The sequence below is a fragment of the Pseudothioclava alba genome (assembly GCF_033100795.1).
GTDB lineage: Bacteria > Pseudomonadota > Alphaproteobacteria > Rhodobacterales > Rhodobacteraceae > Pseudothioclava.
In genome coordinates this window covers 1-55008 of record NZ_JAWLVI010000002.1, presented here as the reverse complement: position 1 = coordinate 55008, position 55008 = coordinate 1, and the positions used below count along the sequence as shown (strand labels likewise).

55 protein-coding genes, 1 tRNA gene and 1 pseudogene (1 of these 57 only partly in view) are annotated in these 55008 nt (G+C 62.1%); 35 read left to right on the top strand and 22 right to left on the bottom strand.

The features are described 5' to 3' along the window. Window positions 1-83, bottom strand: partial view of an L-malyl-CoA/beta-methylmalyl-CoA lyase gene (locus tag RYZ20_RS06160; protein ID WP_317671486.1) — the 5' end (the start) only. Its footprint begins 874 nt before the window's first position; 83 of the gene's 957 nt are visible here — the first part of the coding sequence; it begins with the start codon at window positions 81-83; its stop codon lies off the left edge, out of view. 277 nt (window positions 84-360) lie between these two features. Between RYZ20_RS06160 and dgcN the strand changes: the two genes are divergently transcribed. The 3 genes from dgcN to RYZ20_RS06145 are packed head-to-tail and all read left to right on the top strand — an operon-like array spanning window position 361 to window position 3267. Further along, window positions 361-1383 (top strand): N-acetyltransferase DgcN, encoded by a 1023-nt coding sequence (gene dgcN, locus RYZ20_RS06155; protein ID WP_317671484.1) that lies wholly within the window; start codon window positions 361-363, stop codon window positions 1381-1383. 45 nt (window positions 1384-1428) lie between these two features. Beyond that, a complete protein-coding gene (dgcA, locus tag RYZ20_RS06150; RefSeq protein WP_317671482.1) occupies window positions 1429-2391 on the top strand; it encodes an N-acetyl-D-Glu racemase DgcA in 963 nt (320 codons plus the stop codon). A 15-nt stretch (window positions 2392-2406) separates the two neighbouring features. Beyond that, complete coding sequence (locus tag RYZ20_RS06145; protein WP_317671480.1) at window positions 2407-3267, top strand: D-amino-acid transaminase; 861 nt, start codon at window positions 2407-2409, stop codon at window positions 3265-3267. A 51-nt stretch (window positions 3268-3318) separates the two neighbouring features. On the opposite strand, the gene RYZ20_RS06140 is transcribed toward RYZ20_RS06145, so the two are convergent. After that, window positions 3319-4062 (bottom strand): N-formylglutamate amidohydrolase, encoded by a 744-nt coding sequence (locus RYZ20_RS06140; RefSeq protein ID WP_317671478.1) that lies wholly within the window; start codon window positions 4060-4062, stop codon window positions 3319-3321. 134 nt (window positions 4063-4196) lie between these two features. On the opposite strand from RYZ20_RS06140, the gene pyk reads away from it, so the two are divergent. The 4 genes from pyk to rplT all read left to right on the top strand — a co-directional run bounded on the left by pyk (window position 4197) and on the right by rplT (window position 6617). Beyond that, window positions 4197-5642 (top strand): pyruvate kinase, encoded by a 1446-nt coding sequence (pyk, locus tag RYZ20_RS06135; protein ID WP_317671476.1) that lies wholly within the window; start codon window positions 4197-4199, stop codon window positions 5640-5642. Window positions 5643-5754: 112 nt separating this feature from the next. Beyond that, entirely contained in the window at window positions 5755-5907 is a 153-nt protein-coding gene (locus RYZ20_RS06130; protein ID WP_317671474.1) for a hypothetical protein, read from the top strand. A gap of 132 nt (window positions 5908-6039) precedes the next feature. After that, on the top strand, window positions 6040-6240 hold the full coding sequence (gene rpmI / locus RYZ20_RS06125) for a 50S ribosomal protein L35 (RefSeq protein ID WP_317671472.1): 201 nt from the start codon (window positions 6040-6042) through the stop codon (window positions 6238-6240). A 17-nt stretch (window positions 6241-6257) separates the two neighbouring features. After that, the gene (gene rplT / locus RYZ20_RS06120; RefSeq protein ID WP_317671470.1) at window positions 6258-6617 is read left to right on the top strand and encodes a 50S ribosomal protein L20; all 360 of its coding nucleotides are present in this window, start codon (window positions 6258-6260) and stop codon (window positions 6615-6617) included. Between the two features lie 67 nt (window positions 6618-6684). On the opposite strand, the gene RYZ20_RS06115 is transcribed toward rplT, so the two are convergent. Then, window positions 6685-7593, bottom strand: a complete 909-nt coding sequence (locus tag RYZ20_RS06115) for a hypothetical protein (RefSeq protein WP_317671468.1) — start codon at window positions 7591-7593, stop codon at window positions 6685-6687. Window positions 7594-7760: 167 nt separating this feature from the next. Between RYZ20_RS06115 and pheS the strand changes: the two genes are divergently transcribed. The 3 genes from pheS to pheT are packed head-to-tail and all read left to right on the top strand — an operon-like array spanning window position 7761 to window position 11703. Beyond that, window positions 7761-8834 (top strand): phenylalanine--tRNA ligase subunit alpha, encoded by a 1074-nt coding sequence (gene pheS / locus RYZ20_RS06110; RefSeq protein ID WP_317671466.1) that lies wholly within the window; start codon window positions 7761-7763, stop codon window positions 8832-8834. Then, complete coding sequence (locus RYZ20_RS06105; protein ID WP_317671464.1) at window positions 8834-9298, top strand: hypothetical protein; 465 nt, start codon at window positions 8834-8836, stop codon at window positions 9296-9298. The genes pheS and RYZ20_RS06105 overlap by 1 nt, the downstream gene beginning before the upstream one ends. Next, a complete protein-coding gene (gene pheT / locus RYZ20_RS06100; protein ID WP_317671462.1) occupies window positions 9295-11703 on the top strand; it encodes a phenylalanine--tRNA ligase subunit beta in 2409 nt (802 codons plus the stop codon). Before RYZ20_RS06105 ends, pheT begins: the two co-directional genes overlap by 4 nt. Before the next feature lie 60 nt (window positions 11704-11763). On the opposite strand, the gene RYZ20_RS06095 is transcribed toward pheT, so the two are convergent. The 6 genes from RYZ20_RS06095 to RYZ20_RS06070 all read right to left on the bottom strand — a co-directional run bounded on the left by RYZ20_RS06095 (window position 11764) and on the right by RYZ20_RS06070 (window position 18258). Continuing rightward, window positions 11764-12498, bottom strand: coding sequence for a rhomboid family intramembrane serine protease (locus tag RYZ20_RS06095; RefSeq protein ID WP_317671460.1), 735 nt, complete (start codon window positions 12496-12498; stop codon window positions 11764-11766). Window positions 12499-12543: 45 nt separating this feature from the next. Continuing rightward, the gene (locus RYZ20_RS06090; protein WP_317671458.1) at window positions 12544-12945 is read right to left on the bottom strand and encodes an META domain-containing protein; all 402 of its coding nucleotides are present in this window, start codon (window positions 12943-12945) and stop codon (window positions 12544-12546) included. Between the two features lie 82 nt (window positions 12946-13027). Continuing rightward, entirely contained in the window at window positions 13028-14920 is a 1893-nt protein-coding gene (locus RYZ20_RS06085; RefSeq protein WP_317671456.1) for an acyl-CoA synthetase, read from the bottom strand. Between the two features lie 192 nt (window positions 14921-15112). After that, window positions 15113-15550 (bottom strand): peptidoglycan-binding protein LysM, encoded by a 438-nt coding sequence (lysM, locus tag RYZ20_RS06080; RefSeq protein WP_317671454.1) that lies wholly within the window; start codon window positions 15548-15550, stop codon window positions 15113-15115. A gap of 106 nt (window positions 15551-15656) precedes the next feature. Beyond that, window positions 15657-17444: an ABC transporter transmembrane domain-containing protein gene (locus RYZ20_RS06075; protein WP_317671452.1), complete on the bottom strand. Its 1788-nt coding sequence runs from the start codon at window positions 17442-17444 to the stop codon at window positions 15657-15659. A gap of 79 nt (window positions 17445-17523) precedes the next feature. Continuing rightward, window positions 17524-18258: a GntR family transcriptional regulator gene (locus RYZ20_RS06070; protein ID WP_317671450.1), complete on the bottom strand. Its 735-nt coding sequence runs from the start codon at window positions 18256-18258 to the stop codon at window positions 17524-17526. Between the two features lie 56 nt (window positions 18259-18314). On the opposite strand from RYZ20_RS06070, the gene RYZ20_RS06065 reads away from it, so the two are divergent. From RYZ20_RS06065 to RYZ20_RS06050, 4 genes are all read left to right on the top strand, one after another. Next, window positions 18315-19664, top strand: a complete 1350-nt coding sequence (locus RYZ20_RS06065; RefSeq protein ID WP_317671448.1) for a glutamine synthetase family protein — start codon at window positions 18315-18317, stop codon at window positions 19662-19664. Next, window positions 19664-20974, top strand: a complete 1311-nt coding sequence (locus tag RYZ20_RS06060; protein WP_317671446.1) for an NAD(P)/FAD-dependent oxidoreductase — start codon at window positions 19664-19666, stop codon at window positions 20972-20974. The genes RYZ20_RS06065 and RYZ20_RS06060 overlap by 1 nt, the downstream gene beginning before the upstream one ends. Before the next feature lie 169 nt (window positions 20975-21143). Beyond that, the gene (locus RYZ20_RS06055) at window positions 21144-22454 is read left to right on the top strand and encodes an efflux RND transporter periplasmic adaptor subunit (RefSeq protein ID WP_317671444.1); all 1311 of its coding nucleotides are present in this window, start codon (window positions 21144-21146) and stop codon (window positions 22452-22454) included. Beyond that, window positions 22451-25576 carry an efflux RND transporter permease subunit gene (locus tag RYZ20_RS06050; protein WP_317671442.1) on the top strand — a complete coding sequence of 1042 codons (3126 nt, stop codon included), beginning with the start codon at window positions 22451-22453 and terminating at the stop codon, window positions 25574-25576. The genes RYZ20_RS06055 and RYZ20_RS06050 overlap by 4 nt, the downstream gene beginning before the upstream one ends. A gap of 16 nt (window positions 25577-25592) precedes the next feature. On the opposite strand, the gene RYZ20_RS06045 is transcribed toward RYZ20_RS06050, so the two are convergent. From RYZ20_RS06045 to RYZ20_RS06020, 6 genes are all read right to left on the bottom strand, one after another. Further along, window positions 25593-25678, bottom strand: a tRNA-Leu gene (locus RYZ20_RS06045). Between the two features lie 45 nt (window positions 25679-25723). Beyond that, entirely contained in the window at window positions 25724-26500 is a 777-nt protein-coding gene (locus RYZ20_RS06040) for an enoyl-CoA hydratase-related protein (protein ID WP_317671440.1), read from the bottom strand. 82 nt (window positions 26501-26582) lie between these two features. Further along, the gene (locus tag RYZ20_RS06035) at window positions 26583-27038 is read right to left on the bottom strand and encodes a cytochrome c-type biogenesis protein (protein WP_317671438.1); all 456 of its coding nucleotides are present in this window, start codon (window positions 27036-27038) and stop codon (window positions 26583-26585) included. Window positions 27039-27044: 6 nt separating this feature from the next. Continuing rightward, the gene (locus RYZ20_RS06030) at window positions 27045-29009 is read right to left on the bottom strand and encodes a heme lyase CcmF/NrfE family subunit (protein ID WP_317671436.1); all 1965 of its coding nucleotides are present in this window, start codon (window positions 29007-29009) and stop codon (window positions 27045-27047) included. A 104-nt stretch (window positions 29010-29113) separates the two neighbouring features. Beyond that, entirely contained in the window at window positions 29114-29542 is a 429-nt protein-coding gene (locus tag RYZ20_RS06025) for a DUF1178 family protein (protein ID WP_317671434.1), read from the bottom strand. A gap of 59 nt (window positions 29543-29601) precedes the next feature. Then, a complete protein-coding gene (locus RYZ20_RS06020) occupies window positions 29602-30825 on the bottom strand; it encodes a 3-deoxy-D-manno-octulosonic acid transferase (RefSeq protein ID WP_317671432.1) in 1224 nt (407 codons plus the stop codon). Window positions 30826-31063: 238 nt separating this feature from the next. On the opposite strand from RYZ20_RS06020, the gene RYZ20_RS06015 reads away from it, so the two are divergent. Beyond that, window positions 31064-31360 carry an antibiotic ABC transporter gene (locus tag RYZ20_RS06015; protein ID WP_317671430.1) on the top strand — a complete coding sequence of 99 codons (297 nt, stop codon included), beginning with the start codon at window positions 31064-31066 and terminating at the stop codon, window positions 31358-31360. 42 nt (window positions 31361-31402) lie between these two features. On the opposite strand, the gene RYZ20_RS06010 is transcribed toward RYZ20_RS06015, so the two are convergent. From RYZ20_RS06010 to RYZ20_RS06000, 3 genes are all read right to left on the bottom strand, one after another. Next, entirely contained in the window at window positions 31403-32443 is a 1041-nt protein-coding gene (locus RYZ20_RS06010; RefSeq protein WP_317671428.1) for a quaternary amine ABC transporter ATP-binding protein, read from the bottom strand. Further along, the gene (locus RYZ20_RS06005; RefSeq protein ID WP_317671426.1) at window positions 32436-33344 is read right to left on the bottom strand and encodes an ABC transporter permease; all 909 of its coding nucleotides are present in this window, start codon (window positions 33342-33344) and stop codon (window positions 32436-32438) included. Before RYZ20_RS06005 ends, RYZ20_RS06010 begins: the two co-directional genes overlap by 8 nt. Window positions 33345-33412: 68 nt before the next feature. Then, entirely contained in the window at window positions 33413-34414 is a 1002-nt protein-coding gene (locus tag RYZ20_RS06000) for a glycine betaine ABC transporter substrate-binding protein (protein WP_317671424.1), read from the bottom strand. A gap of 386 nt (window positions 34415-34800) precedes the next feature. On the opposite strand from RYZ20_RS06000, the gene RYZ20_RS05995 reads away from it, so the two are divergent. The 13 genes and pseudogenes from RYZ20_RS05995 to RYZ20_RS05935 all read left to right on the top strand — a co-directional run. Next, window positions 34801-36291, top strand: coding sequence for a SulP family inorganic anion transporter (locus tag RYZ20_RS05995; RefSeq protein WP_317672187.1), 1491 nt, complete (start codon window positions 34801-34803; stop codon window positions 36289-36291). 10 nt (window positions 36292-36301) lie between these two features. Then, the gene (locus tag RYZ20_RS05990; protein WP_317671422.1) at window positions 36302-37159 is read left to right on the top strand and encodes a universal stress protein; all 858 of its coding nucleotides are present in this window, start codon (window positions 36302-36304) and stop codon (window positions 37157-37159) included. Between the two features lie 226 nt (window positions 37160-37385). Beyond that, the gene (locus RYZ20_RS05985) at window positions 37386-38417 is read left to right on the top strand and encodes a substrate-binding domain-containing protein (protein ID WP_317671420.1); all 1032 of its coding nucleotides are present in this window, start codon (window positions 37386-37388) and stop codon (window positions 38415-38417) included. 75 nt (window positions 38418-38492) lie between these two features. Then, the gene (pstC, locus tag RYZ20_RS05980) at window positions 38493-39953 is read left to right on the top strand and encodes a phosphate ABC transporter permease subunit PstC (protein WP_317671418.1); all 1461 of its coding nucleotides are present in this window, start codon (window positions 38493-38495) and stop codon (window positions 39951-39953) included. Next, window positions 39950-41299 carry a phosphate ABC transporter permease PstA gene (gene pstA, locus RYZ20_RS05975; protein WP_317671416.1) on the top strand — a complete coding sequence of 450 codons (1350 nt, stop codon included), beginning with the start codon at window positions 39950-39952 and terminating at the stop codon, window positions 41297-41299. Before pstC ends, pstA begins: the two co-directional genes overlap by 4 nt. 15 nt (window positions 41300-41314) lie before the next feature. Then, window positions 41315-42109 carry a phosphate ABC transporter ATP-binding protein PstB gene (gene pstB / locus RYZ20_RS05970; RefSeq protein WP_317671414.1) on the top strand — a complete coding sequence of 265 codons (795 nt, stop codon included), beginning with the start codon at window positions 41315-41317 and terminating at the stop codon, window positions 42107-42109. Window positions 42110-42120: 11 nt separating this feature from the next. After that, complete coding sequence (phoU, locus tag RYZ20_RS05965; protein ID WP_317671412.1) at window positions 42121-42834, top strand: phosphate signaling complex protein PhoU; 714 nt, start codon at window positions 42121-42123, stop codon at window positions 42832-42834. Between the two features lie 24 nt (window positions 42835-42858). Continuing rightward, window positions 42859-43545, top strand: a complete 687-nt coding sequence (gene phoB / locus RYZ20_RS05960; protein WP_317671410.1) for a phosphate regulon transcriptional regulator PhoB — start codon at window positions 42859-42861, stop codon at window positions 43543-43545. Between the two features lie 170 nt (window positions 43546-43715). Then, window positions 43716-45116, top strand: a complete 1401-nt coding sequence (locus tag RYZ20_RS05955; protein WP_317671408.1) for a Glu/Leu/Phe/Val family dehydrogenase — start codon at window positions 43716-43718, stop codon at window positions 45114-45116. A 12-nt stretch (window positions 45117-45128) separates the two neighbouring features. Further along, window positions 45129-46037, top strand: coding sequence for a LysR family transcriptional regulator (locus RYZ20_RS05950; RefSeq protein ID WP_317671406.1), 909 nt, complete (start codon window positions 45129-45131; stop codon window positions 46035-46037). Continuing rightward, complete coding sequence (locus RYZ20_RS05945) at window positions 46027-46953, top strand: glutaminase (RefSeq protein ID WP_317671404.1); 927 nt, start codon at window positions 46027-46029, stop codon at window positions 46951-46953. The genes RYZ20_RS05950 and RYZ20_RS05945 overlap by 11 nt, the downstream gene beginning before the upstream one ends. 125 nt (window positions 46954-47078) lie before the next feature. After that, window positions 47079-48509, top strand: coding sequence for an alanine/glycine:cation symporter family protein (locus RYZ20_RS05940; protein WP_317671402.1), 1431 nt, complete (start codon window positions 47079-47081; stop codon window positions 48507-48509). Window positions 48510-48705: 196 nt separating this feature from the next. Further along, a pseudogene (locus tag RYZ20_RS05935) lies at window positions 48706-49008 on the top strand (GNAT family N-acetyltransferase); the annotation flags it as partial. Here RYZ20_RS05935 and RYZ20_RS05930 read toward each other — a convergent pair. Next, window positions 49005-49715 carry a response regulator gene (locus RYZ20_RS05930; RefSeq protein WP_317671400.1) on the bottom strand — a complete coding sequence of 237 codons (711 nt, stop codon included), beginning with the start codon at window positions 49713-49715 and terminating at the stop codon, window positions 49005-49007. The pseudogene RYZ20_RS05935 and the gene RYZ20_RS05930 overlap by 4 nt on opposite strands. Window positions 49716-49877: 162 nt before the next feature. Here RYZ20_RS05930 and mce point away from each other — a divergent pair, with 162 nt between their 5' ends. From mce to RYZ20_RS05915, 3 genes are all read left to right on the top strand, one after another. After that, window positions 49878-50282 (top strand): methylmalonyl-CoA epimerase, encoded by a 405-nt coding sequence (mce, locus tag RYZ20_RS05925; RefSeq protein WP_317671398.1) that lies wholly within the window; start codon window positions 49878-49880, stop codon window positions 50280-50282. Between the two features lies 1 nt (window position 50283). Then, window positions 50284-50553: a DUF1467 family protein gene (locus tag RYZ20_RS05920; protein ID WP_317671396.1), complete on the top strand. Its 270-nt coding sequence runs from the start codon at window positions 50284-50286 to the stop codon at window positions 50551-50553. A 151-nt stretch (window positions 50554-50704) separates the two neighbouring features. Continuing rightward, the gene (locus tag RYZ20_RS05915; RefSeq protein ID WP_317671394.1) at window positions 50705-50950 is read left to right on the top strand and encodes a peptidase; all 246 of its coding nucleotides are present in this window, start codon (window positions 50705-50707) and stop codon (window positions 50948-50950) included. On the opposite strand, the gene RYZ20_RS05910 is transcribed toward RYZ20_RS05915, so the two are convergent. After that, window positions 50947-51648, bottom strand: a complete 702-nt coding sequence (locus RYZ20_RS05910; protein ID WP_317671392.1) for an EI24 domain-containing protein — start codon at window positions 51646-51648, stop codon at window positions 50947-50949. The genes RYZ20_RS05915 and RYZ20_RS05910 overlap by 4 nt on opposite strands. After that, window positions 51645-52250: a nitroreductase family protein gene (locus RYZ20_RS05905; protein WP_317671390.1), complete on the bottom strand. Its 606-nt coding sequence runs from the start codon at window positions 52248-52250 to the stop codon at window positions 51645-51647. The genes RYZ20_RS05910 and RYZ20_RS05905 overlap by 4 nt, the downstream gene beginning before the upstream one ends. Window positions 52251-52354: 104 nt before the next feature. Here RYZ20_RS05905 and RYZ20_RS05900 point away from each other — a divergent pair, with 104 nt between their 5' ends. Continuing rightward, window positions 52355-52606: a DUF167 domain-containing protein gene (locus RYZ20_RS05900; protein WP_317671389.1), complete on the top strand. Its 252-nt coding sequence runs from the start codon at window positions 52355-52357 to the stop codon at window positions 52604-52606. Here RYZ20_RS05900 and RYZ20_RS05895 read toward each other — a convergent pair. Beyond that, a complete protein-coding gene (locus RYZ20_RS05895; protein ID WP_317671387.1) occupies window positions 52603-52854 on the bottom strand; it encodes a hypothetical protein in 252 nt (83 codons plus the stop codon). The genes RYZ20_RS05900 and RYZ20_RS05895 overlap by 4 nt on opposite strands. A 154-nt stretch (window positions 52855-53008) precedes the next feature. Here RYZ20_RS05895 and RYZ20_RS05890 point away from each other — a divergent pair, with 154 nt between their 5' ends. From RYZ20_RS05890 to RYZ20_RS05880, 3 genes are all read left to right on the top strand, one after another. Then, the gene (locus RYZ20_RS05890) at window positions 53009-53728 is read left to right on the top strand and encodes a M48 family metallopeptidase (RefSeq protein WP_411572326.1); all 720 of its coding nucleotides are present in this window, start codon (window positions 53009-53011) and stop codon (window positions 53726-53728) included. Window positions 53729-53845: 117 nt separating this feature from the next. Continuing rightward, window positions 53846-54181 (top strand): DUF6455 family protein, encoded by a 336-nt coding sequence (locus tag RYZ20_RS05885; RefSeq protein WP_317671385.1) that lies wholly within the window; start codon window positions 53846-53848, stop codon window positions 54179-54181. A gap of 4 nt (window positions 54182-54185) precedes the next feature. After that, window positions 54186-54455, top strand: coding sequence for a DUF6455 family protein (locus tag RYZ20_RS05880; protein ID WP_317671383.1), 270 nt, complete (start codon window positions 54186-54188; stop codon window positions 54453-54455). The last annotated feature ends 553 nt before the right edge of the window (window positions 54456-55008 follow it).

Genomic DNA, 55008 nt, shown 5'->3' with positions numbered 1-55008 from the left:
AACAGCTTGGTGTTCGAGCCGGGGCCAAAAAGCTGGCAACGGTTAGGACGGGCGGCGGGAGTGGGTTGAACGCGGAAGCTCATGGCGCGGGCCTTTCGCAATGATGTTTCATGGTTGTTGTGCGTTTGGATATATTGTTGCGCGCACCATTTCAAGCGCTCCTTCGCACCTGCAGCAATGCTGGCGCGGCGGAGATTCGTTTTGCGCAGGGCGCCTGGTGGATAATAATCTTCGAGTAATATTTAATAGCGTCGAAGATTATTCGATATGTTGCTGGCGGGGTTCGCAATAATCACCGGAAATTTCCGTCAATGCGGGTAGTATATACGGCAACACCTCTTACCCTTATAGGAGCCGCAGATGATCAAGACCCCTTACCTTCTGTTTCTGGGCGATGCGCCGGATCAACTGGCGGCCAAAGTTGCGCAGGGCGTAAAAGACTGGCGTCCCGAGTTCGCTATTGGCCAGTTCCGTATGGAGGGCTGCAACGCCGATATGGGCCCGCCGGATATGGGGCTTCAAGAGGCCATCGCGGCGGGCTGCAAGACGCTGGTGATCGGCGTCGCGAACCGCGGCGGCGTTATCAGCCCGGCGTGGAAAAAGGTTTTGGTGCAGGCGCTTGAGGAGGGGCTGGACATCGCCTCGGGGCTGCACAACCTGCTGCGCGATGAGGCCGATCTGGTCGCGGTGGCCGAGGCTTGCGGGCGCGAGCTGCATGACGTGCGCATCCCGTCCGTGAAATACCCGATTGCGAATGGAGTGAAGCGCACGGGCAAACGCTGCCTTGCGGTTGGCACGGATTGCTCGGTCGGCAAGATGTATACGGCCCTGTCGATGGAGCGTGAGATGCACGCGCGCGGCCTGAACGCGACCTTCCGCGCGACCGGCCAGACCGGCATTCTGATTACCGGCGACGGTGTGCCGCTGGATGCGGTGATCGCGGATTTCATGGCCGGTTCGATTGAATATCTGACGCCCGACAATGATGCCGACCACTGGGATCTGATCGAAGGGCAAGGCAGCCTGTTCCATGTCTCTTATTCGGGCGTGACAATGGCGCTGATCCACGGCGGCCAGCCCGATGCGTTGATCCTGTGTCACGAACCGACGCGCGCCCATATGCGCGGGCTTCCGGGGTATAAGCTGCCGTCGCTGAAGGCGCTCAACGATCTGGCGCTGGAGCTGGCAAAGGTGGCGAATCCGGCTTGCCATGTCGTGGGGATTTCGGTCAACACGCAGCATATGGCCGAGGACGAGGCACGCACCTATCTGGCCTCGCTTGAGCGGGAGTTCCGCCTGCCCGCGACCGACCCGTTCCGCTTTGGCGCGGGTAAGCTGGTGGATGCGTTGGTGCAGGGCGATCAATACGCCCTTGCAGGCTAAGGCCTGACGCGGAAATACTGCCGCCAGAGCAGACAGGAGACAGCGATGATCGGAGTTCAGGCCGATATTTTCCGGCTGGCCGAGGCCTTTACGATTTCACGCGGATCACGGACCGAAGCGAAGGTGCTGACCGTAACAGTGAACCGTGGCGGAGCGCGCGGGCAGGGCGAATGTGTGCCCTATGCGCGCTACGGCGAAAGCCTCGAATCGGTGATGGTCGAGATCGGCGCGCTGCCCGAAGGGATCACGCGGGCCGTGCTGCAAGAGGCTTTACCGGGTGGGGCCGCACGCAATGCGGTCGATTGTGCGCTTTGGGATCTTGAGGCAAAGCGCGCAGGCGTTCGGGTCTGGCAGCTTGCGGGCCTGCCCGATCCGGGGCCGGAAATCACCTGCTATACCTTGTCTTTGGATACGCCCGAGCGGATGCGAGAGGCCGCCCGCAAACACGCCGCCCGTCCGATCCTGAAAATCAAGCTGGGCACGCCCGACGACATTCCGCGGCTAGAGGCCGTGCGCGAAGGGGCGCCCAATGCACGCATCGTGGTGGACGCGAATGAGGGTTGGACGATCGAGCAATTCCTTGATTTTCAAAGCCATTTGAAACGCTTGGGCGTTGCGCTGGTCGAGCAGCCCTTGCCTGCTGCCGATGATGAAGCGCTTCGCGGGATCAAGCGGCTTGTGCCGATTTGCGCCGATGAAAGCTGCCATACCCGCGAAGGGCTGACCGATCTGCGCGGCAAATACGATGTCATCAACATCAAGCTGGACAAAACCGGCGGCCTGACCGAGGCGCTGGCGCTGCGCGAACTGGCCCGCGCCGAGGGCTTTGGCGTGATGGTGGGTTGCATGGTCGGGTCATCGCTTGCGATGGCGCCCGCGACCCTTGTCGCGCAAGGAGCTGCTGTGACGGACCTTGACGGGCCGCTTCTTCTGGCCGAAGACCGTGCGACGCCGCTTCGTTATGCAGACGGCATGGTATTTCCCCCCGAAGCCGCGCTTTGGGGCTGAGGCAAGGAGACTGGAATGAGCCGCATCGTTTATCTGAATGGCGAGTATCTGCCCGAGGAAGAGGCGAAAATCTCGGTTTTTGACCGCGGCTTCGTGATGGGCGACGCGGTCTACGAGGTAACCTCGGTTCTGGGTGGCAAGATCCTTGAATTCGAAGGCCATATGGCCCGCCTCGCCCGCTCGATGGATGCGCTGGATATGTCGGGCAACCTGAGCCGCGACGAATGGCTGGAGATCCACCGCGAACTGGTCGCGCGCAATGCTATCGACGAGGGTCTGATCTACCTTCAGGTCAGCCGTGGCAACGCAGGCGACCGTGATTTCCACTATCCGCCCGAAGGCACCCCGCCGACCATCGTTCTGTATACGCAGGCGAAAGCGAACCTTGCTGACGACCCGAAGGCGCAGAAGGGCATTAAGGTCATCTCGATGGAAGACCTGCGCTGGCACCGTCGCGACATCAAAACCGTGCAGCTTTTGTATCCGTCGATGGCCAAGATGGCTGCTGAAAAGGCGGGCAAGGACGATGCGTGGTTTGTCGAGGACGGCTTTGTGACCGAAGGCTCGTCGAACAACACCTATATCGTGAAGGGCGGCAAGATCATCACCCGCCAGCTGAGCCACGACATCCTGCACGGGATTACCCGCGCATCGCTGCTGAAATATGCCGCCGAAAGCCAGATGGAAATCGAAGAGCGCCCCTACACGATCGAAGAGGCGCAATCGGCGGATGAGGCGTTCTACACCTCGGCGTCGGCTTTCGTGATGCCGGTGGTCGAGATCGACGGCGTTGCGCTGAACGGCGGCAATGTTGGCCCCGTCGCGACTCGTCTGCGCGAGATTTATCTGGATGAAAGCCGCAAATCCGCGCTGTAAGGCGCTGATGCACAGAATAGGAAAGGGCGGCTTGCGGGCCGCCCTTTTTGTTTAGGCTGCAAGCCCTGCCAGAACGCGCTCCAGCACAGAGGCCAGACGTTCGGCCCAAAGCTTTTGCTGGTCGTCGGTTTCGATCAGGTCGTTGCGCAGTTCGATCAGCACATTCAGGCGCCCCGGTGTCAGCGCGTGCCGGTCGATGGAATCGCCGGGCAGGTGGCCCGAATACGGCTCGTTATCGCCGACGCAATAGCCTTCGTCGCGCAGCGCTGCGATCAGTGGAACGGCCAGACGCGAATCCTGATGCGAGTGCAGGACGCCGATTTCCCACGGGCGCGGCTGACGCCCCTTAAGGCAGGGCGTGAACGAATGGATTGCGCAGATCACCGTATCATCACGCTGCCCCGCAAGATCGGCCAAAGCGCCGTGATAGGGGCGATACAGGCGCGAGAGGCGATGCTCGACTTCTGCATCGTCAACATGGCGGTTCGCGGGAATGATCGTGCCGTCATAAAGGCGCATCACAAGGGTCGGGTCGTCCTCGCCGCGGTTCGGGTCGATCACAAGGCGCGAGAAATTGCTCGCGATCATCGGCGCATCCAGGCAATCGGCCAGATGCCGCGCCAGCCCCAGAGAGCCGACATCATAAGCGATGTGCCGGTTCATATCGGCCTGCGAAATCTCCAGATCGCCGCTATTCACCCAGTCCGGCACGGTGTTGCTTGCGTGATCTGCGGTAATCAGCCAGCGCGAGGGGCGCTCGGCGCCGTGAGTGTTGTAAGCGGGGTGCTGTGTCATCGTCCTGCCATCTGGATGCGTCAGGTAAGATTTACGCGAGAGATTTGGGTTGCGCCAGTTGTGCTGTGCGACAATTTGCGCCATACGTTGCGGCGGCCCACGATATGACACGAACTAACCAGGATCGATCACGCATGAGACGCTTGCGCAATGTGAAGATCGTGGCCACGCTGGGCCCCGCCTCTTCCGACTATAAAACCATCCGTGCCCTGTTCGAGGCCGGTGCCGATGTGTTCCGCCTGAACATGTCGCACGGCACCCATGACGAACAGCGCGCGCGTTACGACATTATCCGCCAGATCGAGGTCGACACAGGTCGCCCGATTGCCGTTCTGGCCGACCTTCAGGGGCCGAAGCTGCGTGTCGGCACCTTTGCGGCAAGCGCCGCCGATCTGGAGGAAGGGGACAAGTTCCGCTTCGATCTGGACAAGGAAGAGGGCACGAACCACCGCGTTTGCCTGCCCCACCCCGAAATTTTCGCGGCTCTTGAACCCGGCGCCTCGCTTCTGGTGAACGACGGTAAAATCCGCCTCAAGGTCGAAGACTGCGGGCCCGATTTCGCCAATTGCGTTGTGACGGTTGGCGGCACGATCTCGAACCGCAAGGGCGTGAATGTGCCCGACGTGGTTCTGCCGCTGGCGGCCTTGTCCGAGAAAGACAAGAAAGACCTCGAATTTGCTTGCTCGATGGGCGTTGACTGGCTGGCGCTGTCCTTTGTGCAGCGCCCCGAAGATGTGCTGGAGGCCAAGGCTCTGGCCAAAGGCCGCGCGCAGGTCCTGTCGAAAATCGAGAAACCGGCTGCGGTGAAGGCTTTCGCCGAAATCCTTGAGGTTTCGGACGGCATCATGGTGGCGCGCGGTGATCTGGGCGTTGAGCTGCCCGTTCACTCGGTTCCGCCGATCCAGAAAAGCCTTGTGCGCAAGTGTCGTGCGGCTGCGAAGCCCGTGATCGTGGCAACCCAGATGCTGGAAAGCATGATCGAAAGCCCGATGCCGACCCGCGCCGAAGTGTCCGACGTCGCAACCGCGATCTATGAGGGCGCGGATGCGGTGATGCTTTCGGCGGAATCAGCGGCTGGCCGCTATCCGGTCGAGGCCGTGTCCACGATGGATAACGTGGCCCAGTCGGTCGAGAGTGACCCGACCTACCGCGAAGTTATCGAAGCCTCGCGCAAGGCCAATCGCCAGACCGTTGCCGATGGGATCGTGGCGGCGGCGCGTGAAATCGCGGAAACCACCGAAGTCGCGGCGCTGTGCTGCTATTCGCAATCGGGCAAAACCGTTGCTCTTGTCGGGCGCGAGCGTCCGCGCGTGCCGATCATCGCGCTTTCGCCGGTGGCAGCGACGCTGCGCAAGGTTTGCCTTTATTGGGGCGTGCACTCGGTCCATTGCGACTATCTCGAGCGGTTCAAGTCTGCCGTGGTCAATGCGGCCCGTGCGGCACGCGACTATGGTTATGCCTCCGAGACCGACCAGATTGTCGTCATCGCGGGTGTGCCGTTCAACGTTACCGGCTCGACCAACATTCTGCGCGTCGCGCCCTGTGACGAGCGATTGATTTACAGCCAGGACCCGGAGTAACCTTCCCCTAACCAAGAAGGTGGGGGCGCCTATGGCCGGTGTTGACAGCGATCTGTAGCTGGTAATCGGAATTATCGTCGGGGGTTTTGCGATCCCCGCGGTTCTCTCGGCGATGTCCGATTCGCGCCCGCCCTGTGCTGCGGCTGTTGCCTTTGTGATCGGCGGCGGGTTGATCCTCGCCGCCTTTATGACGCGGCCCGGCGGGTATAGCTCGGGGCAGATCCCCGAGGCGTTTATTCGCGTTATCGCGCGGTTTCTGAACTGAAACCGCCCGAATTCGCGGCTTTCCCCCTTGCCAAATAGGGCGCGCCCGTCTATCAGGCGCGCTCGCATACCTGCGCGGCCGGCCGGAGTGGCATGCCGAGTCGCGTTTAAACTCTGATTAAAGGAGACCGAAATGCCCAAGATGAAAACGAAGTCCGCTGCCAAAAAGCGGTTCAAATTCACCGCGAACGGTAAAGTGAAGGTCGGTGCTGCTGGCAAACGCCACGGCATGATCAAGCGCTCGACGAAGTTCATCCGCGACACCGCGGGCACGATGGTTCTGGCTGATTGCGATGCCAAAATCGTCAAAAAATACATGCCCTACAACCGCTGATCGGGGAGAATTGACCAATGGCACGCGTTAAATCCGGCAAAGTGACCCACGCCTCGCACAAGAAAGTGCTGAAGAAGGCAAAAGGCTACTACTCCTCGCGCTCGCGCAACTTCCGCACCGCGACTCAGGCTGTCGACAAGGCAAACCAGTACGCAACCCGCGACCGCAAACAGCGTAAGCGTAATTTCCGCGCCCTGTGGATCCAGCGTATCAACGCTGCTGTCCGTCTGGTGGATGCAGAAATGACCTACTCGCGCTTCATCAACCTGCTCGGCAAAGCTGGCATCGAAGTGGACCGCAAAGTCCTCGCCGATCTGGCCATCCACGAGCCGGAAGCATTTGGCGCCATCGTCGAACAGGCGAAGGCTGCTGCGTAAGCAGTTCCAAGCTGAATTCAAAAGGCCGCCCTTCGGGGCGGCCTTTTCTTTTGGCGGCTGCCCGCGCTCAGAGGCGCGTCGCGCCCATGTCCTGCGCGATCTTCTCGATCGAATCGTCGGCTGCCCAAACGGTCTGGTCATTTTGGAGCACGACGCGGATTTCCACCGAGGCCAAATCGGCGGGTGAAACACCAAGAAGCACGGCATAGCCAACCGAGGCTCCTTCGCCCAGAGTTTCCGCCGTTACGGCGTCCGAGGATGCTGGCGTCACCAGAGTTGCGGCCCCCGGATCGGTCTGTATTTCGCTAAGCGTATAGCCGAGTTCCAGTGAGTTGGTGCCTTCGGGCAGATCAATTCCGGGCGCATAGACCCCAAGCAAAAGCGCATCTTCCTCTGGATTGAAGTCGGTCACGACCGCGCCGGGATTGTCGCCGCTTTCGCTGTAGATCATCAGGTGATCGTGGCCAGCGCCCAATGACACCAGATTGATCCCATCCTCGATGATCAGGCCATCATCGCCCTCGCCCGCCACAATCACATCGGTGTTGTTCTCATCGCCATCGGCGTTGTCGATGATGTTGTCATTTCCGGCCCCGCCATAAAGCACATCCGAGCCGCTCCCGCCGAGGATGAGGTCATCACCACCGCCACCATTGCCAAAGACCGCATCGTGTTCTTCGCCAACCTCTTCGGGAATGACGATCAGATCGCGCCCCTCGCCACCCTCGATGTCGGCAAATCCGTTTTCATCGACATAGGGCAGAAGCAGGTCATCTTCGGTCTCGACCTCGCCTTGGGCCAGTAAGGGGTCTTGCCCGAGGGCCGCTTCCATCTCGCTGATCTGGGTTTCATCAAGCAACGCAAGGTTGCGCGTCAGATCAGCGTTGTCGACCTCTTGCTCGGGTGTGGGATCGCCGCTGTCAAACATACAGGTCGCCGCCGCGACACCTGCAATGGCGATAGAGAATAGCAACAACAAAGCAAGTACACAGGTACTCCACATAATACAAAAAACAAAACTCTTGGCGAATTGCCTACCACAACTGCAGCATTTTGTCTTGCAGGTATGGCCTTGCGCAAAGACCAAGGTTGCAAAGCCTGTGGCTGGCGGCTAACCCAAGCGCAACAGATCGAGGATGACACATGGACGCGCTGCGCAACAAATTCCTTTCCGCCATTGATGCTGTGGCCGACGAGGCCGCGCTCGAAGAAGTCCGCCTTGCCGCGCTTGGCAAGAAGGGCGAGATCAGTCTGAAAATGCGCGAGCTGGGGAAGATGACCCCGGAAGAGCGCCAGACCGTCGGCAAATCGCTGAACGTGCTGAAGGACGAGATCGACGCTGCCCTGCGCGCCAAGAAAACCGCGCTGGCCGATGCCGCCCTTGATGCGCGTCTGCGCGACGAGTGGCTGGACGTGACCCTGCCCGCGCGCCCGCGCCGCCAGGGCACGATCCACCCGGTCAGCCAAGTCATGGACGAGGTCACCGCGATCTTCGCTGACATGGGCTTCGCCGTGGCCGAGGGGCCGCAGGTTGAAAGCGACTGGTATAACTTCGACGCGCTCAACATCGCGCCCGAACACCCCGCGCGGCAAGAGCATGACACGTTCTTCATGAACCGCGACGCCGCAGACCCGCGCCCGCCGCATGTGCTGCGCACCCATACCTCGCCGGTGCAGATCCGCGCGATGCAAAAGCAAGGCGCGCCGATCCGCGTGATCGCGCCGGGCCGTGTGTATCGCATGGACATGGACCAGACCCACACGCCGATGTTCCATCAGGTCGAGGGTCTGGCGCTTGGCAAAGACATCTCGATGGCGAACCTGAAATGGGTGCTGGAAGAGTTCTGCAAAGCCTTCTTCGAGGTCGACGAGGTCGAGCTGCGCTTCCGCGCCTCGCACTTCCCCTTCACCGAGCCGTCGGCCGAGGTCGACATCCGCTGCTCGTGGGAGGGCGGCCAGCTGAAAATTGGCGAGGGCAAGGACTGGATGGAGATCCTTGGCTCGGGCATGGTGCACCCCAAGGTGCTTGAGGCCGCGGGCATCGACCCGAACGAATGGCAGGGCTTTGCCTTCGGCATCGGGATCGACCGTCTGGCGATGCTGAAATACGGCATCCCCGACCTGCGCGCGTTCTTCGATTCCGACCTGCGCTGGCTGCGCCACTATGGCTTTGCCGCCCTTGATCTGCCGACAGTGTTCGGGGGGTTGAGTAAGTAATGGCCGCCGTAGCCAAACACTTGATCGGCCTGATTTTGGGTGCCGCCCTCGGCGCCCTAATGGTTGTGGCCCTGTGGTTTGTGCTTCAAGGCGTCATGTATCTGTTTGACGCCGATCATGTTCGTTTCAGGGCGCCGATCTTCGTGTTATTTCTTCCACTGATCGGTGGGTTTTACGGATGGAAGTTCGGGCCATTTGTTCTTGATTCTGGCGGGCCGATTGCGTCAGACGTGAGAGGGCTGTGGGGGGGCTCTGTTGCAGCGAGAGCCTTTATCGCGGGGCCAATTGCGTGGGCTGTGTTGGTTCTCGCCTTTATCTGGGTGTTTGAACCAGACCCATTTTACTCAGGTCTTAACCGCCTGCGAGGAGATCGTGCGGCGTTGCTCGCTAAGCTGCTGATTTTCCCGCCGTTGGCTGTAGGCGCAATCTACTGGGTCTTTACCCAAATACGAGGCAAGAAATGAAATTCACCCTCTCCTGGCTGAAAGACCATCTCGATACCGAGGCTTCCCTCGACGAGATCCTTTATGCGCTGACCGATCTCGGGCTTGAGGTCGAAGAGGCGATCAACCCGCTGGAAAAACTGGGCGGCTTTACGCTGGCCAAGGTTATCCATGCCGAACAGCACCCCGATGCGGACCGTCTGCGCGTGTGCCGCGTGATGACCGACGAGGGTGAAAAGCAGATCGTTTGCGGTGCGCCCAACGCGCGCGAGGGGATCACCGTCGTTCTGGCAAAACCGGGCGATTATGTGCCGGGCATCGACGTGACGCTGTCTGTTGGCAAAATCCGTGGGCTGGAAAGCCACGGCATGATGTGCTCCGAGCGCGAGCTGGAGCTGTCGGACGAGCATAACGGCATTATCGAACTGCCCTCGGGCGAGATCGGGCAGAAGTTCTCGGACTGGCTGGCGGAAAACCGTCCCGAGACCGTGGACCCCGTGATCGACATCGCCATCACGCCGAACCGCCCCGATGCGCTTGGCGTGCGCGGTGTGGCGCGTGACCTCGCGGCGCGTGGCCTTGGGCGGCTGAAACCGCTGGAGGTCGAGGCGGTGCCGGGCGGGTTTGACAGCCCGATCAAGGTGGAAATCGACGCGAGCCTTAAGGAAAAGGGTTGCCCGCTGTTTGCTGGCCGCCTGATCCGCGGCGTGAAGAACGGCCCCAGCCCCGAGTGGTTGCAAAAGCGGCTGGAGGCGATTGGCCTGCGTCCGATCTCGGCGCTGGTCGATATTACCAACTTCTTCACCTTTGACCTGAACCGCCCGCTGCACGTCTTTGATGCGGCCAAGGTCGCGGGCAACCTGCGCATCGTGCCCGCGCAGGGCGGCGAAGAGTTCCTTGCGCTGGACGACAAGACCTACACGCTGGGCCAGGGCCAGATGGCGATCATCGATGACAATGGCGTCGAAAGCCTTGCTGGCATCATGGGCGGCGAGCATTCGGGCTGCACCGAGGATACCGTCGATGTGTTCCTTGAAAGCGCCTATTGGGACCCGATCACCATTGCTGCGACGGGCCGTGCGCTGAAGATCAATTCGGATGCGCGCTACCGGTTCGAACGTGGCGTGGACCCGGCCTTCACCCTTCCGGGGCTGGAGCTGGCCACGCAGATGGTGCTGGACCTGTGCGGCGGTGAAGCCTCGGCAGTAGTGATGGATGGCGCTGTGCCGGATACGACCCGCGCCTACCGTCTGGACCCGGCCCGCGTCAGCAGCCTTGTCGGCATGGATATTCCGGCGGATGAGCAGCGTGCGACGCTGGAGGCATTGGGCTTTGCGCTGAACGGTGACATGGCGACCGCGCCAAGCTGGCGTCCCGACGTTCTGGGGGAGGCCGATCTGGTCGAAGAGGTCGCCCGTGTGGCCTCTCTGACCAAGCTTGTCGGCAAGCCGCTGGCACGTGAAACCGTTGGCGTGCCAAAGGCGATCCTGACGCCGATGCAGGTGCGCGAGAAAACCGCGCGCCGGACCATCGCGGCGCTCGGCTACAACGAATGCGTGACCTATTCCTTCATCGACGAGGCCTCGGCCGCGCTGTTCGGTGGTGGCGAGAATGCGACGCGCGTCGATAACCCGATCAGCTCGGAGATGACGCATCTGCGCCCCGACCTGCTGCCGGGCCTCTTGCAGGCGGCGGCACGCAATCAGGCGCGCGGCTTTGCCGATCTGGCGCTGTTCGAGGTGGGGCCCGCCTTCACCGGCGGTGAGCCGGGCGATCAGCACATTCAGGCAGCGGGGCTTTTGGTTGGCCAAAGCGCACCGCGCGACCCGTGGGGTTCGCGCCGTCCGGTTGACCTGTTCGATGCCAAGGCCGATGCCGAGGCCGTGCTGGCCGCCATCGGTGCGCCCGCGCGCGCGCAGGTGAACCGCGATGTGGCGGGCTGGTGGCATCCGGGCCGCTCGGGCAAGGTGGCGCTTGGGCCGAATGCGCTGGCGACCTTTGGCGAGGTGCACCCGAAGGTGCTACGCGAGATGGGCGTCAAGGGTCCGGCGGTTGCCTTTACCATCTGGGTTGAATCCGTGCCCTTCCCGAAGAAGAAAGGCGCGACCCGCGCGGCGCTGGACATTTCGGACCTGCAAGCGGTCGAGCGCGATTTCGCGTTCGTGGTGGACAAGAACGTCGAGGTTCTGAAAGCCGTGAATGCCGCGCTTGGGGCCGATAAGGCGCTGATCGAGTCCGTATCGGTCTTTGACCAGTTCACCGGCGCCAAGGCCGAAGAGCAGATGGGGGCGGGCAAGAAGTCGATCGCGCTGAGCGTGCGGTTGCAGCCTCGCGACAAGACGCTGAAAGACACCGAGATCGAGGCGGTTTCCGCCAAGATCATCGACAAAGTCACCAAGGCGACGGGCGGCACGCTGCGCAGCTAAGCGCGCACCCTTTGCGACGATATGGGCCTTCCCCGAAAGGGGAAGGCCTTTTTGTTGGCTCTAGAACCGTTTGCGGCGCGGCACGACGGGGATGGTCGTGCGCGCATAGTGCGTGGCGGGGTGGGGCGGCTGGCCATGCGTCTGGCCCCAGAACATCGCACCCCCCAAGCGCAGCCACAACGGCACCACCAACAGCGCCCCCGCGACAAAGCCCCCCGCATGGGCCCAATAGGCGACGCCCGCTCCCAGATCGGCGCTGACCCCGTTGAAAAGCTGGATGCCGAACCAGACGCCCAAAACGACCCAAGCCGGAATCGGGAGGATCTTGAAGAAGATCAGGAAGATGAACAGCACGTCCACGCGGGCTTTGGGAAACAGCAGAAGATAGCCCCCCATGACCCCCGCGATAGCCCCCGACGCCCCGACCATCGGAGCCGTGCTGCCCGGATCAGAGGCGATCTGTGCTAGGGCCGCCGCCAGCCCGCCCGCAAGGTAGAAGGCCAGAAACCGCCCGTGCCCGAGCTGGTCCTCAAGATTGTCACCAAACACCCAGAGAAACAGCATATTCCCCGCGATATGCATAAAGCCCGCATGGACGAACATATGCGTCAGAAGCCCCGTCAGATCGGCCGCGTGACTGACCGCATCGGGATGCAGCGCAAGCTGATACCAGAGATAGGTGTAATTCGTGCCAACTGGCCAGGTGATCAGAAACACCAGCACATTCGCCGCGATCAAGGCCCAGGTCACATAGGGCGTGCGGCTTGAGGGGTTATGGTCGCGTATCGGAAACATGGGTCGAGTGTGGTGATTGTAGCGCGGGCGTCAAGCGGGCATCGCCTAGCGGCGCGCGCGGATCACGGGGGTCTCGCCCTCGAACATCACCAACTCGTCGCTTATGATGCTGACACGTTCCACCCGCCCGATATGCGAATGGAACGCCTGCTCGACCTGCATCCGCTCGGGCGGGCACATCATGCGGGTTCCGGCCAAGGCGCCGAAACGGATCGCCTCGCCTGTGGTCTCGAAGCGACCATTGAAGCGGTTGCACCCTGAAGCCCCCGCGATCACGCCTGCTTCGGGAACGTCAATCGTGACCGCAATCCCGTCGGGAACGGGGGTGCCTGCAATTTCGACAACGCTCCAATGATCGCCCGTTTCCAGGGTGCCTGCCGTGCCGGTGGTTTCTGCCTTGCAGCCCGCGACGGTCAGAATAACACCCAACAACATCAAAATACGCATGATTGGCCCCTCTTTACTCAAAGGGAGCCAATCACGGCAGGGCGCCCGCGGGCAAGCGGCAAAGCCCCTGCTCGCGAAGGGTTTACGCAGCCCAGTCCCACGGAACGGTGAACTCGCCCAGCTTCTGACCAAGCGCGGTCTCGTCCACGGTGCCATCCCTGGCGATCTGCGCCACAAGCCCGCGCTTCTTGTCCTCGACGACCGCGCTCACATGGGCGGGAATATCCGCGCCCGCCAGCGCCTCGTCCAGCACGCGCTTGATCGCCTGTTTGCGCAGCTCGGGCTTGAAGATCTTGCCGACAGCGGTCTTGGGCAATTCGTCCATGATCCCGAGGTGCTTTGGAACCGCCGCGCGTTCGTGGGTATGGCGCTTGGCGTGTTTCAGAAGCTCTTCGACAGTCACTTCGGCACCCGCCACCAGTTCGACATAGGCGCAGGGCAGCTCGCCCGCGAAACTATCGGGTTGGCCAATGGCGCCCGCGAAGGCAACGGCGGGGTGCGACAAAAGCGCGTCCTCGATCTCGGCGGGGTCGATGTTATGGCCGCCGCGAATAATCAGGTCTTTGGCGCGTCCGGTGATCCACAGATAGCCGTCGCCATCAATGCGGCCCAGATCCCCCGTGCGCAGGAAGCGGTCCTCGGCGAAAAGATCGTGGTTTTTGTCCGGCTCGGTATAGGTCGAGCCTTCGAACACGCCGGGGTTGGCGACGCAAATCTCGCCCACCTCATCCGTGCCGCATTCGATGAAACCCTCGGGCGTCTGGCGCAGGATGCGCACATGGGTATAGGGCAGCACAATGCCGACCGAGCCGACCTTCTTGCGCCCGTCAACGGGGTTGACCGAGACAAGGCAGGTTGCTTCGGTCAGGCCGTAACCTTCGGCAATCTCGACGCCAGTGGCGGCCTTGAAGCGGTTGTAAAGCTCGATCGGCAAGGGGGCCGAGCCGGAAATCGCGGTTTTGAGCGAGGAAATATCTGCATCAACCGGCCGCTGCATCAGCGCGGAAATCGCTGTCGGCACAGTAATCAGGAACGACACTTTCCAGCGCTCGACAAGTTTCCAGAAATTGTCGAAGACACCATCGCCGCGATAGCCTGCGGGGGTCGGGAAGACGACATGCGCGCCAGACGCAATCGCGGACATCAGGATCGGATAGGCCGCGAACACATGGAACAGCGGCAGCGGGCAGATCATCACATCTTCTTCGGTGAACAACAGCCGCCCGCCAAGCCAGCCGTTATAAATCATCCCCGAGTATTTATGCTGCGCGACTTTCGGCATTCCGGTGGTGCCGCCAGTGTGGAAATAGGCCGCCACGCGGTCCTCTGCCGGATCGTCGAACATCAGCTTGTCGCCGGGCATTTTCGCGGCTTCGGCGTTGAAGCTGTAAATATCGGCGTGGTGGCGCAGATGGGTTTTCGGGCGCAGGAATGGCACGATCAGGCTTTTGGGCGGCGTAAGGTAGCGGTTCAGATCGACCTCAAGCACGGCTTGCACATTTGGCGCGTGCTTGACCGCCTCGGCCGCCTTCTGGGCAATATCCGATTTGGGAAAGCTTTTCAGTGTGACCAGAACCTTTGCCTTGGTTTCGCGCAGGATCGCGGCAATCTGTTCGGGCTCCAGAAGCGGGTTGATCGGGTTCACGATCCCCGCGGTCGCCCCCGCCAAAAGAGTGATCGCGGTCTCAAGGCTGTTGGGTAGCAGGTAGGCGACCGTGTCATCCGGGCCGACCCCCATCGCGCGCAGCATATTGGCGGCCTGCGTGACGCGGGCATGAAGCTGCGACCAGGTCAGGGTTTCGGCCTTGTCTTTCGGACCCGAGAAAATCTGGAATGTCAGCGCGGGGCGTGGGCCATGGGCGTCGCGGGCGCGCGTCAGGAAGTCATACATTGTCGCGGCGCGGTCGCGCGCTTCCCACGGCATCTCGGCCTCGACTGCGTCGCGGTCTTCTATGCTGGCAAAACGTTGGTCCATGTGATCCTCCCGAACGCCCGCGCCTGGTGTCCTCCGCGCGGGTCAATTTATGAGAGGATGGTGCAAAGCCGTCGTCCGAGCAAGCCCGTGCGTTTCCGCGAACGTCACGTTACCAGCGCGTCGACGCGGCGTCAGGAGGGCAGCAAAAAGGGCGCTCCGGTGTCGAAGCGCCCTTTATCGCATCTTGAACCATTACGCCTTCGGAATGCGCAGAACCTGTCCGGGATAGATTTTATCGGGGTGCGTCAGCATCGGCTTGTTGGCTTCGAAGATGATTTCGTATTTGGCGCCGTTGCCAAGGGTCTTCTCGGCGATCTTCCAAAGGTTGTCGCCCTTGACGACGGTGTGGAACACCGCGTCTTGCGTATCGGCGTCGTCTTCGGTCTCGACCGAGGCCACGCCATCGACGTTACCAACGGCAAGGATGATCTTTTCCTTGGTTTCCGCGTCGATCGCCTTGCCGGCCACGACAACCTTGTCGCCTTCGACCTTCAGCTCGACGCCCGAGGCATCAAGGCCCAGATCCTTCAGCTCGGCCTTGAGCACTTCTTCTTTCGGTGCTTCAGCGGCTTCGGCTTTGCCGCCGAACAGCGACTTGCCTGCGTCCTTGACGAAATTCCACAAACCCATGTGATACTCTCCTGTGCAAACTCCACCCACCTGCCGGGGCGGTCGGGCCGGAGAGTGCCTGCCCTCTATCCAAAGGACAAGGAGAAATTCTTTCGATAGTTCCCCGTCAGGCGGGGGCGCCATCGGTGAATTGCAGGCGCGCGAGTTTCGCATAAAGCCCGTCTTGCGTGACCAGTTCGTCGTGGGTGCCCTGGGCTACGACGCGGCCGTCCTCGAAGACGACGATGCGGTCGGCCTTTTTCACGGTGGCAAGGCGGTGGGCGACGATCAGCGTGGTGCGGCTCAGGGCAAGCTGGTCAACGGCGGCCTGAACCTCGCGTTCCGAGGCCGCATCCAGCGCCGAGGTTGCCTCGTCCAGCAGAAGGATCGGGGCGTCGCGCAGGATGGCGCGGGCAATGGCGATACGCTGCTTTTGCCCCCCCGAGAGCATGACGCCGCGTTCACCGACATAGGTGTCATAGCCTTGCGGCAGCGCGGACAGGAAGTCATGCGCATGGGCGGCGCGGGCGGCAGCCTCGACATCGGCATCGCTCGCCTCGGGGCGGCCAAAGCGGATGTTATCGCGCGCGGAGGCGGCAAAGATCACCGGATCTTGCGGCACCAGCGCAATCGCGCGGCGGAAGTCATGGCGCGAGAGCGAGCGCAGATCGTAGCCGTCAATCTCGACGGTGCCGGACTCAGGGTCCCAGAAGCGCTGGATCAATTGGATAACGGTGGTTTTGCCAGCGCCCGAGGGGCCGACAAGGGCGATCGTCTCGCCCGGTTTGATGTCCAGCGTCACCTTGTCGAGCGCCGAAACCTCGGGGCGTGAGGGGTAGTGGAAGGTCACATCCTTGAAGTGGATGCCACCCTTCGCGGGCATCGGCAGCGGCACGGGATGGGCCGGATCTTTGACGTGATCCTCGGCAGCAAGCAGTTCGACCAGACGTTCGGTCGCGCCCGCCGCACGTTGCAACTCGCCCCAAATTTCGGAAAGCGCGCCGACAGAGCCTGCCACCATGCCCGCATAGATCACGAATTGCACCAGATCACCGACGGTCATTTCGCCGGTGCGCACATCGCGCGCGCCGATCCAGAGAACGGAAATCACGCCTGCAAAGACAAGGAAGATCACGATGATCGTCATGATCGCACGAACGAAAATCCGGCGGGCGGCGGAGTCGAAACTCTTTTCCGTCACCTCCGAGAAATGCGCGCGGGTCTGCGGCTCATGCGTGAAGGCCTGCACGGTCTGCGCCGACAACAGCGCTTCGGAGGCGGAGCCGGAGGACGAGGCGATCCAGTCCTGGTTCTCGCGCGAAAGCGTGCGCAGGCGGCGGCCAAGCGTCACGATCGGGATCACCACCGCTGGCACGATCAGCAGGACAAGCCCCGTCAGCTTGGCCGAGGTGACCAAAAGCATCGCCATGCCGCCGAAAAGGATAAGCACATTGCGCAGCGCGACCGAGACGGATGACCCGATGACTGACAGGATCAGCGTCGTGTCGGTCGTGATGCGAGAGATGATCTCGCCAGTCAGGATGCGCTCGAAAAACGCGGGAGACATGGAAATGACGCGGTCGAATACCGCCTTGCGGATGTCGGCGACGACGCGCTCGCCAAAGGTCGTGACAAGCCAGTAGCGCGCCCCCGTGCCAACCGCCAGCAGCCCCGCAAAGATCATCGCGGCGGTGAAATACTGGTCCAGTAGGGCCGCGCCTTCGTTAAAACCATTGACGACACGGCGCACCGCAATCGGCAGCAAAAGCGAGATCGACGCGGTCAGCACCAGAGCCGCCAGCGCGGCCAGCGCGCGCAGCTTGTAGGGGGCGACAAAGGGGCCAAGCCCTTTCAGCGCGCCAATGCGCTTGGTGGTGGGCCGATCTTCGAGCTGGGTTTGCGGTCTGCGTGCCATGAAGCCTCCGTGTTCGCCCAAGGGGTTTAGGGGCTGATCCGCAAGGGGGCAAGCAACATTCTTGCGACCTCGGGGCAGGTCAGCGGGGCGAAGAGGTTGCCGCGTCGTTCAGGATTTGCCGCCCGAGCCGGATCGAGCCGTCGTGAATGTCTCGCTCGATGGCGGCGCACAGGGCACCCGGATCGTGGTTGCGCATCGCCTCCAGCATCGCTTTGTGATGGTCCACCGTGTAGATCGTGTTCAGATTCTCGATCACCTGCCGCTGGAACGGCCCAAGCTGGAGCCAGATGCTTTCGATCTGGGGCATCACGGCCTGATGCGGGTTCAGGCAATATAGCAGCCGGTGGAAGCGGTGGTTGAGCCGCGTCAGCCCGTCGAGGTCATGATCGCGCACCGCCGCGTCCATCAAGTCATCAATGGCGGTCAGTTCCTGAATGGCGACATCGGACAGATAGGAGAAGGCGCGTTGGGCGGCATGGGTCTCGAGCGTGATCCGCAGCGCGACCAGTTCGTCAAAGCGCCCCGTGCCCAGTTCCGGCACGCGCAGGCGACGATTGCCCAGAACCTCGATTGCGTTCTCGGTGCTTAGCTGGCGCACCGCCTCGCGGATCGGGGTCGGGCTAAGATCAAGCTGCTGCGCAAGGCCGCGAAAGGTCAGCGCGGTTCCGGGCTTCAGCGCCCCCACCATGATCGCGTTACGCAGCCGCAGATAGGCGTGCTCCTGCGTGGTCATGGAGTCCGTCAAAGGGATTTCGGGAATAGCGGGCTGCGTCATGCGCGGGTGATCCGGTGTCGGTTGGGCTGGTTGACTCATGGAATATATGCTATCACATTTAGCAAAATGCTATCACAAATTCGCCGGAGATGCACATGAACGAGGCTGATGTCGAAAGCTGGCTCGCGGAAAACCCCGAGATCGAGACGATCTTTGCCTGCATCTGCGACCTGAATGGCGTGATGCGCGGCAAGCGCGTTCCGGTGGATCACCTCGATAAAATCGTCGAAGGCGCGCTGCGGATGCCGCTGTCGCTCCTGGGTATGGACATCTGGGGCGAGGACATCGAGGGCAACGAGCTGGTCTGGGATACCGGTGACGCCGACGGGATTTGCGATTTCACGGGCCGTGACCTTAGCCCCGTCGACTGGATTTCGCGCCCGGCGGCCTTTGCGCAGCTTTGGATGCGGCAGGAAAACGGCGAGCCGTTTACCGGCGACCCGCGCCGCGCGCTGGCGATGGTGGTCGAACGGTTCAAGGCGCACGGGCTGACGCCTGTCGTCGCAACCGAGCTGGAATTCTACATCGTCGATCCTTCGGGAGCGGTGCCGCAGCCGCCGCGCTCGCCTGTCACTGGTAAGCGGCTCGATTCGGATGGCGCCCTGTCGCTGGACGAGTTGCAGCATTTCGACGCCTTTCTGAACGAGGTTTACGATGCCTGTCGCGCGCAGGGTATTCCGGCGGATTCCGCGATTTCGGAAAACGGCGCGGGGCAGTTTGAAATCAACCTGATGCATGTGGACGATCCGCTGCGCGCCGCTGATGATGCGATCCTGTTCAAGCGCCTTGTGCGCGGGCTGGCCCGCAAGCACGGGTTCGCCGCGACCTTCATGGCGAAACCCTATGGTGAGCGGGCTGGCTCGGGGATGCATGTGCATTTCTCGATGGTCGATGCCGAGGGGAACAATGTTTTCGACAATGGCGGCCCCGAGGGGACCGAGATCATGCGTCATGCGGTTGCGGGGTTGATCCGCACGATGCAGGAAAACGCGCTGGTCTTTGCGCCGCATGAAAATTCGTTCCGCCGTCTGCTGCCCGGCGCCCATGCTCCGGCTTCGGTGGCTTGGGGCTATGAAAACCGGACGCTGGCTGTGCGTATTCCCGGCGGCAGTCAGAAGGCGCGCCGGATCGAACACCGTGTCGCGGGGGCGGATGCGAACCCCTATCTGGTGCTGGCCTCGATCCTTGGCGGCGCCCTTCTGGGCATCGAGGGCCAGTGGGAGCCTCCCGCGCCGGTCGAGGGCGACGCCTATTCGATGGACCTTGATACCCTGCCGCCCGACTGGGCCTCTGCAATCGAGGCATTCCGCAAGGGGCCGCATATCGAGCAGATCTATTCGAAGCGTCTGAAGCGGATGTTTGTGCAGTGCAAGCTGCAAGAGCTGCGCCGGTTCACCCGTCATGTGACCGAATTCGAATACCACTCCTACCTTGAGGCTGTCTGATGAACGCAATGCAGCACCCCTACGCAGGCAACGGCAACCACACCGGCAGCTATTACGCGGCCTCGGCCAATCCGGCGCCGCTCCGTGCGCAGTTGCAGGGTGACCATGAGACGGATGTCTGCGTCGTTGGCGCAGGGTTTTCGGGGCTTTCGACTGCGCTGCATCTGGCCGAAAAAGGCTATAAGGTGACGGTGGTCGAGGGCGCTCGCATCGGCTGGGGCGCATCGGGGCGCAATGGCGGGCAGATCGTCAACGGCCTGAACGCGAGCCTCGAAACCATCGGGCGCCGGTATGGCGACGATACCGCGCGCTTTGTCGCGGGGCTTGTGCTGGAGGGTGGCGAGATCATCCGCGAGCGGGTCAAAACCTATGGTATCCAGTGCGACCTGAAGCATGGCAACGTGTTCGCGGCGCTGACGTCCAAGCATATGCGCGACCTTGAGGAACGCTGGAAGCTCTGGCGCGGCTTCGGCATGACCAATCAGGAGATGCTGACGCGCGAGCAGATGCGCGAGCATGTGAACTCGGATCTCTATGCGGGCGGTATGATCGACCATATGGGCGGGCATATGCACCCGCTCAACCTTGCGCTTGGCGAGGGGGCAGCGGTTGAGCGTCTGGGGGGAACGATCTTTGAAATGTCGCCTGTGACTTCGGTCGATACCGAGGCGGCGCGCCCTGTGGTGCGCACCAAAGGCGGCACGATTACCTGCAAGACGCTGGTTCTGTGCGGCAATGCCTATCTTGGCCATGTGGTGCCGACGCTGACCTGGCGGGTGATGCCGGTGTCCACGCAGATCATGGCGACGAAACCCTTGGGCGAAGCCCTTGCGCGCGAGCTGATGCCCTCGGATGTCTGCATCGAGGATGTGCGCTATATCCTCGACTATTACCGTATGTCCGCCGACAACCGTCTGCTGTTTGGCGGCGGCACGGTCTATGGCGGTGCCGATCCCAAGGACATCAAGGCGAAGCTTTGGAAAAACCTGAACAAGGTTTTCCCGCAGCTTCAGGGCACCGAGATCGACTATGCGTGGAGCGGCAATTTCGCGCTCTCGTTCTCGCGGGTGCCGCAGATGGGGCGGATCGGGCAGAATACCTATTTCGCGCATGGGTATTCAGGTCACGGCGTGACCGGCAGTCATACGTTCGGGCGTATCCTCTCCGAGGCCATCAACGGCGATCTGACACGCTTCGACACCTTTGCGAATCTGCCGTGGATACCGTTCCCCGGTGGTCGCATGTTCCGTGTGCCTTACTCGGTCATCGGCTCGTGGTGGTATGCCGTGCGCGATAAACTCGGCGTGTGAGATCGCGCGTAACCCCCTCGATGCGCTTCGCAAAAGGTGGCGCGCCACGGGGGGATTGGCCTTTCCGCCGCAATCCTCTTGTAAGTGAGTGTTTGCTCACTTAGTTTTGTCCTACGCCCATCGGATGAAACGCAGGCGGCCCGTGGCCGCCCATGCCCGGAGAACAAGAATGTCACGCCTGTCTGCTTTGCTCGCCCTGCCGCCCGTGGTTCTGGGGGTTGCGGCGGCGGCCTATCTGATTTCGGCCGCCCCCGGTCCGGCGCAAGAGGAAAGCGCTAGGCCGGGGCAGGCGGTGCGCGTGGCTACCGTCGAGGCGCGCGACATCGCGCCCGTTGTGCGCGGATGGGGGAGCGTGCGCGCCGCGAATACCTGGGCTGCCGTGTCCGAGGTGCGCGGGCAGGTGGTCTGGCGGCACCCCGATCTGGATGTGGGCAAGCTGATTTCGGCGGGCACCGAGGTTCTGAAAATCGACCCGTCGGATTACCAACTGGCGATTGCGCAGGGCGAGGCCGATCTGGCCTCGCTTGCCGCCGAGGCGGGCCAGATCGAGGCCGAGCGGGACAACACCCGCCGCGTGCTTGATCTGGAAGCCGAACGCCTGCGCCTTGCCGAAGCCGATCTGGAGCGCGTCCGCAACCTTGTGGCGCAGGGCGTCAGCCCCAAGACCCGCGCCGATGAGGTGGAAAAAGCCGCGCTGCAATCCCGTCGCACCGTGGCTGAATTGCAAAACGCCCTTGACCTGATCGCGCCGCGCCTTGCGCGCCTTGCCGCGCAAGAGGCCCGCACTCAGGCCAGTGTCGCCCGCGCGCGGCGCGATCTGGATCATACCGTTCTGGTCGCGCCCTTTGATCTGCGCGTCGGCGCGGTCAATGCCGAGCTTTACCAGTCGGTCTCGCTGGGACAACTGCTGATCGAGGGGAACGGGATCGACGGCGCCGAGGTGGTGGTGCAGGTGCCGCTGCCCGCGTTCCAGCGCTTGCTTGGCTCGTTTGACGCGAACACCGATACGCTGGCGGCGATTGATGCGGGGCCGTCGCAGCGCATCTCGGCGTCGCTGCACCTGCTGATTGACCCGAGCCAAAGCTGGCCCGCAACGGTCAGCCGTGTCGAAGGGGCGCTGGACCCGCGCGCGCGCACCGTGCCGGTGGTGGTGACGGTCGAGAACCCCTATTCCGGCGCCAATCCGCCCGCGCGGATGCCGCTGGTTCCGAATATGCAGGTCGAGGTAGCGCTGACAGGCGCGCTTTTGACCGATGCGATTGTGGCCCCCGAGGCGGCCCTTCATGGCGAGAGCCTGTATCTTGTGACCAAAGACAACCGGCTGGAGCTGCGCGCTGTGGTTCCGGCCTTCCGGCAAGATGGGCTGGTGGTTCTGCGCGAAGGGGCTGCGGCGGGCGAACAGGTCGTGCTGGATGCCATCGCGCCCGCGCTGCCGGGGATGGCGCTACAGCCTGTGGCGGTTGATGGGGGCGCGCAATGATCCGCTGGTTCACCGGCCACCCGACTGCTGCCAACCTTCTGCTGCTGGTATTTCTGGCGGCGGGGTCTTTTTCTGCGCCCACATTGCTGCGCGAAACCTTCCCCGATTTCCGCCCTGTCGAGGCCGAGATCACCGTGCCTTATCGTGGCGCGGCGGCGGCAGATGTCGAGACCGCCGTTTGCGCGCCTCTTTGGGATGCGGTGCAGGGGGTCGAGAACCTTGAGACGCTGAACTGTGTCGCGCAGGACAATCTGGCGCGCGCGGTGGCGACGATGGAGCCGCAAGGCGACGCGCTGCGCTTTATCAACAGCCTTCGGACCGAGGTGTCCGCGATTGACACCTTCCCCCCGCGCGCCGATCTGGCCACCGTGCGCGAGCTGCACCGCTCGGACCTTGTGACCTCGGTGGCGGTGTCGGGCGATCTGCCGATAGCGCAGCTTGATCTTTACGCCGATGGCTTGTCCGACCGGCTTTCGGCGCTGCCCGAGGTGGCGCGCGTGGTGCCTTCGGGGCTTGGGTCGCGCACCCTGTCGATCTTGCCTGACCGCGCGGTTCTGGCGCAGCACGGGCAGACCGCCGAGGGGCTGGCGCAGATCATCGGGGCGCAAAGCCTTGACCTTCCGGCGGGGCGGATCGAAACGCCGTCGGCCGATCTGACGCTGCGTTTCACCGCCGAGGCCCGCAGCGTCGAGGCGCTTTCGGCGCTGCCGGTGCTGACCTTGCCCGATGGCGCCGTGCTGACGCTGGCCGAGGTTGCGCAGATCACCGAGACCTTTGAACCTGCCGAGGACCGTGTGCGGATCAACGGGCGTCCCGCGGCGCTTCTGGACGTTCACAAGCCGCTTGAGGCCGACGCCCTGCGCGCGCTGGATTCGGTGCAGGATCTGGTCACGCAAGAGGCCGCCACCCTGCCCGGGACCGTGCAGGTCGAGGTGGTGCAGGATGTGACCTCGATCATCCGCGACCGGCTGGCGATGCTGGTGCGTAACGGCGTCGTCGGGCTGGTGCTGGTGGTGATCGTGATGAGCCTGTTTTTCCGCCCCGGTTTCGCGATCTGGGCGGCGATGGGGCTTCCGGTTGCGTTTCTGGGCGCGTTCTTGTGGATGGCGATCACGGGGCTGAGCCTGAACATGATTACGCTGGTCGCGCTGTTGATGGCGATCGGGATCGTGATGGACGATTCAATCGTGCTGTCGGATTCCATCGCCTCTCATGCCGATGAGGGGGTGACGGTGCGCTCTGTCTCGGAGGGGGTGCTGGCGGTGGCGCCCGGTGTGATGTCGTCCTTCCTGACCACGGTGTCGGTGTTCCTGCCGCTGTCGTTTCTCTCGGGCGAGCTTGGGACGGTGCTGGAGGTGCTGCCGCTTGTTCTGCTTTCGGCGCTGGCGGCCAGCCTTGTCGAGGCGTTCCTGATCCTGCCGCATCACCTCAAAGGCGGGCTGCGCGGCGGGGATGCGGCGCCCTCGCGGTTTCGCGTGGCGTTCGATGCGGGGTTTGCGCGGCTGCGCGAGCGGGGTGTCGGGCGGCTGGTGGATCGTGCGATTGCGTTTCGCTGGCTGGTTCTGGGGCTGGCTGTTGGGGCGCTGATCGTGACCGTTGGCGCGCTGCGCGGCGGTGTCGTCAAGCGCGAGGCCATGCCCGAAATCGACGGCGATGTGCTGGAGGCGCGGCTGATGCTGCCCGCTGGCACGCCGCTGGAGCGCACCGAACTGGCGGTGGCACAGGTCGAGGCGGCGCTGATGCGGGTGAATGACCGGCTTGCGCCCGCGCAGCCGGACGGGCAGCCTTTGGTTCTGCGCACGATTACCAAGATGGGGCGCAACCTTTCTGCCGGTGAAACCGGCCCGCATGTGGCGACGGTGGCGACCGATCTTCTGTCGGCCGAGACCCGCACGACCACCTTGGACGAGCTGATAAGCCAGTGGCGCGACGAGATCGGGCCTTTGCCGGGGGTGTCCTCGCTGATCCTGACCGAGCCGGGCATCGGCCCACAGGGTGTCGCGGTCGAACTGCGGCTGTCGCACCCCGATCTGGATGTGTTGCAGCGCGCGGGGCAGGAAACCCTGGCCGAGCTGGAGCGCTATGTCGGTGTGCGCAACGCGACGCTGGACCTGCGTCCGGGCAAGCCGGAAATCCGGTTGCAGCTTGCGCCGGGGGCGCGGACGCTGGGGCTGACGGCGGCGACCGTCGCGGGGCAGTTGCGCGCCGCCTATCTGGGCACGCAACTGGCCGATGTGCGGCAAGGCGATTTGCCCTTCGAGGTTCTGGTGCAACTCTCGGGGCAGGATCGCGACGCCCGCGCCGATCTGGAGGATTTCACCATCGCGCTGCCCGATGGCACGGCGGTGCCGCTTGATACCGTGGTTGAGCTACAGGAGGCACGGGGCTGGTCCGCGATCACCCGTCGCGACGGGCTGCGCACCCTGACGGTGCAGGCCGATGTCGATGGCCGGATCGGCAATGCCGACGCGATCACGGCGCAGATGCGCGACGGTTTCCTGCCCGCGCTGGCCGGGCGCACCCCGAAGCTGGGCTTTGACATCGCGGGGCAGGCCGCCAATTCCGCCGAGACCGTCGCGTCGATCCTGCGCGGCTTTCTGATCGGGATCGTCGGGGTTTACCTGATCCTCTCGTTCCAGTTCCGCAGCTACACCGAGCCGGTCATCGTGATGATTACCATTCCGCTGGCGCTTTTGGGTGTGGTCTGGGGGCATGTTGCGATGGGGTATAACATCTCGATGCCCTCGCTTGTGGGGGCGGCCTCGCTGGCGGGGATCGTGGTGAATAACGCGATCCTGCTTGTCGAGGTGATCCGCCGCGAAATGGGCAAGGGCGCCGAGGTCGCGCGTGCGGCAGGTGCGGCGGTGCGCGCGCGCTTCCGCCCGATTTTCGTGTCGGTCTCGACGACGATCCTTGGCATGGCACCGCTGTTGGCGGAAGCCTCGACACAGGCGCAGACGCTGAAACCGCTGGTGATCTCGGTGGTGTTCGGGCTTCTGGCGTCAACCGTTCTGGTGCTGTTCGTGTTGCCCGCGCTTTACGTCATCCTCTCGGATCTCGGGCTGGCCCGCAAGCCGCCAGGTCACGCGGACCGAACCGTCCGAAATGGACGGGAGGCATGACTGGCGGCGGGTTGAGTGGTGCGGGCGACCGGACTCGAACCGGTACGGGGTTGCCCCCAAGGGAGTTTAAGTCCCATGCGTCTACCATTTCGCCACGCCCGCAGCCGCTTACTGGCTACAGGCTCGGGCGCGGCGGGGCAAGATGGCTTAGCGCCCTTCGAACTGCGCGGGGCGCTTTTCCAGAAAGGCCAGAACGCCCTCGCGGAAATCATGGCTGGCACCCAGCTTGCCCTGTAGCTGGGCTTCCAGTTCAAGCTGGTCCTCCAGCGTATTCGAATAGCTGGCGCGCATCGCCTCTTTGATTGCGCGGAAGGCGGCTGTTGGCCCCTTGGCCAGATGGGCCGCGCGGGCGCGCCAGTGGTGATCGAAATCGACATCCGCCACGGCCTCCCAGATCAAGCCCCAGTCGGCAGCCTCGCGCGCGGTCACCTTGTCGGTGAACATCGCAAGCCCCATCGCGCGGGCAAACCCCACCTGACGCGGCAGCCAATAGGTGCCGCCCGCATCCGGCATCAGACCGATCCGCGCAAAAGCCTGCATGAAGATCGCGGACTCGGAGGCAATTACCACATCCGCCGCAAGGGCAAGGTTCGCACCAGCCCCCGCTGCGGGGCCGTTTACCGCCGAAATGACCGGAATCGGCGCGTTGTAGATTGCTTTCAGCATCGGCTCGTATTCGTCGCGCAGCACGCGCTCCAGATCGAGCCCGGCGGCGGCTGCCCCATCACCCAGATCCTGCCCCGAGCAAAATGCGCGCCCCGCCCCCGTCAGCACCAGCACGCGGGCTTCGGCGCTGGCACGGTTGATCGCCTCCAGAAGTTCCGCGCGCATCTGTGTATTCAGCGCGTTCATCACGTCGGGGCGGTTGAGGGTAATCACCGCCACACCGTCGTTAAGCTCGTATCGAATGACCTTGTAGGGCATGCTGCCTCCGTTTCACCTGTTGGCGTCAGATTAGCGCCTTCGCCGGTCAGGGAAAGGGGAACGGCGCGTCATTCGGGCGCGATCACTCGTCCAGCAGCTCTTTCAGGCGCTTCGCCTCATCGTCCGAGAGCGCGGCGATCTGTGCATCGCCCTCTTTCGAACGGCGGCGCAGATAGACAATCGCACCCGCGCCGATAACGATAAGGGCTGCCGGCCCAAGGAACCACAGCAGCAGATTCGCGCCCGTTTTCTCGGGTTCGAACAGCACATATTCGCCGTAACGGTCGGTGATGTAATCCACGACCTGCGAGTTGTCGTCGCCCGCCAGAATACGCTCGCGCACCAGAAGCCGCAGATCGCGCGACACCTCGGCGTTTGATTCGTCGATGTTCTCGCCCTGACAGACGGGGCAGCGCAGAACCTGGCTGATTTCGCGCGCGCGGCCCTCAAGCGTGGGGTCTTTGAGAACCTCGTCGGGTTGCACCGCGAATACGGGGCTGGCCAGAAGAGCGGCGCACAGAGACAGACGTTTCAACATTCGCGATTACTCCGCAGGGGTGGCCGTGGGGGCGACGCGGGTTTTGCGTGCGCCGACCGCGATGCGATAGCGACGGTCGGTCAGCGAGAGCAGACCCCCAAGCGCCATCATCAGACACCCCGCCCAAATCCAGTTGGCGAAAGGCTTGATATAGGTGCGCACCGCCCAACCGCCGCCTGCCTGCGGATCGCCGATCACCAGATAGATGTCGCGGAAGAAGCCGTTGTCGATGTCGGCCTCGGTGGTGGGCATTGCCTCGACGGGGTAGGTGCGCTTTTCGGGATGGAGCACGGTGACAAGCTTGCCATCGCGGCGCACCGAAAGCGTGCCGGTCGTCGAATCGAAGTTCGGGCCTTTGACCTTGTCCACCGCGTCGAGGGTGATCTCGTAGCCCGCGACGGTGAAAGGCTCGTTGATTTTGGCGACGCGGATGTCCTCCATCTGGCCCGCCATCAAAAGGCCGATACCGATGAACACCACGCCAAGCCCGCCATGTGCAAAGGCTTTACCCCAGTCGGCACGCGGCAGGCGCAGAAGGCGCGCGGGCTTGCGTGCCGCGCGGACCCAGAGTTCCGCCAAGGTGCCAAACACCAGCCACGCACCAAGGAAGGCCGAGACCAACGCAAGGATCGACCGGCCAGTCTCAAGCGACCACGCCAGACCGCCACAGGCGGCCGCGAACAAAAGCGCCGGAAGCAACTGGCGGAAGGTGCGCGCGACATTCGCGCGCTTCCACGGCATCGTGGCGCCAAGCGGCAGCAAAAGCGCCAGTGCAACGAAGAACGGCGTCACCGCTTTTTCAAAGAACGGCGCGCCCACCGAGAGTTTGCGATCCCAGAACAGCTCGGCCACCAAGGGCCAGACGGTGCCGACAAACACCACAAGCGCGGCAACGGCCAGAAGGATGTTGTTGAACACCAGCGCACTTTCGCGGCTGACCATCGAGAAGATGCCCTTGGCCTGCATCTCGGTGGCGCGGGCGGCATAAAGCGTCAGCGCCCCCCCGACGAACAGCGCCAGAATCCCAAGGATGAAAATCCCGCGTTCGGGGTCGTTCGCGAAAGAGTGGACCGAGGTAATCACGCCCGAACGCACGATGAATGTGCCGATCAACGAGAAGCCGAAGGCCATGATCGCCAGCAGCACCGTCCAGCTTTTGAGCGCCTCGCGCTTTTCGACGACGATAGCCGAGTGCAGCAACGCCGCCGCCAGAAGCCACGGCATAAACGAGGCGTTCTCGACCGGATCCCAGAACCAGAAGCCGCCCCAGCCAAGCTCGTAATAGGCCCACCAGCTACCCAGTGCGATGCCGATGGTCAGGAAAATCCACGCGGCCAGCGTCCACGGGCGGACCCAACGCGCCCAAGCAGCATCAACGCGGCCTTCGATCAGCGCGGCTACCGCAAAGGAGAAGGCCATCGAAAGCCCCACATAGCCCAGATACAGGAAAGGCGGGTGGAAGGCGAGGCCGGGGTCTTGCAGCAATGGGTTCAGGCCCGAGCCGTTGAACGGCGGGTCGACAAGGCGCGTAAACGGGTTCGAGGTGAACAGGATAAAGCCAAGGAAGGCGACACCGATCAGCGCCTGAACCGAAAGCACGCGCGCGCGCAGTTTGGGTGGCAGCGCGCCCCCGAACCACGCAGCCGCCGCCCCGAACAGCGACAGGATCAGCACCCACAAAAGCATCGACCCTTCGTGGTTCCCCCAGACACCGGACACTTTGTAAAGCATCGGCTTGTCGGTGTGCGAGTTCGCATAGACAAGGCTCAGCGAGAAATCCGAGGTGACGAAGGCATATGTCACTGCGCCGAAGGAAAGGGCGATCAGCAGGAATTGCGCCGAAGCGGCCGGTTCGCCAACCGCCATCCAGCCGGTCCAACCTTTATGCGCCCCGATCATGGGGACGACAGCCTGCACCACCGCCACAAAAAGGGCGAGAACGAGGGCGAAATGGCCGAGTTCGACGATCATGCGGAAATCCTCCTGTACGCGGGGCGGATCATAGAGAGGCAAGCGGTCAAGGGAAAGGCGGATGCGCCCCCATGTCGCAATTCTTCACGCGGAGGTGACCGGAGCTAGTTCGTCTGGCGCTTGGGCACAAAGGGCAGCGGCATCACCGGCACGCCGTCTTCCAGCAGCGCGCGGGCGTCTTCAAGCTTGGCCTCGCCGTGGATCGCGCGCTCGGGCGCATCGCCGCTGTGCATCTTGCGCGCCTCGGAGGCGAAATTCAGACCGACGTAATCCGAGTTTTCCTCGATCTCGCGGCGCATCGCGGCGAGGGCTTCTTCGGTTTTGGTCTCGGGGGTGGTGAGGGGCGTTTCCGCCGCTGTCGCCTTGCGGGCGGGGCGCACGTTTGGCGCCATCAGGGCTTTTTCGATCTGCGCCGAGCCGCAAGTGATGCATGTGACCTGCCTGCCCGCCAAAAGCGCGTCATAGCTTTCGGCGGATTTGAACCAGCTGTCGAACTGGTGTCCTTGGTCACATTTCAGCGTGTAGCGGATCATCTTTGCGGCCCGTTTCTCCCCTGTCTCGATCTATTGCCTTTGGGGCAGAATGCAAGGGTTCAGTGGAGCGCGTCGAGAACCTGTGCCGCCAGAAATTCGGGGCCAGTTTCCCCCGATAGCTGTTCGATGGTAGTGGCCGCGGCCACGGCAAAACGGGATTGCGCGTCTTTATCCAGTGTCACAAGCGCCGCCGCCAGATCGCTGCTGTCGGCCACGGTGCGCGCGGCCGATGCAGCGTCCAGAGCGTTGAATACCTCGCGGAAGTTCCCGATGTCCGGCCCGTGGAGGAGCGCGCAACCAAAGCGCGCTGGCTCGAACGGGGTATGGCCGCCCTTCGGCGCAAAGGTGCCGCCGATGATGCAGATGCCCGCGCTTGCATACCAGTTCGCCATCTCGCCCATCGTATCGGCCAGAAATACCTGACCGATGGCGGGTTGCTCCAGGGAGCGCGAGGTGAAATCCAGATCGCGCTGCAAGATCAGATCTGCGATCTCCGCCGCGCGGCGCGGGTGGCGCGGCGCAAGGATCAGGCGCAGCGTCGGGCGCTCGGCCAGCGCCTCGCAATAGGCGTCAAGGATCAGCGCCTCTTCGCCCTCGTGGGTTGATGCCGCCAGAACCGTCTCGGCGCGCGGCCAGTCAAGCGTGGTTTCCGGCTGTGCAAGACTGACCGAGCGCTTGAGGTTGATGCGCGGCAAAATCCTGTCGCGTGCCACCCCGAGCGCGGCAAACCCCGCCTCGGAGGTCTCGTCCTGGGCGGAAAGGGCGGTGATGTTGGACATCAGCCCACCGGTTCCGAATTGCCGCCAGCGCTCTGCCGATTGCGCCGACATTCGCGCGCCGAAGATGAACACGGGCAGTCCGGCCTGCGCGGCCATCGTCAGGCGGTTTGGCCAAAGCTCGTTCTCGATGACGATCAGCGCACGGGGGGAATGGCGGGTGACAAAGCGCTTCAGGCAGAAGTTCAGGTCCAGAGGGGCCAGTCGCGCCTCGATCCGCGGCTCGCGCCAGCTTTGCGCAAGGTCTTTGGCGGTCACGGTGTTGACGGTGATCAGCAGATGCACCTCGGGGGCGGCCTGCAACAGCGCGTCGATCAGCGGGCGCGCCGAGGCCAGTTCGCCGTTTGACGCAGCATGGAGCCATATCGGCCCCTCATCCCCCGCCGCGCCGCCGCCCAGACGTTCCGCAAGATCGGCCAAATCCTCATGCCCCCGCAGAACCCGCCACAAAAGGCGGGCCAGCATAAACGGCGCAAGCAGCGCTATGAGCAGGCGGTAAAGCGCCAAGGCATCCTCCGGTGTTTCGATCCATAGACCGCAGCAAGGGGCTCGATGCAAGCCTGCCGGAGTGGCGGTGTTCATATTGCAACCTGCGGTTTCGCTCTGACCGGGCTTGCCAGAATGTCGCACCCATTCTTCCCTTAGGTCACCTGAAAGTCGGGGTTTCCTTTTTATGCTGCATGTGCAGCATGGGGTATCGGCGTCGATCGCGCCGCTTTTGTATTCTGTCTGGAAACCGTGCCTCATGTTTGATTTTTACGCTCCCGCGCGCATCGCGCTTGAAACTGCCCGCATCGGCCTGGATGCACAGCTTGTTGTTGGCCTGCGTGTCGCGGGGATGATGGGGCTTTGGCAGATGGATGCCGATGAGATGGGGCGCATGGTCTCGGAAAAGCCTGCTGCGGCGCGTGAGGCCATGCAGGCGGCTTTCGATGCGGCGCAACGCGGAGAGGTTCCGCATCGCGTGCTTTCCGCCAGCCTTGCGCCGATTGGCGAGCGCGCGGCACATAACGTCAGGCGCCTTGCTGGTCAGGCCGCATAAAGAAAATGCCGGACACTGGGTCCGGCATTTCCATTTCAGGGCTCAGGCAACCTCGGCGGGCGTGACCATCGCAGTCAGGATGGCCGAGGCGTCTATGACACCGATCTCGGCCCCTTTACGGTCAATCACCGTCGCGCGGTCGGCATTTGCCTCACTCATTTTACGCGCCACAAGCTCTAGCGACTTGCGTCCCTCAACGCGCAGCGAGGGGGGGGCTTCTCCGACAACCAACGGACGAGCCAGCCGGTCGGCATGGATCACACGACCACGGTTCACCTCGCGCACGAACTCGGCGATATAGTCGTTCGCCGGCCGCAGAACGATGTCTTGCCCCGAGCCGACCTGCTCAAGCGCGCCATCGCGCAAAATCGCAATCGAATCGCCAAGACGCAGCGCCTCGTCCAGATCGTGCGTGATGAAGATGATTGTCTTGTGCAGCTCTTCTTGCAGGTCCAGAAGCACCTTTTGCATATCCATGCGGATCAATGGATCAAGCGCCGAGAACGCCTCGTCCATCAGCAGGATGTCGGCGTCATTCGCCAGCGCACGGGCAAGACCCACACGCTGCTGCATCCCGCCCGAAAGCTGCTTGGGATAGTTCTCTTCGAACCCGGACAGGCCAACGCGATCAATCCATTTGCGGGCGATGGGTTCAGAGTCGCTGCGCGGGATGCCGCGAATATCCAGCCCGTAGCAGGTGTTCTCAAGCACGGTCCGGTGCGGCAGAAGCGCGAACTTCTGGAACACCATCGCGGTTTTCGTGCGGCGGAATTCGCGCAGTTCGTCGGTGCCCATCTCGACGACATTGCGGCCTTCGTAAAGGATCTCGCCTGCCGTCGGTTCGATCAGGCCGTTGATGTGGCGGATCAGGGTCGATTTGCCGGACCCCGAAAGCCCCATGATCACCGAAATCTCGCCGGGCGCGAGGCTGAGCGAGATGTCCTGAAGTCCGAGCACATGGTTGTGCCGGTCGTTCAGTTCTTCCTTGCTCATGCCGTTCTTGACCGCCTCGACATAGCGCTTCGGGTTCTTCCCGAAGATTTTGTAGAGATTGCGGATCTGGATGCCGGAACGCTCAGTCATGGCCGACCTCCGTATGTTTTTGCAGACGTTTGCCAAAGGCTTGCGAGGTGCGGTCGAAGATGATCGCAATCGCGACCAGCGCAAAACCGTTCAGGAAGCCGACGGTGAAATACTGGTTGGTGATGGCTTGCAGCACGTTCTTGCCCAAACCGCCAACGCCAACCATCGAGGCCACAACGACCATCGAAAGCGACATCATGATCGTCTGGTTGACGCCGGTCATGATGGTGGGCAGCGACAGCGGAAGCTGCACGCCGAACAGTTTTTGTTTCGGGTTGGCGCCGAAGGCATCGGCGGCCTCGATCACCTCGCGGTCTACAAGGCGGATCCCAAGGTTGGTCAGGCGGATCATCGGCGGCACCGCATAGATGACCACCGCAATCAGGCCCGGCACCTTGCCGATACCGAAGATCACCACAACGGGGATCAGGTAGACAAAGGACGGCAGTGTTTGCATCACGTCAAGCATCGGTGTGAGGAACGCCTGAAACCGATCCGAGCGTGCCATCAGGATACCAAGCGGCAGGCCGATGATAATGGCTACGAAGGTCGCCACAGTGACCATCGCAAGGGTGATCATCGTGTCTTCCCACAGCCCGAAAACGCCGATCATGCACAGCGCGATGAAGGTGCCAAGCACCGTTTGCCACCTGCGCGCACCAAACCAGACGATGACCATCAAAAGCACCATGATGACGGGCCAAGGCGCGTCGGTGAAGGCTTTCTCAAGTGTGTTCAGAAAGATTTGCAGCGGCGCCGTGGCGGTATCGATCAGATCCGAATAAGTGCGCACAAGGTCACGAAACCCGGTATCGATGCCTTTACGCATTCCGCGCAATGTGCCGTTCGAAAGGGCGGGGAATTCGCAAAGTAGCTCGGGGAGACCCCAGCAGCTTGCCATCGTTTTTCCTCCGATGAGTATATAGAAAAGGTGCGCAGACGGGCTGCGCACCTTTGTTGCGACGCGCCTTAAAGCGCGGCTTCGACTTTGGCGGCGACATCCTCGGAGACCCAGGACTTCCAGAGGTCCTTGTAGTTCTCGAGGAAGTAATAGGCCGTGTCTTCGTTGTTGCCCTGATTGTCATCCATCCATGCCAGCACCTTGCCGACAGTCTGGTTGTCCCATTTGCGGGTGGTCACATAGCCCATCGCGACACCGGCTTTTTCAGAGAATTCCTTGGTGACGACGGTAAACACATCCGAGATCGGATAGGCGTTCGGAACCGGGTTTTCGCAATCGGCCTGCGAGGTGCAGCTATCCCAGTTTGCCTTGTCGAGCGGCACGCCCCAATCAAGCGAAACCATCTCGTATTTGCCAAGGATCGCGGTCGGCGCCCAGTAGTAACCAAGCCAGCCCTGCTTGCGCTCGTAGGCGTTGGCGATGGAGCCATCAAGGCCCGCCGCCGATCCGGTGTCGATCAGATCAAAGCCTTTGCTCTCGGCGTCATAGGCCTTGAAAAGGTTCGCGGTCGAGATTTGGCAGTTCCAGCCGGACGGGCAGTTGTGAACCGCGCCGCGCGAGGGGTCTTCGGGGGCGGGGAACAGCTCGGGGTGCTTCAGCGCATCCGCGACGGTTTTGATGTCGGGGTTTGCGTCCGCGATGTATTTCGGGATCCACCAGCCCTCGACGCCGCCGTCCGACAGAAGCGGAGCGGCCGTCACAAGGCGGTCTTCGGCAACGGCAGCATCAAGTGCCACTTTCACCGCGTTGACCCACAGTTCGGGCGCCATGTCCGGTTCGGCCTTTTCGTTCATCGAGGTGAAGGTCGGCATGGTGTCGCCCGTGACCAGCGTCACGTCACAGCCGTAGCCTTCCTCAAGGATAATTTTATCGACCCAAGCGGCAACGCCGGCCGAGGCCCAGTTCATTTCGGCAATGGAAACGGAGCCACAGTCTTCGGCGGCAAACGCCGGTGCGGCAAGGGCGGTAAGAGAAGCGGTAACAAGGAATTTGGCAAGATTGGCCTTCATCGGGTTACTCCTGTCTGGGCAGCTTGTGAATTGGAAGCCGGGCGCGTGCTGCTCTGCGCTCTGGCATTGGTCTTATGACGGGCCGTGCCCCTGTTGTTGTGTCAGCTTCCGCGTTGCGGGTAGCTCGCACATGGGCCTGCACGACCAATAATTGTCAAAAACCGACATGCACTTGTCGTAAATTGTCGATGCCAAGGGCGCAAGGAGAAATCTGGGATACGGGTTCTGGCCATTGCAACTTGGCATTTCGGGGCAAGCCCGCTATGAGGCGCCCCGATTGTCAGTGTCCCGGCGCCTGCGGTGTGTCGCCTGAAAACCGGACAGCCGATGCAAACTCATCTTGCAAGACCAAGGGGCAGCCCTTGGCCAACGAGACAAAACTGCCGATGATTTCTCTTGATGCCTACCGCCGTCAGTGGTTCCTGAACATCCGTGGAGACCTTCTGTCGGGCCTTGTCGTGGCGCTGGCGCTGATCCCCGAGGCGATTGCCTTTTCGATCATCGCGGGTGTCGATCCGAAGATCGGGCTGTATGCCTCGTTCTCGATTGCGGTGATTACGGCGATTGCAGGCGGGCGACCGGGGATGATCTCGGCTGCGACGGCGGCAACGGCGGTTCTGATGGTGACGCTGGTGCGCGATCATGGGCTGCAATACCTGCTGGCGGCAACCATTCTGGCGGGCGTGTTGCAGGTCGGCGCGGGGTTCCTGAAGCTGGGCTATGTGATGCGGTTTGTGTCGCGCTCGGTGATGACGGGCTTTGTGAATGCGCTGGCGATCCTGATCTTCATGGCGCAATTGCCCGAGCTTGACCCCTCGCGCGTGCCGATGCTGACCTATCCGATGGTCGCGGCGGGGCTGGCGATTATCTATCTGTTTCCGCGCATCACCACGGCGATCCCGTCGCCGCTGGTGACAATTGTCGTTTTGACTGCGTTGACGCTGGTCTTTGGCTGGGATGTGCGCACGGTGGGCGATATGGGCGCGCTGCCCGATACGCTGCCGGTGTTCCTGTTGCCCGACATTCCGCTGACGCTTGAGACCTTGGCGATCATCTTCCCCTATTCGCTGGCGGTGGCAGTGGTGGGGCTTTTGGAAAGCCTGATGACGCAGCAGATCGTGGACGATCTGACCGATACGACGTCTGACCGCAATCAGGAATGTATCGGGCAGGGGATCGCGAATTTCTGCACCGGCTTCATTGGCGGCATGGCGGGTTGCGCGATGATCGGCCAGTCGATGATCAACGTGAAATCGGGTGGTCGCGGGCGGCTTTCGACCTTTGTTGCGGGGATTTTCCTGCTGATCTTGGTGGTGGTTCTGGGCGATATTGTCGGGCAAATCCCGATGCCCGCGCTGGTGTCGATCATGATTATGGTGTCGGTCGGCACCTTCTCGTGGTCGTCGATCCGCAATTTGCGCGACCACCCGCGCTCGTCGTCTGTTGTGATGCTCGCGACGGTGGCCTTTGTGGTCTACACGCATAACCTTGCGATCGGGGTGCTGGTTGGGGTGCTTTTGTCGGGCATCTTCTTTGCGTGGAAAATCGCGCAGTTTTTTCGCGTCACCACCGAGGTCAGCGCGGACGGGCGGCACCGGACCTATCGTGTCGAGGGGCAGTTGTTCTTTGCCTCGTCCGAGGACTTCATGAAGGCGTTTGATTTCAAAGAGGCGCCCGAGAAAGTCACGCTTGACGTCAGCCGCGCGCATATCTGGGACATTTCGTCCGTTGCGGCGCTGGACATGGCTGTGCTCAAGTTCCGCCGTGAGGGGGCCGAGGTCGAGATCATCGGCCTGAACGCGGCCTCCGAAACCATCGTCGACCGGCTTGCCATTCATGACAAGCCCGGCGCGATGGATGAAATGCTTGGTCACTGAGGAGGGGCTCATGACGACAGGAACACTTATCGCCCTTGTAGACGGGTCGGGCTATTCGGAAAGCGTGTGTCACCATGCGGCGTGGATCGCTGCGCGGATGCAGGCCAAGGTAAAGGTCTATCATGTGATGGCGCGGGCTGCGGACGCTGGCGCGCAAGACCTGAGCGGGGCGATCAAGCTGGGCGCGCGCTCGCGGCTGCTGGCCGAACTGAGCGAGCTGGACGCGCAGCGCGCCAAGCTGGCGCAGGAACATGGCCGTGCGATCCTTGAAGACGCCAAGGCAATCATCGAGGGCGATGGCGCGATCGAGGTGGAAACCCGTCTGCGTCAGGGCGATCTGGTCGAAACGATCACCGCCAAGGAAGATACCGGCGATATGATCGTGATCGGCAAGCGGGGCGAAGCCGCAGGGATGGCCTCGGCGCATCTTGGGTCGAACCTTGAACGGATCGTGCGCACCAGCCACAAGCCGGTGTTCGTGGCGAACCGCGCGTTCCGCCCGCATGAGCGCGTGCTGGTGGCTTTTGATGGCGGTGCCTCGTCGCAAAAGGCAGTGGACTATATCGCGCGCAGCCCGTTGTTTGCGGGGCTGTCGGTGGCGCTGGTCTTTGCAGGGCGCGAAACGCCCGAAATCACCCGCGCGCTGGAGGCGGCAAAAGCGACGCTTGCTGCGGGCGGGTTCGCGGCCGTGGCGCTGGTGCGCGAGGGGGAACCCGAAAAGGTGCTTGCCACGCTGACTGAATCCGAAGGCTATGACCTGCTGGTCATGGGCGCTTATGGCCACTCGCGCGTGCGTGCGCTGATTATCGGTTCCACCACGACTTCGATGATCCGCTCGTGCAAGGTGCCGGTCGTTTTGATGCGATAAAGACGAATCGTCGGGCGCGGGCGTGTTACATTCCGCGCTCGTCCAGGCCGTCCGCAGCGGCAGATGCCCTTTTTCGCGAAGAAATTTCCAATAATTTGCAGAAAAACCTCTGTCGGCACGATGTGTCACACAGGTTTTACAATTCTGCATCATGGCTGTCACAAACCTTCCCTAGAGGGGTGCCCAAGGCCGCACGAACTGGCCCAAAGACACCAAGGAGTGAGCTATGAAAACCCTGAACCTGACCGTTTCGATCCTTTCGGTCATCGCTGCATCCGCTACCGCCGCAGCAGCCCGCGACCAGATCCAGATCGCCGGTTCCTCGACCGTTCTGCCCTACGCAACCATCGTTGCCGAAGCCTTCGGCGAAAACACCGATTTCCCGACCCCGGTTGTTGAATCGGGCGGCTCGTCGGCTGGCCTCAAGAAGTTCTGCGAAGGTGTTGGCGAAAACACGATCGACATCGCGAACGCTTCGCGCAAGATCAAAGACAAGGAAGTCAAAGCCTGTGCCGAAAACGGCGTGACCGACATCATGGAAGTCCGCATCGGCTATGACGGCATCGTGTTCGCCTCCGATGTGAACGGCGCCGAATTCGTGCTGACGCCGGAAGACGTTTACAAGGCCGCTGCCGCTCAGGTTCCGGTTGATGGTGCACTCGTTGCCAACCCCTACACCAAATGGTCGGAAGTGAACGCTTCGCTCCCCGATCAGGACATCCAGCTCTTCGTTCCGGGCACCAAGCACGGCACCCGCGAAGTGTTCGAGACCAAGGTTATCGAAGCTGGCTGTGAAGCAACCGGCGCGATGGAGATGCTGAAGGCTGCGCATCCCGACGACAAAGACGCCGTGTTCAAGGGCTGTGTCGACCTGCGCACCGATGGCCGCTCGGTCGACATCGACGGCGACTACACCGAAACGCTTGCCCGCCTTGATGCGAACAAGGTCTCGGTTGGCGTCTTCGGCCTGTCCTTCTACGAAAACAACACCGACAAGCTGCGCGTTGCGACCATGTCGGGCGTCGTTCCCTCGACCGCTACGATCGCTACCGGCGAATACCCCGTGTCGCGTCCGCTCTACTTCTACGTCAAGAAAGCGCACATCAGCGTTGTTCCGGGCCTGAAGGAATACACCGAGTTCTTCGTCTCGGACGATCTGGCAGGCGCAGAAGGCCCGCTGGCTGCTTACGGCCTCGTTGCCGATCCGGAACTGGCCGCGACCCAGGACGCCGTGGCTGCCGAAGCCGTGATGAACTGATCTGACTAAACTGGCGGTGCCCGATCCCGGGCGCCGCCCTTCTCTTCCCAGGAATTCCCGACCCGAGAGGCCGAAATGACCGCCGCGAATGTCTTGCTTGTTGTGCTGATCCTTGCGGCACTCGGTTATATTCTGGGGCGGAGGCGCGCTCTGCGTCTGGTCAAAGGCGATCCGCGCAAACTTCATTCCCTCCCCGGATATTACGGCTGGAACGGTGCGATGTTCACCGCGCTGCCCGCGCTTTTCGTGATGGTCGTCTGGCTGTTTCTCCGGCCGGTTCTGATTGAGCGCTCGGTCGGCGAAATGGTGAGCGATGCGATGATCCCCGAAGGCTCGTCGCATTCTCTGGTGATGAGCGACGTGCGCCGCGTGGCCGAAGGGCTTGATCGGGCGGTCGCAAACGGCACCCTGCGCGCCGATGAGGCCGATGCGCTGGTTGATGGTCTGAGCGCCGTGCGCGACCGGCTAACCGCGCTTGGCATCGCGATCGGCTCGAACGTCCCCGAGGAAACCACGACGCTTGCGCAGGCGTTCCGTCATAAAACGGCTGCCGGCAATACCACGATGGCGGGGATTGTCGTTCTGCTGGCGCTGGCCGGTTTCGGCTATGCGGTCCTCCGCACCTCGCCCGAGTTCCGCGCGCGTAATTCGGTAGAGCAGGGTTTGAAACTGCTGCTGATCTTGTGTTCGGTCATCGCGATTGCGACGACCGCCGGGATTGTCTTCTCGATGCTGTTCGAGACCGCAAACTTCTTCAAGCAATATTCGTGGACCGAGTTCTTCTTTGGCACAACATGGTCGCCGAATTTCCGCGGGAACTCTGATCTGGGGATGCTGCCGCTTTTGTGGGGCACGCTCTATATCTCGCTGATCGCGCTGTTGGTGGCGGTGCCGATCGGCCTGTTTGCCGCGATCTATATGTCCGAATACGCCTCGCCCAAATTCCGCTCGGTCGCCAAGCCGCTGATCGAGGTTCTGGCGGGTATCCCGACCATCGTTTACGGCCTGTTCGCGCTGGTGACGGTGGGGCCGATGCTGCGCGATTATTTTGCGCAGCCGCTGGGGCTGGGAGAGTCCGGCTCGTCGGTGATGACGGCGGGGCTGGTGATGGGGATCATGATTATTCCCTTCGTTTCATCCCTGTCCGACGACATTATCAACGCGGTGCCGCAATCGCTGCGCGATGGTTCGTTCGGGCTTGGGGCGACCTCGTCCGAGACGATCCGTCAGGTGGTGATTCCGGCGGCGCTGCCGGGGATCGTGGGGGCTGTTCTTCTGGCCGCGTCCCGCGCCATTGGCGAAACGATGATCGTGGTTCTGGGCGCAGGTGCCGCCGCGCGGATGGACCTCAACCCATTCGAGGCGATGACCACGATCACCGTGAAAATCGTCAGCCAGCTGACCGGCGACACCGATTTCGCGGCGCCTGAAACGCTTGTGGCCTTTGCCCTTGGCCTGACCCTTTTCGTGCTCACCCTTGGCCTGAATGTGCTGGCGCTGGTGATTGTGCGCAAATACCGGGAGCAATACGAATGACCGATCTCTCGACCAACGCCAACGCGGGCCAGCCCAAAGCCTCGTTGCTGGCTGCTGACGCGCGCACCATGCGCCGCAACAAAGCCGAAGCCCGCTTCCGTGCCTACGGTCTGGGCGCTGTGATCGTGGCGCTCTTGGCGCTGGCCATGCTGCTGATCTCGATCTTCGGGAATGGCCTGTCTGCGTTCACGCAGACCCGTGTGCATCTGCCGGTGACGATTGCGGAAGCGATTGTAGACAAGAAGGGCACGCGTGACCCCGAGGTGATGAAGAAAGTCACCACCATCGGTTACGGCAAGCTGATCAAGGCGGCGATGGTAGATCTGATCGCGAAAGAGGGGATCGTGATCGAAGGGCTGTCCGACAAGGACGCCGAGGCGATCATCTCGAAAGAAGCGGCGGCGACGCTGCGCGACGAGGTTCTGGCGAACCCCGATCTGATCGGTCAGACCGTCACCTTCGATCTGTTGGCGAATGGCCGGATCGACGGCTATTTCAAGGGCCGCGTCTCGATGGAAAGCGCCGAACTGGACAGCAACGTCTCGCCCGCGCAGCTGCACCTGGCCGATGCCTTGAAGGACAAGGGCTATCTGTCAAAGACCTTCAATCTCGATTTCATCACCGCGCCCGATGCGTCCGACCAACGCCCCGAGGCGGCGGGTCTGGGTGTCGCGATCCTTGGCTCGGTTTATATGATGCTGGTGGTGCTGCTGCTGGCGCCGCCGATTGGTGTGGCGGCCTCGATCTACCTTGAGGAATTCGCCCCGAAAAACAAATTCACCGATCTGATCGAAGTGAACATCGCGAACCTCGCGGCGGTGCCCTCGATCGTGTTCGGCATCCTTGGGCTTGCGATCTTCATCAACTTCGCGGGCCTGCCGCAGTCGGCTCCGATCGTGGGTGGTCTGGTGCTGACGCTGATGACGCTGCCGCGCGTGATTATTCCGGCGCGCGCTGCCCTGAAGGCTGTGCCGCCCTCGATCCGCGATGCTGCGCTTGGCGTTGGTGCGTCAAAGATGCAATCGGTGTTCCACCATGTGCTGCCGCTGGCTGCGCCTGGCATTCTGACCGGCCTGATTATCGGTCTGGCGCAGGCGCTTGGCGAAACAGCGCCGCTTCTGCTGATCGGGATGGTGGCCTTTGTGCGCGAATACCCGGGCGCACCGTTCGACGGTCTGTTCGATCCGGCCTCGGCTCTGCCCGTGCAGGTCTATAACTGGACCCAACGCGCCGACCCGGCCTTTGTCGAGCGCGCCTCGGGGGCAATTATCGTTCTTCTGGCCTTCCTCGTGGTGATGAACACGCTGGCCATTATCCTGCGCCGCCGCTTTGAGCGTCGCTGGTGATAAGGAAACACAAAAATGAATGACATGCGACTGGAGCAAGCCGTGACCAGCGAAGAGATCAAGATCGCCGCCCGTGATGTGCAGGTTTTCTATGGTGACACCCACGCCATCAAGGATGTCGGCATCGACATTCTGGACAAGACGGTGACGGCGTTCATTGGTCCGTCTGGCTGTGGTAAGTCGACCTTCCTGCGCACCCTGAACCGGATGAACGACACGATTGACGTGTGCCGCGTCGAAGGCTCGATCACGCTGGATGGTGAAGACATCTACGACAAGCGCGTCGATCCGGTGCAACTGCGCGCCCGCGTTGGTATGGTGTTCCAGAAACCCAACCCCTTCCCGAAGTCGATCTACGATAACGTGGCTTACGGCCCCAAGATCCACGGGCTGACGCGCTCGAAGGCCGAGCTGGACGAGATCGTCGAAAGCTCGCTGCGCAAGGCGGCACTTTGGAACGAGGTCAAGGATCGCCTTCATGCACCGGGCACCGGTCTTTCGGGCGGCCAGCAGCAGCGCCTTTGCATTGCGCGCGCCGTGGCGACCAGTCCCGAAGTTCTGCTGATGGACGAGCCTTGCTCGGCGCTTGACCCGATTGCGACCGCTCAGGTCGAGGAACTGATCGACGAGTTGCGGGCGCAATTCTCGGTGGTGATCGTGACGCACTCGATGCAGCAGGCAGCCCGCGTCAGTCAGCGCACGGCGTTCTTCCATCTTGGGAACCTCGTCGAGTTCGGCGAGACCTCGCAGATTTTCACCAATCCCACGGACCCGCGCACCGAGTCCTATATCACTGGCCGGATCGGCTGACGGAGGCTACGATGCACCACGAACATATCATGTCCGCCTTCGACCGCGACCTTGAGGCGATTCAGGCCCATCTGATGCGCTTGGGCGGATTGGCCGAGCAGGCGCTTCGCGATGCGATGACGGCGCTTGAAGCCAGTGATGCCGAACTGGCCACGCAGGTCCGCGCGGGCGACAAGGCACTCGATCAGCTGGAAGAGCTGATCTATGACGAATCCGCCAAGCTGATTGCGCTTCGTGCGCCTGCGGCCAAGGATATGCGTCTGGTTCTGGGCGCGATCAAAGTGGCGGGCAGCCTTGAGCGGATCGGGGATTACGCCAAGAATATCGCCAAGCGCAGTATCGTGCTTTCGTCGGGCGACCAGATCGGCTCGGCCATCGGCACCTTGCGCCGCATGTCGCGCCATGTGGAAACCATGCTGCATGATGTGCTGGATGCTTATGTGCGTCTGGATGTGGCGGCGGCGCATGAAATCCGTGCCCGCGATGAGGATGTGGACCAGATCTATAACTCGCTGTTTCGCATGTTGCTGACCCATATGATGGAAGACCCGCGCACGATTACCTCGGCGATGCACCTGCATTTCATTGCCAAGAACGTCGAGCGGATGGGCGATCATGTCACGACCATCGCCGAAGAGCTGATCTATCTGGTCGAAGGCGTGCGTCCTGATGAACGGGTGCGGGCCGATAAGACCTCGGTTACGCCGCTGGCGCAAGACAAGTAACCCCGGTTCGCAAGGGAGGCCGCGATGCAACGACAGCCCACCGTTCTGACCGTCGAGGATGAAAGCGCCATCGCCGAGGTGCTGCGCTATAATCTGGAGGCAGACGGGTTTCGTGTTCTGCTTGCTCCCGATGGCGAAGAGGCGCTTTTGCGCGCGATCGAGGAATTGCCCGATCTGATCTTGCTGGACTGGATGCTGCCCAAGCTCTCGGGGATCGAGGTTTGCCGTCGGCTGAAGGCCCGCAACGAAACGCGTGCGATCCCGATCATCATGCTCTCGGCCCGCGCCGACGAGGTCGACAAGGTGCGCGGCCTTGAGACCGGCGCCGACGACTATATGGTCAAGCCCTTCTCGGTGGTCGAACTGATGGCGCGGGTGCGCACGCAGTTGCGCCGCACGCGCCCGGCCTCGGTTGGCGAGCGTCTGGAATATGATGACCTGATGCTCGATGCCGAGGAACACCGCGTCTATCGCGACGGCAAGCAGATTTCGGTTGGCCCGACCGAGTTCCGGCTGTTGGCAACATTCATGGAAAAGCCCAAACGGGTCTGGACGCGCGAGCAGCTTCTGGATCGTGTCTGGGGCCGTGATCTGTATGTCGAGACCCGCACGATCGACGTGCATGTCGGTCGGTTGCGCAAGGCGCTGATGGTGCACGGCGGCGAAGACCCGATCCGCACGGTGCGCGGCGCGGGGTATTCGCTCGGCTGAGATACCGGTTAGGGGTTCGTTTCAAGGCGTCGGAAAGCAGCCCTTTCCGGCGCCTATGTTTTTCCCGCATCGCCTATGCAGTTTCCGCATTGGACTTTGTGCGCCAAGGCGCGCTTGGTGGCGCCACAGGGCCGCCACGCGCGGTGCAGGCATCACAGGAAACCGGACAAATGTCGGATCAGAAATTCTTTGCCAACGTCGAACGCTTTATCGGAAACGCCACGCCGCATCTGCCCCTGCCCGAGGGGTTGGCCGAGCGGATCACCCAGTGCAACTCGACCTATACGGTGCGCTTTGGGGTGAAGCTGCGCGGGCGGATCTACAGCTTCGAGGGCTGGCGCTCGGTTCATAGCGAGCACATCGAACCGGCCAAGGGCGGCATCCGCTATGCGCCCGACGCGAATATGGACGAGGTCGAGGCGCTGGCCGCGCTGATGAGCCTGAAATGCGCGCTGGTGAACGTGCCTTTCGGGGGGTCTAAGGGCGCGCTGAAGATCAACCCGTCCGACTGGACCGAAGATGAACTGGAACGCATCACGCGGCGCTTCACGCAAGAGCTTGCGCGGCGCGACCTGATCCATCCGGGCCGCAACGTGCCCGCCCCCGATATGGGAACCGGCGAACGCGAGATGGCGTGGATTGCGGATGAATATCGTAAGACGGGCCGCGCCGACGCGATGAACGTCAGCGCCTGCGTGACCGGCAAGCCCGTGTCGCGCGGTGGTATCGAGGGCCGTGTCGAGGCAACGGGGCGGGGCGTGCAATACGCGGTGCGGGCCTATATGGCGCACCCCGATATGCCCCCCGTTGCGGGGCAGAAAACCGTCAAAGGTCTGACCGTCGTCGTGCAGGGCTTCGGTAACGTGGGCTATCACGCCGCGAAGTTTCTGGCCGAGGATGGTGCCAAGATCGTAGGTGTCGTCGAGCATGACGCGGCGATTTTCAATCCTGCGGGTCTTGATGTCGAGGCCGTGGCCGAGCATCGCCGCGCGACCGGATCGGTCTCCGGCTTTGCGGGTGCCGAGACTGTGCCAAGCGCCGAGGGTCTGACCCATATGGCTGCGGATATTCTGATCCCGGCAGCCAAGGAAAACGCGATCACCGAGGCAAATTGCGAAGCGGTCAATTACGAACTGATCGTCGAGGCTGCAAACGGCCCCGTGACTGCCGCCGCCGAAGAATGCCTGAGCAAACGCGGCATCCGCATCATGCCCGACCTCTTCGTCAACGCGGGTGGCGTGGTCGTCAGCTATTTCGAATGGGTCAAGAACATCACGCACCTGCCCTTCGGTCTGATGGAGCGGCGCCAGAAAATCAGCGCAGGCGCCACGATGGTCAGCGCGCTGGAACAGCTTTCGGGCCAGTCGCTTGCGGAAGAGTTGCGCAATGAGATCGCGCGCGACACGCAGGAGATCGACCTTGTGCGCTCGGGTCTGGAAGAGGTGATGATGCGCGCCTTCAACGAGATTGCCGCGCACCAGAAGGTTCTGCCCGACGCCAATCTGCGCACCGCCGCCTATGCCGTTTCCATCGCGCGCATCGCGGACTATTATCGCGCGATCGGATTGTAAAAGGCGCTCCAGATGGACATTCGCTGGCTTGAGGACTTCCTCGCCCTCGTCGAGATGCGGAACTTTACCCGTGCGGCAGAGTTTCGGAATGTCTCGCAGGCGGCCTTTAGCCGGCGAATACAGTCGCTTGAACATTGGGTCGGAACGGCGCTGATCGTCAAAGGGGCGACGCCGGTCCGGCTGACCGAAGCGGGTGAACAGTTCCGCGAGGAGGCTGCCGCCTCGGTCGAACGCCTGCTGGGGGCGCGCTCGAAAATTCGCGGCAACCAGTTCGAGCTGATGTCACAGGTTCGGATCGCGACGCCCAACGTGTTGGCGCGGTCCGATTTCAAATGGGTGCTCCAGATGCTGGGGGGGAGGGTGAAGTCCTCGTTCTCGGTGATCGTGGGGAACACGCATGAGGTGACGGCGCGCTATCTGGCAGGGGATGCGGATATTCTGTTGTGCCATGACAGCGCGGCCCTGCCGAGCCCCGTGCATTCCGACGCGCAAGAACGTCTGGTGGTGCGCCGGGACCGGTTCACCCCCTACGCTGTTCTGGATGAAAAGCAGCGCGCGGGCTTTGGCTTTCCGGGCAATGCACGCGCGCCGTTCCCCCTGATTGCCTATTCGCACCGCGCCTATTTCATGCGCCTGTTCGAGCATGTGCTGGAGCGTTCGTCTGCGCCGCCAAGCTATAAGGTGACGGTGCAATGCGATATGTCGGATGTCCTCAAAGAGGTCATCGCGGCGGGCTATGGTGTGGGGTGGCTGCCCGAAAGCGCTGTCGATGCCGCCTCGGCGCGGGTCATCGGCCCGATCGGCGGGTCGGAATGGGCGCTGGACATCGACATCTGCGCCTATCGCCCGCGTCGTGCCTTGGCGCCCGAGATCGAGGCGCTTTGGGCCGCGCTTGTAAACGAGGCACAGAATGCGGGTTAAGACCGCCTGTCTTAAACATTTTCTGAACGGGCTCGTGGATGAAATCGCCGCGCGTGGAGACTGGGGCGAGGTCGCGGATTACATCCCCGAGCTCGCCAAGGTCGATCCAGCGCAATTCGGTGTGTCGGTGTCGCTTGCCGATGGCACGCAGATCAGCGCGGGCGCCAGCGCCGAGCGGTTTTCGATCCAGAGCATCTCCAAGGTGTTTACGCTTGCCTGCGTGCTTGGCCGGAATGGCGAACAGATATGGACCCGCGTGGGTCGTGAACCCTCGGGAACGCGGTTCGACTCGATCCTGCTGCTGGAGCAGGAAAAGGGCCGCCCGCGAAATCCCTTTATCAACGCGGGCGCCTTGGTGACGACCGATGCGTTATTGGCGCATCGTGCGCCCAAAGATGCGCTGAGCGAGGTTCTGGCGTTTTTGCGCGCCGCTGCTGAGGATGACGATATTCATATCGACCCTGCGGTGGCAGAATCCGAAGCGCGCACCGGGTTTCGCAATGTGGCTCTGGCGAACTACCTCAAGTCTTATGACAACCTGCACAATCCGCCCGAACTGACGCTTGGAACCTATTTCCATCAATGCGCTATCGAGATGACGGTCGAGCAACTGGCCCGTGCGGGGCGTGTGATCGCGCAGTTGCCTGATGCGCCGCAAATCCTGTCGCCCGAGAAGGCGCGGCGCCTGAACGCGCTGATGATGACCTGCGGCCATTATGACGGCTCGGGCGATTTTGCCTTCCGCGTCGGTTTGCCGGGAAAAAGTGGTGTCGGAGGCGGCATCCTTGTCATCGCGCCGGGGCGTGCCTCGATTGCGGTCTGGTCGCCGGGGTTAAACCTTTATGGAAACTCGCTTATGGGCACTTACGCTGCCGAGCGCATCGCCCGTTTTACGGGCTGGTCCGTCTTTGGTTGATGCATTTTTTGCATCGCCAATGCGGGTTTGGCATTGGACAGAATGCCCCCTCTCTGCCGAAGACAATCGCCATAGATGGACAGGCATCGGGCCTGCCGTCGATCAACTCTTAGGGGGGATATAGGGTGGAGTTTCTTCGTTCGCTGTTTGGTGCAGTCGACAGTTTGACCTGGGGGTGGGCGCTTGTGCCGCTCCTCGTAATTTTCGGTGTGTTCTTCACGGTGCTGTCCGGCTTTGTGCAGGTCGAGTTCTTCGGGCGGATGTTCCGTGTTCTGTCCGGTCGGAACCAGAATACCGATCCGAATGCGATTTCCGCGCGCGAGGCGTTGCTTGTCTCGGTCGGCGGGCGCGTTGGTGGCGGCAATATCGCGGGCGTCGCCGTGGCGATCTCGCTTGGCGGGCCGGGCGCGGTGTTCTGGATGTGGGCGATTGCGCTGGTCGGCATGGCGACCTCGCTGATCGAATGCACGCTGGCGCAGATGTTCAAGCGTCGCGATGGCGAGGGCAGCTTCCGTGGCGGTCCGGCGGATTATATCCGTCACGGCCTGGGCGCGCGCTACAATTGGATGGCCGTCGTCTACGCGGTCTGCCTGCTTGCGGCTTTCGGTCTTGGGTTCAACGCGTTTCAGGGCAACACGATGGCCGGCGCCGTGCATGAAGCCTTTGGGCTGAGCCGTGTTGTGACGGGGGCTTTGATCACCGTTGTGACGGGGCTGGTCATTTTCGGCGGGATCCGGCGCATCGCCAAGGCGGCGGATGTCGTCGTGCCGGTGATGGCGGTTCTTTATCTTGCGGTCGCCATTCTTGTCATCATGCTCAATATCACCGAAGTGCCCTCTGTTCTTGTGCAAATTGTCCGTTCGGCCTTTGGTCTTGATCAGGCTGTCGCTGGCGGTATGGGCGCCGCGATTGCGCAGGGCTTGCGTCGCGGTCTGTTCTCGAACGAAGCGGGGCTGGGTTCGGCGCCCAACGTGGCCGCAACCGCGCTGGTGCGTCACCCGGTGAGCCAGGGGGTAACGCAGGCGTTCTCGGTGTTCATCGATACGATGGTGATCTGCACCTGCACCGCGATGATCATCCTGCTGGGGGATGTCTATGTGTCGGGCGCTGAAGGTATCGACGGGGTCGTCCTGACGCAGCAGTCGCTTGCGGGGCATATCGGCGAATGGTCGAAATATGTTCTGACGGTTGCGATCGTGCTCTTCGCGTTCTCGTCGCTGATCTACAACTCCTATCTGGGCGAGAACGCCCTCGCGGTGATGACCGATTCCAAGATTGCCCGCACAGTTCTTCGTGCCGCGATTCTGGGTGTGGTGTTCCTTGGGGCGACGGCCCCTTCGGCGACGTCGGTGTTCTTCTTCGCGGACCCCCTTATGGGTGTGCTGGCTGTTGTGAACCTTGTTGCCATCATGATGCTCTTCCCGGTGGCGATGCGCGCGGTTGACGATTTTCGGACACAGCTGAAACGAGGCGTCGCGCGACCGGTCTTCGATCCCGAGGGATTCGCGGATCTGGATCTGGATCAGGAGGCATGGCACTCCGGACAGTGGAAATAATCTACCTTTCGCGGCCGTCCCCCGGGGCGGCCGTGTTGTTTTGGAGAGGCGAAATCTGGAAATGCGAGGGCGAGTCTCGCTCCGAGTCGATTTCCAGCCTTGAAAGATACGGCATCGATCATCCGCGCGCCGGAATATATATGTGTAAGTCATTGTATTATAACGGTTTCGAATTTTTTTTAGAAATCTGATCTNGGCTTTCGAGGCGGGCTATCGGCGCTTTGAGTGGAAATGTGATGCGCTGAATGTGCCCTCGCGTGCGGCGGCCCAAAGGCTGGGGCTGAGCTATGAGGGGATTTTCCGGCAAGCGACCGTGGTCAAGGGGCGCAACCGCGATACCGCGTGGTTTGCCGCGATCGACAAGGAATGGCCCGGGTTGAGGGCGGCGTATGAGGCGTGGCTTTCGCCCGCGAATTTCGACAGTGCCGGTGCCCAGATCGAACGGCTGTCCGATCTGACGGGCCTTGTTCGGGCGGCCGACGATCCGTCGCTGGCCTAGAAGGCTGCGCCAGCGGCCAGGCGCTCTTGCACCAGTGCGTTGAGATGCGTCAGATCCGCCGCAGATGGCGCGCCCGTGCGCCCGAGCGCCGTCGCTGCGGTTTCCAGCGCCGTGTCATGCGCGGAGCGGGCCACGCCAGTCAGGAATTGCGCGGCATAATGCAGCGAGCGCGCATCGGTCCGGTCTGACAGCATTTCCGCCATGTGATGCAGATCGTCCTGCAGCGCGATCGGATCGGGGTGAATCATGTCGTCCGAGATCGCATGAAGCCCAACCGGACGGCGGTCTTCAGGAAGTGCCACAAGAATTGCGTGCTGGAAGGCCGACAGGCTTTCGAGAGGCTTTTGCAAGAACCCGTCCGCTCCTGCTGTAATCGCCTCGTCCTCGACATCCGTATCGCCAGAGGTGCCAAGGATCACCGGAACCGGCGCGGTCATCGCTCGGATCTCGCGGATCAGATCGGCGCCCGAACCGTCCGGCAACCCCATGTCGACGATCACAACGCCGGGGCGGTAGGTCTGCAGATGGCGGTGCGCCGAGGCCAGACAATCGGCGCGGCGGATACGCGCGCCCGAGCGCAGGCACAGCAGGCGCATCGCCTCGGAGGCGAAACGGCTGTCTTCGACCACAAGCACGGTCAGCCCCAGAAGCGGCCGTTGCGGGCTGGGTAGATGCTGGAGCATCAACTCGTTCAGATCGTCACTCATGGTCGGTCACCTTGCTTGGGGATTCGCATCACTGACAAGTAAAGCCCGGGCTTACCTAACGAGTGGTTAACGCGCCCCTGCGACATTGGTCCGGCTTTTCCTTGCATCGCGGCACGGGCGCACATATTGCCAGAGGGGAAGGAAATATGAGGAGGCCCACTCATGATCGGACGTCTGAACCACGTCGCCATTGCTGTTCCGGATCTGGAAGCCGCATCGGCGCAATATCGCGACACGCTTGGCGCAAAGGTGAACCCGCCGCAGGATGAACCCGACCACGGCGTAACGGTGGTATTTATCGAGCTGCCCAACACCAAGATCGAGCTGCTGTATCCGCTGGGGGAAAATTCGCCCATCGCCGGTTTTCTGGAGAAGAACCCCGCAGGCGGCATCCATCACATCTGCTACGAGGTGGACGACATTCTGGCCGCTCGCGACCGCCTGAAAGAGCAGGGCGCCCGCGTTCTGGGCACGGGCGAGCCGAAGATCGGCGCGCATGGTAAGCCGGTTCTGTTCCTGCATCCCAAGGACTTCAACGGCTGCCTCGTTGAACTGGAGCAGGTCTGAGATGAACCTGACCGGCGGAATCGTCCTCTTTGCCGTGATCTGGTTCATGGTGTTTTTCATCGTGCTGCCGATGCGCCTGACAACGCAGGACGAAGCAGGTGAGATCACCCCTGGAACCCCCGCAGGCGCGCCGCATCAGGCGAACCTGAAACGCAAGGCCATAATAACGAGCGTTGTCGCCGTCCTGCTGTGGTCGGTGATCGCAGGGATCATCCTTTCGGGTGCCGTGACGCTTGCGGATATTGACTGGTTCGGACGCCTGAAACGCTAAGCCTATCCCCGCGGCCCGGGCTGCGGGGATTGTCTTTTGATCGGCGCGGCTTTTCTGTTATAGCGCGGATAGCGGCGGCCTGTTTGGCCGACCTTTCACCAAAACCTGAAACGCGCCTGCGCACTGCGGGCCACCTGCGCCAAGGAGAGCCATGGCTGTCGTCCGTCTGGCCGCTTATGAGCCTTTGCTGAAGAACATCGCCCTCGGGTTGGGTGTGCTTTCGACGGTTGCCATCGTGCAGAACTGGTATCCGCTCAATATGTTCCTGTCGCTGCCGTTTTGCATGATCTGGATCTATGTGGCGTGGCTTCATACCGAGCGGCAGCTGAAATGGGTGAACATCCTTTTCGCGGGGTTTTATGTCTACGGGATCGGGCGCTATTTCCTGATCGGTTAGCCCATCCGGTTGGTGATGCGATGGTAAAGATGCGTGAAGGTTGCGGCCCCCAGAACCGGCACGACCAGATTGAGCACCGGCACCGCCAGCGGCACAGCCATCAGGATACCCGCCATGATGATGGTCAGCTTGTTCTTCTCATAGAGCGCGCGCATGTCCTCGGGGTCGGTGCGGCGCGAGGCGACCATCTGGAAATATTCCCGCCCCAGAAGGTATCCGTTCACGCCGGTGAAAATCGCGGGCGCGAAGGGCCAGAACAGCGGGATCACCATCAACAAAAGCGCGCCAAGGTTGGCCACGATCACAAGCCCGAAGAAACGCAGCGCCTCTTCCATCGACTGCGCAAACGGCTTCGCAGCAACGGGGGGCAGCGTCGGATAATGGCGCTCCTCGACGGCGTCCGCGACATCCTCGATGAACAACCCGATAAAGACCGAGGCGACAGGCGCCATCAGAAACGGCGAGAGTGCGACCATCAGAACGGCGGCGCCCCAGCTTGCAATGGTGCTGATATGCGAGACGGGGCCGATGAAGGGCAATGTCAGGCTGTCGGGCGTCAGGATGCCGATCAGTTGCGCGACCACGATGAACAGCGCGGCCAGAAGGCCAAGCGCCAGCGCGATGCCCTTGAGTAAAATCTTGAACGAGCTGCGCTCGAACAGGTCGTCAAGCGCGTTGAAAAAGGCGGAAAATATCATTCGTCAATCCACTGGGTAATGCTGGTCAGATCGGGGCGGGGGCGTTCGGGCGGGGGGGCGCCTTCGGTGCCGATATGGATGAAGCCCGCGACCCATTCGTCGCCCTCAAGGCCAAGTGCTTCGCGGCAGAATTGGGCGTTGGTGGCGGCCCATCCGGTCAGCCAGTTGGCGCCCCATCCGGCGGCAAGGGCGGCATTGAGCGTCGACAGGCATACCGCGCCCGCAGAAAGCTGTTGTTCCAAAGCGGGCACCTTGTCGCTTTGCTGCGGCGCTCCGATCACCGCGACGCAGCAGTGCGAGCCTGCGAATTGCGAGGCGGCCTTGGTGACTTGATCGTCGGGCAGGCCATCGGCGCGGGCGATGGTTTCGGCGCGCGCCGCCAGCCGCTCCAGCGCGGGGCGCGCCAGCACCACAAAGCGCCACGGCTCCAGCTTGCCGTGGTCGGGGGTGCGCCCGCCCGCGGTCAGGATCTCGGTCAGGGCGGCACGGTCCGGCACCGGCAGCACAAGCGTCTTTGCCGGACGCGAGCGCCGCGTCAGCAAAAAGCGCATCGCCTCGTCATTGCGTGTCGCGGGGTTGATGCTTGGTTGCTGGTCGCTCATCGTCGGGCCTCCCGGTTGTCTTGCCCGCGATATTGGCGCTGGCCAGACGGATTGCAAGGCGACGGGGGGCTTTTCGACGCGCGGGCAGGGCGTTAGGGTGCGCCATGACCGATCTGACCCACCTCGCCACACCCGGAACCGAAATCGCCGTGCGGGTAACGCCCAAAGCCTCGCGCAATGAGGTGAAGGCGACCGACGAGGGGCTGCGCGCCTATGTGACGGTGGTTCCCGAAGGCGGCAAAGCCAACAAAGAGGTGCAAAAGCTTTTGGCCAAGGCCATCGGGGTTGCGAAAACGCGGCTCGTGCTGGTGCGGGGCGAAACCTCGCGCGACAAGGTCTTTCGCGTCGAAGGTTAGTCCTTCTCATCCGACTGTTTCAGCCGGTAGACCCCCTCGGGCAGGTTGAGCGCGGCGGCCAGCTCGCGCAGTTGTGCGTGCGAAAAGGTAATGCGCTGCACGACATCGTGGTCATCGACCTGCTCGACCACGACACATTCCTCGAAGGACTGGATCGTGATGTCTTCCTGAAGGTAATCGCCCGGATCATCCCCCTCGTCGACAAGGGTGATCACGGTGGCGTCGAATTCGTGCTCGATGGTGAACATGTGACCAGCCTAGCGCGGCTCGGTCGCCTCGGGAAGAGGTAAAGATTGCGTGGGGTGCGGGTGAGTGCGCTTTTCGCAACCCTCCGAACGGGATAGAACTGACGGGTGTTTGATGTGGGGGCGACAGGTGCGGCCAGTTCAGCGAAATACCGGGATGAAACGGATGCGCGCGGCCTTGGTCGCGCTGGTTGCGGCCGGCTCGCTTGCGGCCTGCGTGGCGCCGGTGCAGCCGATGCAGCCGCCCCCCGCCACCGAAGCCCGCCCTCCGGCGCAGGTGCAGGCCGCCAACTTCATCGCGGTCGCTGATGCGATGGAGCCGCAGATCGAGGCCGAGTGCCGCGCCAGAACCTCCGCGCGCAACTGCGATTACCGGATTGTCGTCGATGACCGGCCAGGGCAGGGGGTAAACGCCTTTCAGACCGAAGACCGTCAGGGCCGCCCGATTGTCGGGTTTACGCTGGGGCTGATTGCCGAGGCGCAAAATCGTGACGAATTGGCCTTTGTGATGGGTCACGAGGCCGCACACCATATCGCGGGGCATTTGTCTGCGAAGGCGCGCGATGCTTCGGCGGGGGCGCTGATTCTGGGGGTTTTGACAGCGGCTTCGGGGGGGGATGCTTCAACCGTGTCGCAGGCGCAGTCTTTCGGTGCGAATATGGGTGCGCGGGCTTATTCCAAGGACTATGAACTCGAAGCCGACCGGCTTGGCACGATCATTACATGGAACGCGGGCTATGACCCTATGCGGGGAGCGCTGTTTTTCAGCCGGATACCCGATCCTGGCGACCGTTTTCTTGGCTCGCACCCCGCAAACGCGCGGCGGATGGAGACCGTGCGCGCCACAGTTGCGCACCTGAATGGGGGCGGTTCCTAAGCACGGCCAGCCGTTTCTTGCCCGAAACGGCGCGTTGCGGGCGGGCTTGATCTAGGTCATGGAGCCAAATCCGGACCGCGCGCAGCATGGCGCCACCTATAACGGTGGGAACCAGCCATGTTCGGAAACAGAACCCTCAACCGTCATGCCGCCTTGATGAACAGGATGGCCGAGACCTTGGGTATTGACCTGGAAGAGGCGCTGCGCCGTGGCAAGATCAGTTCGGCAGAATGGCGCGATGCTCTTGTCGACTGTGTCGGATGCGATGATCCGGCATCTTGTGTGCATTGGCTTGCTGAACACGGGGCACCTGAAGATCGTTTGAAGCAGCCAGCCGAAGAGCATGCTCCGGATTTTTGCAACAACCGGCTGATGATGGATCGTTTGCACAATGCGCTGGCAGCTGCAGGCGATGGGACGCAACCCGGGGCTGCGGCCTCGACGCGGGAGTAAACAAATGGGTATGCAAGGCAATATCGACCTTAACTTCTGGCTCACGCGGTCGCTGGCCCGAAAGATGGGGGTGAATCTGACCGAAGCCATGCATAGTGGTTTCCTGACCCAAGAGGATTTTGCGCAGATGATTACCGCCTGCCGTTGCTGCGCCCATGGTGAGACCTGTCTGGCCTATCTCTCCGAAAGCGGCGGTCCGGCAGAGACTGCGCCGGAATGTTGCAGCAACAAAGAGATTCTGGGAGAGCTTTCCGCGTTGATGCGGCGCCACTAGGGTATCGGGCTTGCCACGAGGGGCGTTTCATTTCGTTGAATCACTGGCTTTGTGAAATATTCTTTCAATCGCCGTCCGTGGCGGCGTCTGGCAACTTTTCGGATCTAGTTGTATTTGTTTGATTTCAATAACTTGCGCGGAATTTCAAAAAACTTCTGCTTTTTTCCTANACGGCATCGATCATCCGCGCGCCGGAATATATATGTGTAAGTCATTGTATTATAACGGTTTCGAATTTTTTTTAGAAATCTGATCTTTTAGGGGTTGCGGGTATTGAGGGTTATCCTTAGAACGCCCTTCACCGACGCGGCGCAGCTGTGTTGGCGTGACTGGACGGGGTTGCAAGGCTCTGGAAGGAAACGGAAAATTCGGAGGCTGGTTAGCGGGTTGCGCCAAGAGGGATCGAGGCGCTTCCGGTTGATTTTGTCTCCAGGCTCTTTGACATTACGGTTTATCTGAAGAGATATGCGGGCGGTTTGGTTGTTTTCGACAACTGGATGTCTGTATATCGGCTCACTAGCTTATGCGATGATGTGAGTGTCAGCTTCACTGT

What these genes read in the sequence shown, in the direction of transcription:
- dgcN (WP_317671484.1), top strand. Translation starts at nt 361, where the DNA reads ATGATCAAGACCCCTTACCTTCTGTTTCTGGGCGATGCGCCGGATCAA.
- dgcA (WP_317671482.1), top strand. Translation starts at nt 1,429, where the DNA reads ATGATCGGAGTTCAGGCCGATATTTTCCGGCTGGCCGAGGCCTTTACG.
- RYZ20_RS06145 (WP_317671480.1), top strand. Translation starts at nt 2,407, where the DNA reads ATGAGCCGCATCGTTTATCTGAATGGCGAGTATCTGCCCGAGGAAGAG.
- RYZ20_RS06140 (WP_317671478.1), bottom strand. Translation starts at nt 4,062, where the DNA reads ATGACACAGCACCCCGCTTACAACACTCACGGCGCCGAGCGCCCCTCG.
- pyk (WP_317671476.1), top strand. Translation starts at nt 4,197, where the DNA reads ATGAGACGCTTGCGCAATGTGAAGATCGTGGCCACGCTGGGCCCCGCC.
- RYZ20_RS06130 (WP_317671474.1), top strand. Translation starts at nt 5,755, where the DNA reads ATGTCCGATTCGCGCCCGCCCTGTGCTGCGGCTGTTGCCTTTGTGATC.
- rpmI (WP_317671472.1), top strand. Translation starts at nt 6,040, where the DNA reads ATGCCCAAGATGAAAACGAAGTCCGCTGCCAAAAAGCGGTTCAAATTC.
- rplT (WP_317671470.1), top strand. Translation starts at nt 6,258, where the DNA reads ATGGCACGCGTTAAATCCGGCAAAGTGACCCACGCCTCGCACAAGAAA.
- pheS (WP_317671466.1), top strand. Translation starts at nt 7,761, where the DNA reads ATGGACGCGCTGCGCAACAAATTCCTTTCCGCCATTGATGCTGTGGCC.
- RYZ20_RS06105 (WP_317671464.1), top strand. Translation starts at nt 8,834, where the DNA reads ATGGCCGCCGTAGCCAAACACTTGATCGGCCTGATTTTGGGTGCCGCC.
- pheT (WP_317671462.1), top strand. Translation starts at nt 9,295, where the DNA reads ATGAAATTCACCCTCTCCTGGCTGAAAGACCATCTCGATACCGAGGCT.
- RYZ20_RS06095 (WP_317671460.1), bottom strand. Translation starts at nt 12,498, where the DNA reads ATGTTTCCGATACGCGACCATAACCCCTCAAGCCGCACGCCCTATGTG.
- RYZ20_RS06090 (WP_317671458.1), bottom strand. Translation starts at nt 12,945, where the DNA reads ATGCGTATTTTGATGTTGTTGGGTGTTATTCTGACCGTCGCGGGCTGC.
- RYZ20_RS06085 (WP_317671456.1), bottom strand. Translation starts at nt 14,920, where the DNA reads ATGGACCAACGTTTTGCCAGCATAGAAGACCGCGACGCAGTCGAGGCC.
- lysM (WP_317671454.1), bottom strand. Translation starts at nt 15,550, where the DNA reads ATGGGTTTGTGGAATTTCGTCAAGGACGCAGGCAAGTCGCTGTTCGGC.
- RYZ20_RS06075 (WP_317671452.1), bottom strand. Translation starts at nt 17,444, where the DNA reads ATGGCACGCAGACCGCAAACCCAGCTCGAAGATCGGCCCACCACCAAG.
- RYZ20_RS06070 (WP_317671450.1), bottom strand. Translation starts at nt 18,258, where the DNA reads ATGAGTCAACCAGCCCAACCGACACCGGATCACCCGCGCATGACGCAG.
- RYZ20_RS06065 (WP_317671448.1), top strand. Translation starts at nt 18,315, where the DNA reads ATGAACGAGGCTGATGTCGAAAGCTGGCTCGCGGAAAACCCCGAGATC.
- RYZ20_RS06060 (WP_317671446.1), top strand. Translation starts at nt 19,664, where the DNA reads ATGAACGCAATGCAGCACCCCTACGCAGGCAACGGCAACCACACCGGC.
- RYZ20_RS06055 (WP_317671444.1), top strand. Translation starts at nt 21,144, where the DNA reads ATGTCACGCCTGTCTGCTTTGCTCGCCCTGCCGCCCGTGGTTCTGGGG.
- RYZ20_RS06050 (WP_317671442.1), top strand. Translation starts at nt 22,451, where the DNA reads ATGATCCGCTGGTTCACCGGCCACCCGACTGCTGCCAACCTTCTGCTG.
- RYZ20_RS06040 (WP_317671440.1), bottom strand. Translation starts at nt 26,500, where the DNA reads ATGCCCTACAAGGTCATTCGATACGAGCTTAACGACGGTGTGGCGGTG.
- RYZ20_RS06035 (WP_317671438.1), bottom strand. Translation starts at nt 27,038, where the DNA reads ATGTTGAAACGTCTGTCTCTGTGCGCCGCTCTTCTGGCCAGCCCCGTA.
- RYZ20_RS06030 (WP_317671436.1), bottom strand. Translation starts at nt 29,009, where the DNA reads ATGATCGTCGAACTCGGCCATTTCGCCCTCGTTCTCGCCCTTTTTGTG.
- RYZ20_RS06025 (WP_317671434.1), bottom strand. Translation starts at nt 29,542, where the DNA reads ATGATCCGCTACACGCTGAAATGTGACCAAGGACACCAGTTCGACAGC.
- RYZ20_RS06015 (WP_317671430.1), top strand. Translation starts at nt 31,064, where the DNA reads ATGTTTGATTTTTACGCTCCCGCGCGCATCGCGCTTGAAACTGCCCGC.
- RYZ20_RS06010 (WP_317671428.1), bottom strand. Translation starts at nt 32,443, where the DNA reads ATGACTGAGCGTTCCGGCATCCAGATCCGCAATCTCTACAAAATCTTC.
- RYZ20_RS06005 (WP_317671426.1), bottom strand. Translation starts at nt 33,344, where the DNA reads ATGGCAAGCTGCTGGGGTCTCCCCGAGCTACTTTGCGAATTCCCCGCC.
- RYZ20_RS06000 (WP_317671424.1), bottom strand. Translation starts at nt 34,414, where the DNA reads ATGAAGGCCAATCTTGCCAAATTCCTTGTTACCGCTTCTCTTACCGCC.
- RYZ20_RS05995 (WP_317672187.1), top strand. Translation starts at nt 34,801, where the DNA reads ATGATTTCTCTTGATGCCTACCGCCGTCAGTGGTTCCTGAACATCCGT.
- RYZ20_RS05990 (WP_317671422.1), top strand. Translation starts at nt 36,302, where the DNA reads ATGACGACAGGAACACTTATCGCCCTTGTAGACGGGTCGGGCTATTCG.
- RYZ20_RS05985 (WP_317671420.1), top strand. Translation starts at nt 37,386, where the DNA reads ATGAAAACCCTGAACCTGACCGTTTCGATCCTTTCGGTCATCGCTGCA.
- pstC (WP_317671418.1), top strand. Translation starts at nt 38,493, where the DNA reads ATGACCGCCGCGAATGTCTTGCTTGTTGTGCTGATCCTTGCGGCACTC.
- pstA (WP_317671416.1), top strand. Translation starts at nt 39,950, where the DNA reads ATGACCGATCTCTCGACCAACGCCAACGCGGGCCAGCCCAAAGCCTCG.
- pstB (WP_317671414.1), top strand. Translation starts at nt 41,315, where the DNA reads ATGAATGACATGCGACTGGAGCAAGCCGTGACCAGCGAAGAGATCAAG.
- phoU (WP_317671412.1), top strand. Translation starts at nt 42,121, where the DNA reads ATGCACCACGAACATATCATGTCCGCCTTCGACCGCGACCTTGAGGCG.
- phoB (WP_317671410.1), top strand. Translation starts at nt 42,859, where the DNA reads ATGCAACGACAGCCCACCGTTCTGACCGTCGAGGATGAAAGCGCCATC.
- RYZ20_RS05955 (WP_317671408.1), top strand. Translation starts at nt 43,716, where the DNA reads ATGTCGGATCAGAAATTCTTTGCCAACGTCGAACGCTTTATCGGAAAC.
- RYZ20_RS05950 (WP_317671406.1), top strand. Translation starts at nt 45,129, where the DNA reads ATGGACATTCGCTGGCTTGAGGACTTCCTCGCCCTCGTCGAGATGCGG.
- RYZ20_RS05945 (WP_317671404.1), top strand. Translation starts at nt 46,027, where the DNA reads ATGCGGGTTAAGACCGCCTGTCTTAAACATTTTCTGAACGGGCTCGTG.
- RYZ20_RS05930 (WP_317671400.1), bottom strand. Translation starts at nt 49,715, where the DNA reads ATGAGTGACGATCTGAACGAGTTGATGCTCCAGCATCTACCCAGCCCG.
- mce (WP_317671398.1), top strand. Translation starts at nt 49,878, where the DNA reads ATGATCGGACGTCTGAACCACGTCGCCATTGCTGTTCCGGATCTGGAA.
- RYZ20_RS05920 (WP_317671396.1), top strand. Translation starts at nt 50,284, where the DNA reads ATGAACCTGACCGGCGGAATCGTCCTCTTTGCCGTGATCTGGTTCATG.
- RYZ20_RS05915 (WP_317671394.1), top strand. Translation starts at nt 50,705, where the DNA reads ATGGCTGTCGTCCGTCTGGCCGCTTATGAGCCTTTGCTGAAGAACATC.
- RYZ20_RS05910 (WP_317671392.1), bottom strand. Translation starts at nt 51,648, where the DNA reads ATGATATTTTCCGCCTTTTTCAACGCGCTTGACGACCTGTTCGAGCGC.
- RYZ20_RS05905 (WP_317671390.1), bottom strand. Translation starts at nt 52,250, where the DNA reads ATGAGCGACCAGCAACCAAGCATCAACCCCGCGACACGCAATGACGAG.
- RYZ20_RS05900 (WP_317671389.1), top strand. Translation starts at nt 52,355, where the DNA reads ATGACCGATCTGACCCACCTCGCCACACCCGGAACCGAAATCGCCGTG.
- RYZ20_RS05895 (WP_317671387.1), bottom strand. Translation starts at nt 52,854, where the DNA reads ATGTTCACCATCGAGCACGAATTCGACGCCACCGTGATCACCCTTGTC.
- RYZ20_RS05890 (WP_411572326.1), top strand. Translation starts at nt 53,009, where the DNA reads ATGAAACGGATGCGCGCGGCCTTGGTCGCGCTGGTTGCGGCCGGCTCG.
- RYZ20_RS05885 (WP_317671385.1), top strand. Translation starts at nt 53,846, where the DNA reads ATGTTCGGAAACAGAACCCTCAACCGTCATGCCGCCTTGATGAACAGG.
- RYZ20_RS05880 (WP_317671383.1), top strand. Translation starts at nt 54,186, where the DNA reads ATGGGTATGCAAGGCAATATCGACCTTAACTTCTGGCTCACGCGGTCG.